The organism is Pyxidicoccus xibeiensis, assembly GCF_024198175.1.
GTDB lineage: Bacteria > Myxococcota > Myxococcia > Myxococcales > Myxococcaceae > Myxococcus > Myxococcus xibeiensis.
The window spans coordinates 55,505-112,859 of sequence record NZ_JAJVKV010000022.1 but is presented as its reverse complement, the minus strand read 5'-3'; the positions used below and the strand labels follow the sequence as shown (position 1 = coordinate 112,859).

At 71.3% G+C, this 57,355-nt stretch carries 46 protein-coding genes (2 of these 46 cut by a window edge); 23 read left to right on the top strand and 23 right to left on the bottom strand.

Annotated elements, in window-relative coordinates; all coding sequences use genetic code 11:
• Together LXT23_RS46130 and pbpC are read right to left on the bottom strand one after the other, a co-directional pair.
• On the bottom strand, positions 1-314 hold the 5' portion of the coding sequence (locus LXT23_RS46130; RefSeq protein WP_253986906.1) for a hypothetical protein. 52 nt of this gene lie to the left of the window's left edge; only the first 314 of its 366 coding nucleotides appear in the window; the start codon lies at positions 312-314; its stop codon lies beyond the left edge, outside the window.
• Positions 315-328: 14 nt separating this feature from the next.
• The gene (gene pbpC / locus LXT23_RS46125; RefSeq protein WP_253986905.1) at positions 329-2,698 is read right to left on the bottom strand and encodes a penicillin-binding protein 1C; all 2,370 of its coding nucleotides are present in this window, start codon (positions 2,696-2,698) and stop codon (positions 329-331) included.
• Positions 2,699-2,801: 103 nt separating this feature from the next.
• Here pbpC and LXT23_RS46120 point away from each other — a divergent pair, with 103 nt between their 5' ends.
• Positions 2,802-3,485 carry a phospholipase D-like domain-containing protein gene (locus tag LXT23_RS46120; protein WP_253986904.1) on the top strand — a complete coding sequence of 228 codons (684 nt, stop codon included), beginning with the start codon at positions 2,802-2,804 and terminating at the stop codon, positions 3,483-3,485.
• On the opposite strand, the gene LXT23_RS46115 is transcribed toward LXT23_RS46120, so the two are convergent.
• The gene (locus LXT23_RS46115; protein ID WP_253986903.1) at positions 3,482-9,274 is read right to left on the bottom strand and encodes an Ig-like domain-containing alpha-2-macroglobulin family protein; all 5,793 of its coding nucleotides are present in this window, start codon (positions 9,272-9,274) and stop codon (positions 3,482-3,484) included. The genes LXT23_RS46120 and LXT23_RS46115 overlap by 4 nt on opposite strands.
• Before the next feature lie 265 nt (positions 9,275-9,539).
• Between LXT23_RS46115 and LXT23_RS46110 the strand changes: the two genes are divergently transcribed.
• The gene (locus tag LXT23_RS46110; protein ID WP_253986902.1) at positions 9,540-10,262 is read left to right on the top strand and encodes an RNA methyltransferase; all 723 of its coding nucleotides are present in this window, start codon (positions 9,540-9,542) and stop codon (positions 10,260-10,262) included.
• 53 nt (positions 10,263-10,315) lie between these two features.
• On the opposite strand, the gene LXT23_RS46105 is transcribed toward LXT23_RS46110, so the two are convergent.
• Positions 10,316-10,579, bottom strand: coding sequence for a hypothetical protein (locus LXT23_RS46105; RefSeq protein WP_253986901.1), 264 nt, complete (start codon positions 10,577-10,579; stop codon positions 10,316-10,318).
• A gap of 118 nt (positions 10,580-10,697) precedes the next feature.
• The gene (locus LXT23_RS46100; RefSeq protein WP_253986900.1) at positions 10,698-11,690 is read right to left on the bottom strand and encodes a DUF1028 domain-containing protein; all 993 of its coding nucleotides are present in this window, start codon (positions 11,688-11,690) and stop codon (positions 10,698-10,700) included.
• 145 nt (positions 11,691-11,835) lie between these two features.
• Between LXT23_RS46100 and LXT23_RS46095 the strand changes: the two genes are divergently transcribed.
• From LXT23_RS46095 to sthA, 6 genes are all read left to right on the top strand, one after another.
• On the top strand, positions 11,836-12,039 hold the full coding sequence (locus LXT23_RS46095; protein WP_253986927.1) for a hypothetical protein: 204 nt from the start codon (positions 11,836-11,838) through the stop codon (positions 12,037-12,039).
• Positions 12,040-12,360: 321 nt separating this feature from the next.
• A complete protein-coding gene (locus LXT23_RS50560; RefSeq protein WP_253986899.1) occupies positions 12,361-13,806 on the top strand; it encodes a sensor histidine kinase in 1,446 nt (481 codons plus the stop codon).
• Complete coding sequence (locus LXT23_RS46085) at positions 13,803-14,732, top strand: response regulator (protein WP_253986898.1); 930 nt, start codon at positions 13,803-13,805, stop codon at positions 14,730-14,732. Before LXT23_RS50560 ends, LXT23_RS46085 begins: the two co-directional genes overlap by 4 nt.
• 20 nt (positions 14,733-14,752) lie before the next feature.
• On the top strand, positions 14,753-15,553 hold the full coding sequence (locus tag LXT23_RS46080; RefSeq protein WP_253986897.1) for a pseudouridine synthase: 801 nt from the start codon (positions 14,753-14,755) through the stop codon (positions 15,551-15,553).
• Positions 15,554-15,721: 168 nt separating this feature from the next.
• Complete coding sequence (locus LXT23_RS46075; protein WP_253986896.1) at positions 15,722-17,521, top strand: prolyl oligopeptidase family serine peptidase; 1,800 nt, start codon at positions 15,722-15,724, stop codon at positions 17,519-17,521.
• Positions 17,522-17,558: 37 nt separating this feature from the next.
• Entirely contained in the window at positions 17,559-18,965 is a 1,407-nt protein-coding gene (gene sthA / locus LXT23_RS46070) for a Si-specific NAD(P)(+) transhydrogenase (protein ID WP_253986895.1), read from the top strand.
• A 4-nt stretch (positions 18,966-18,969) separates the two neighbouring features.
• On the opposite strand, the gene LXT23_RS46065 is transcribed toward sthA, so the two are convergent.
• Positions 18,970-19,305, bottom strand: coding sequence for a hypothetical protein (locus tag LXT23_RS46065; RefSeq protein ID WP_253986894.1), 336 nt, complete (start codon positions 19,303-19,305; stop codon positions 18,970-18,972).
• A 111-nt stretch (positions 19,306-19,416) separates the two neighbouring features.
• Entirely contained in the window at positions 19,417-19,779 is a 363-nt protein-coding gene (locus LXT23_RS46060; protein ID WP_253986893.1) for a nuclear transport factor 2 family protein, read from the bottom strand.
• A gap of 177 nt (positions 19,780-19,956) precedes the next feature.
• On the opposite strand from LXT23_RS46060, the gene fusA reads away from it, so the two are divergent.
• Positions 19,957-22,071, top strand: coding sequence for an elongation factor G (fusA, locus tag LXT23_RS46055; RefSeq protein ID WP_253986892.1), 2,115 nt, complete (start codon positions 19,957-19,959; stop codon positions 22,069-22,071).
• An 85-nt stretch (positions 22,072-22,156) separates the two neighbouring features.
• Positions 22,157-24,106 (top strand): ABC-F family ATP-binding cassette domain-containing protein, encoded by a 1,950-nt coding sequence (locus LXT23_RS46050; protein ID WP_253986891.1) that lies wholly within the window; start codon positions 22,157-22,159, stop codon positions 24,104-24,106.
• A 9-nt stretch (positions 24,107-24,115) separates the two neighbouring features.
• Here the strand turns inward: LXT23_RS46050 and LXT23_RS46045 are convergent, their stop codons facing one another.
• Positions 24,116-26,593 (bottom strand): ABC transporter permease, encoded by a 2,478-nt coding sequence (locus LXT23_RS46045; RefSeq protein WP_253986890.1) that lies wholly within the window; start codon positions 26,591-26,593, stop codon positions 24,116-24,118.
• 268 nt (positions 26,594-26,861) lie between these two features.
• On the opposite strand from LXT23_RS46045, the gene LXT23_RS46040 reads away from it, so the two are divergent.
• Complete coding sequence (locus LXT23_RS46040; RefSeq protein ID WP_253986889.1) at positions 26,862-27,785, top strand: flagellar motor protein MotB; 924 nt, start codon at positions 26,862-26,864, stop codon at positions 27,783-27,785.
• 89 nt (positions 27,786-27,874) lie between these two features.
• On the opposite strand, the gene LXT23_RS46035 is transcribed toward LXT23_RS46040, so the two are convergent.
• The 3 genes from LXT23_RS46035 to LXT23_RS46025 all read right to left on the bottom strand — a co-directional run bounded on the left by LXT23_RS46035 (position 27,875) and on the right by LXT23_RS46025 (position 31,771).
• Complete coding sequence (locus LXT23_RS46035; protein WP_253986888.1) at positions 27,875-29,776, bottom strand: OPT family oligopeptide transporter; 1,902 nt, start codon at positions 29,774-29,776, stop codon at positions 27,875-27,877.
• Between the two features lie 99 nt (positions 29,777-29,875).
• Positions 29,876-30,361 carry an FKBP-type peptidyl-prolyl cis-trans isomerase gene (locus LXT23_RS46030; RefSeq protein WP_253986887.1) on the bottom strand — a complete coding sequence of 162 codons (486 nt, stop codon included), beginning with the start codon at positions 30,359-30,361 and terminating at the stop codon, positions 29,876-29,878.
• 72 nt (positions 30,362-30,433) lie between these two features.
• On the bottom strand, positions 30,434-31,771 hold the full coding sequence (locus LXT23_RS46025) for a dicarboxylate/amino acid:cation symporter (protein ID WP_253986886.1): 1,338 nt from the start codon (positions 31,769-31,771) through the stop codon (positions 30,434-30,436).
• Between the two features lie 104 nt (positions 31,772-31,875).
• On the opposite strand from LXT23_RS46025, the gene LXT23_RS46020 reads away from it, so the two are divergent.
• The gene (locus LXT23_RS46020) at positions 31,876-32,517 is read left to right on the top strand and encodes a hypothetical protein (protein WP_253986885.1); all 642 of its coding nucleotides are present in this window, start codon (positions 31,876-31,878) and stop codon (positions 32,515-32,517) included.
• Here the strand turns inward: LXT23_RS46020 and LXT23_RS46015 are convergent.
• The gene (locus LXT23_RS46015) at positions 32,496-33,278 is read right to left on the bottom strand and encodes a DNA-methyltransferase (RefSeq protein WP_253986884.1); all 783 of its coding nucleotides are present in this window, start codon (positions 33,276-33,278) and stop codon (positions 32,496-32,498) included. The genes LXT23_RS46020 and LXT23_RS46015 overlap by 22 nt on opposite strands.
• Before the next feature lie 37 nt (positions 33,279-33,315).
• Positions 33,316-33,555, bottom strand: a complete 240-nt coding sequence (locus LXT23_RS46010) for a hypothetical protein (protein ID WP_253986883.1) — start codon at positions 33,553-33,555, stop codon at positions 33,316-33,318.
• Positions 33,556-33,664: 109 nt separating this feature from the next.
• Here LXT23_RS46010 and LXT23_RS46005 point away from each other — a divergent pair, with 109 nt between their 5' ends.
• Genes LXT23_RS46005 through LXT23_RS45990 form a run of 4 tightly spaced genes read left to right on the top strand, consistent with a single transcriptional unit; the run spans position 33,665 to position 37,116 of the window.
• Positions 33,665-34,459, top strand: a complete 795-nt coding sequence (locus tag LXT23_RS46005; protein WP_253986882.1) for a hypothetical protein — start codon at positions 33,665-33,667, stop codon at positions 34,457-34,459.
• Positions 34,456-35,370 (top strand): type VI immunity family protein, encoded by a 915-nt coding sequence (locus LXT23_RS46000; protein WP_253986881.1) that lies wholly within the window; start codon positions 34,456-34,458, stop codon positions 35,368-35,370. The genes LXT23_RS46005 and LXT23_RS46000 overlap by 4 nt, the downstream gene beginning before the upstream one ends.
• Before the next feature lie 34 nt (positions 35,371-35,404).
• On the top strand, positions 35,405-36,199 hold the full coding sequence (locus tag LXT23_RS45995) for a hypothetical protein (RefSeq protein WP_253986880.1): 795 nt from the start codon (positions 35,405-35,407) through the stop codon (positions 36,197-36,199).
• The gene (locus LXT23_RS45990; protein WP_323379165.1) at positions 36,196-37,116 is read left to right on the top strand and encodes a type VI immunity family protein; all 921 of its coding nucleotides are present in this window, start codon (positions 36,196-36,198) and stop codon (positions 37,114-37,116) included. Before LXT23_RS45995 ends, LXT23_RS45990 begins: the two co-directional genes overlap by 4 nt.
• A 21-nt stretch (positions 37,117-37,137) precedes the next feature.
• Here LXT23_RS45990 and LXT23_RS45985 read toward each other — a convergent pair whose 3' ends face one another.
• From LXT23_RS45985 to LXT23_RS45960, 6 genes are all read right to left on the bottom strand, one after another.
• Positions 37,138-38,010 carry a DUF2381 family protein gene (locus LXT23_RS45985; protein WP_256561837.1) on the bottom strand — a complete coding sequence of 291 codons (873 nt, stop codon included), beginning with the start codon at positions 38,008-38,010 and terminating at the stop codon, positions 37,138-37,140.
• Between the two features lie 93 nt (positions 38,011-38,103).
• Positions 38,104-40,014, bottom strand: coding sequence for a serine/threonine protein kinase (locus LXT23_RS45980; RefSeq protein ID WP_253986878.1), 1,911 nt, complete (start codon positions 40,012-40,014; stop codon positions 38,104-38,106).
• Between the two features lie 231 nt (positions 40,015-40,245).
• On the bottom strand, positions 40,246-41,415 hold the full coding sequence (locus LXT23_RS45975) for a TfuA-like protein (protein ID WP_253986925.1): 1,170 nt from the start codon (positions 41,413-41,415) through the stop codon (positions 40,246-40,248).
• Positions 41,416-41,492: 77 nt separating this feature from the next.
• Positions 41,493-42,602 carry a YcaO-like family protein gene (locus tag LXT23_RS45970; RefSeq protein WP_253986924.1) on the bottom strand — a complete coding sequence of 370 codons (1,110 nt, stop codon included), beginning with the start codon at positions 42,600-42,602 and terminating at the stop codon, positions 41,493-41,495.
• 133 nt (positions 42,603-42,735) lie between these two features.
• Positions 42,736-43,425 (bottom strand): suppressor of fused domain protein, encoded by a 690-nt coding sequence (locus LXT23_RS45965; protein WP_253986877.1) that lies wholly within the window; start codon positions 43,423-43,425, stop codon positions 42,736-42,738.
• A gap of 11 nt (positions 43,426-43,436) precedes the next feature.
• Complete coding sequence (locus LXT23_RS45960; RefSeq protein ID WP_253986876.1) at positions 43,437-43,595, bottom strand: hypothetical protein; 159 nt, start codon at positions 43,593-43,595, stop codon at positions 43,437-43,439.
• A gap of 76 nt (positions 43,596-43,671) precedes the next feature.
• Between LXT23_RS45960 and LXT23_RS45955 the strand changes: the two genes are divergently transcribed.
• Positions 43,672-44,139: a peroxiredoxin gene (locus LXT23_RS45955; RefSeq protein WP_253986875.1), complete on the top strand. Its 468-nt coding sequence runs from the start codon at positions 43,672-43,674 to the stop codon at positions 44,137-44,139.
• 24 nt (positions 44,140-44,163) lie between these two features.
• Here LXT23_RS45955 and LXT23_RS45950 read toward each other — a convergent pair whose 3' ends face one another.
• Positions 44,164-44,742, bottom strand: coding sequence for a TIGR02265 family protein (locus LXT23_RS45950; RefSeq protein ID WP_253986874.1), 579 nt, complete (start codon positions 44,740-44,742; stop codon positions 44,164-44,166).
• 209 nt (positions 44,743-44,951) lie between these two features.
• Between LXT23_RS45950 and LXT23_RS45945 the strand changes: the two genes are divergently transcribed.
• Genes LXT23_RS45945 through LXT23_RS45935 form a run of 3 tightly spaced genes read left to right on the top strand, consistent with a single transcriptional unit; the run spans position 44,952 to position 46,590 of the window.
• Positions 44,952-45,557: an RNA polymerase sigma factor gene (locus tag LXT23_RS45945; RefSeq protein WP_253986923.1), complete on the top strand. Its 606-nt coding sequence runs from the start codon at positions 44,952-44,954 to the stop codon at positions 45,555-45,557.
• Positions 45,557-46,084, top strand: coding sequence for a zf-HC2 domain-containing protein (locus LXT23_RS45940; RefSeq protein ID WP_253986873.1), 528 nt, complete (start codon positions 45,557-45,559; stop codon positions 46,082-46,084). Before LXT23_RS45945 ends, LXT23_RS45940 begins: the two co-directional genes overlap by 1 nt.
• Positions 46,085-46,089: 5 nt before the next feature.
• Positions 46,090-46,590 (top strand): hypothetical protein, encoded by a 501-nt coding sequence (locus tag LXT23_RS45935; RefSeq protein WP_253986922.1) that lies wholly within the window; start codon positions 46,090-46,092, stop codon positions 46,588-46,590.
• A gap of 15 nt (positions 46,591-46,605) precedes the next feature.
• Here the strand turns inward: LXT23_RS45935 and LXT23_RS45930 are convergent, their stop codons facing one another.
• From LXT23_RS45930 to uvrA, 3 genes are all read right to left on the bottom strand, one after another.
• A complete protein-coding gene (locus LXT23_RS45930) occupies positions 46,606-47,607 on the bottom strand; it encodes a DUF5996 family protein (RefSeq protein ID WP_253986872.1) in 1,002 nt (333 codons plus the stop codon).
• Between the two features lie 172 nt (positions 47,608-47,779).
• Positions 47,780-48,373, bottom strand: a complete 594-nt coding sequence (locus LXT23_RS45925) for a glutathione peroxidase (protein WP_253986871.1) — start codon at positions 48,371-48,373, stop codon at positions 47,780-47,782.
• A 34-nt stretch (positions 48,374-48,407) separates the two neighbouring features.
• Positions 48,408-53,708: an excinuclease ABC subunit UvrA gene (gene uvrA / locus LXT23_RS45920; RefSeq protein WP_253986870.1), complete on the bottom strand. Its 5,301-nt coding sequence runs from the start codon at positions 53,706-53,708 to the stop codon at positions 48,408-48,410.
• 135 nt (positions 53,709-53,843) lie between these two features.
• Between uvrA and LXT23_RS45915 the strand changes: the two genes are divergently transcribed.
• The 3 genes from LXT23_RS45915 to LXT23_RS45905 all read left to right on the top strand — a co-directional run.
• Positions 53,844-54,845, top strand: coding sequence for a S1 family peptidase (locus LXT23_RS45915; protein WP_253986869.1), 1,002 nt, complete (start codon positions 53,844-53,846; stop codon positions 54,843-54,845).
• 154 nt (positions 54,846-54,999) lie between these two features.
• Positions 55,000-55,788: an RNA polymerase sigma factor gene (locus tag LXT23_RS45910; protein ID WP_253986868.1), complete on the top strand. Its 789-nt coding sequence runs from the start codon at positions 55,000-55,002 to the stop codon at positions 55,786-55,788.
• Positions 55,789-55,885: 97 nt separating this feature from the next.
• Positions 55,886-57,355, top strand: the 5' portion of a protein-coding gene (locus tag LXT23_RS45905; protein WP_253986867.1) for a protein kinase domain-containing protein. The gene runs 579 nt beyond the window's last position; the window shows 1,470 of its 2,049 coding nt (coding positions 1-1,470); the start codon lies at positions 55,886-55,888; its stop codon lies beyond the right edge, outside the window.

Genomic DNA, 57,355 nt, shown 5'->3' with positions numbered 1-57,355 from the left:
GCCGCGGGCTCCCACCCGGAGCTGCCCCGGCGCCAGCACCACGTGGGCGTGACGCGCTGCCAGTCGTCACCCCGGACGTCGTACCGGCCGTCTCCATCGGTATCGAGCTCCACCCGCACGACGGTGTCCGTCCCCCAGATGAAGTAGCGGTACCGCCCGCCAGCAACCTGGATGGCTCCAGGCGTACGGACCCAGAGCCAGACACCTTCGGGCATCCGGATGAACCGCATCGGCCCCGCCACCGCGAGCGCCGCCAGCACCGCCACCAGGGTGACGCCGAGGAGGACCGCGAGCCGGACGTTCCAGGTCTTCATCGCGCTGGACGCCCTCACCGCCGCTCGCGGACCACCAGCGTGCGCTTCGCGGTGAGCCCCCGGTCATCCGTGACGAGGATTTCGTGCCTCCCCACCCGGGGCGTCCACCACACGCGCTCGTCCGCGCGCGCCGTGCCCAGCAGCGCTCCGTCCACGAACCATGTCAGCGCCCTGTCATGCGAGGCCTCCGCCTCCAGCGGCACCTCCTGCTGCTCCGCCGGCACGCCCGGAATCAGCATGGCCACCTGCCCGTCCGCCGGAGAGACGATGCTCGGCGCGGCGCGCTCGCCTCCAGGCTCGCAGCCGGGCGCGGCCGCGGGAGGCTCCGGCAGCCGGCGGTGCTGCTCCTCCAGCCAGCGGCGGATGGTGGCGGGCCACGTGAGGTACACCCGCGACTCCGTCGTCCGCCCCTGGCTGCACGTGGGCCCCACCGCCAGCCCCGTGGCCACGTCCACCTCCACCCGCTGGTGGTACGGACAGCGCCGCGTGGGCACCGCCGCCCTCAAGGCGTACACCTGCTTGCGCTGCACGCACGCGTCCGTCGGCAGGTGCCCCGAGTACGCGCACACCTCTACGCGCATCAGGTCTCCCGGCGCCCCCTCCTCGTCCGGCTGCGCGCGGCCTCGCGGCCCCACGCCCTCCAGGATGTCGAACAGCAGCGGCCCCGCCGCGTCCGCGCCCACCAGGTGCACGCTGGGCGAGTGGTCGAAGTTGCCCAGCCACACCACCGCCGTGTGCCGGGGCCCCGAGCCCGCCGCCCACGCGTCCCGGTGCCCGAAGCTCGTCCCCGTCTTCCAGTGCACCCGCGCCGGCATCCCCGTCAGCCGCCGCCGCTCCGGAAAGTCCGGCCTGTCCCGCAGCGACAGCGCCCGCCGCGTCATCCACGCCGCCCCCGGGGACACCACCTCCGCCGGCCCGCCCACGCGCTGCCCGTCCTCCAGCAGCTTCAGCGGCGCCACGCGCCCGTCCCCCGCCAGCGCGACGTACACCCCCGCCAGCTCCAGCGGCGTCAGCTCGATGCCGCCCACCGCCGCCGACAGGCCGTAGTGCCCCGGCTCCGGCACCAGGCTGGCCACGCCCGCCGTCCGCAGCGCGGCCAGGAAGCGCTCCACGCCCACGCGCTCCAGCAGCCGCACGAAGGGCATGTTGAGCGACTGCGACAGCGCGTACTCCAGCCGCACCAGCCCCTGGAAGCGGCCGTCGAAGTTGCGCGGCGCATAGCCGCCATAGGCCGTGGGCACGTCCGCCACCAGCTGGTCCGGCCCCACCATGCCCAGGTCGATGCCCATGGCGTACAGCAGCGGCTTGAGCGCCGAGCCCGGAGAGCGCGGCGTGTCGAAGCCCACAATCTGCCCGCCATGCGCGGCGTCGAAGAAGTCGAAGTTGCCCACCAGCGCGAGCACCTCCGAGCGCTCGCGCTCCACCACCACCGCCGTCCCGTTGTGGATGCCGCGCGGCGCCAGCCCGCCCGCCGCGTCCCGCATCAGCCGCTCCACCATCCGCTGCGTGCCCGCGTCCAGCGTGGTGCGCAGCCGCGCCAGCTCCGGCCGCCGCGCCCGCAGCCACACCGCTACGTGTGGGGCCTCGCGGGGAAAGGGCGTCAGCCCCGTGGGCACCGGCGTGGCGCGCACCTCGGCCAGCACCGCCTCGGACGTCGCCGTGGCGTCCGCCGGGCCCCGGGGGAGCGCTTCGTCCTCCAGGAGCCGCCGCGCCACCTCGTCCCGCGCCGCCTTCAGGCGTGCCGCGTTCTGCGGCGTGGGGAAGCGGCGGTTGGGGTTCTGCGGCACCGCCAGCAGCGTGGCGATTTCCGCCGGGCTCAGGTGCGACGCGGTGTGGCCGAAGTACGCCAGCGCCGCCGCCTCCACGCCCTCCACGTTGCGCCCGTACGGGACGAACTGGAGGTAGGCCGCGAGCACCTCCTGCTTCGTCATTCGCAGTTCCAGCTGCATCGCGCGGAGGGACTCGATGAGCTTCGAGCCGAAGGTGCGCGGCCGGGGCTCCAGCATGCGCACCAGCTGCATGGTGAGCGTGGACGCGCCCGACACCCGCCGGCCCCGGAGCACGTTGCGCACCGCGGCCCGCGCCACCGCCAGCGGGTCCACGCCCGGGTGGTGGAAGAAGCGCTTGTCCTCCAGCGCCAGCAGCGCGCGCAGGTAGGCCGGGTCCACCCGCTCCGGCGCGGTGGCGATGCGCCAGCGCTCGTCCGGCGCCAGGAAGACGTGGGCCGGCGTGCCGTCCCGGTACTCCACGACGACCGAGGCCGGCGCGGACAGCCGTTCCGGTAGCGGCACCCACCACGCCGCCACCGCCCCCGCGACGCAGAGGACGAGCAGCAGGGCGAGCGCGGGCACGAGCCTCCGAGCCCACCGGCGGAGACGAGTCATGGGAGGCACGGGCAGCCCCCTTCCCATGGGCACGTGCCCCCGGTCAGCCAACCGAGACGACTCATGGGATGATGCCCTCGCTCACGCCTGGAGACGCTCCGCCATGAATGCCGTCGACGTCGATGCCATCCTGACCTCCATCCTGGATGACCGCAGGCTGACGCCCACCGAGCGGCAGGCGCTCCAGGCCGTGCTCATGGAGCGGCGGGCAGGCGAGGCCCTGCTCACCCTCTTCCGCTCCCGCGCCTTCGCCCTGGCCCGGGCCTCCGTGAAGGAGCCGCGCTCGCGCGAGGTCATCACCTGGCTGGAGGAGACGGTGGAGGCCCTGCACGCCCCCCGCACCGCGGAGATGTCCCGGATGGAGGCGCACTTCACGCCCGGCGACGGCCCCCTCAACGCCATCATCAAGCAGGTGCAGGACGCGCGCGGCTCCATCGACGTGTGCGTCTACACGGTGACGGATGACCGCATCACCCGCGCGCTGCTGGAGGCCCACCGCAACGGCGTGCGGCTGCGCGTGGTGGGCGACGACGACAAGGCGCTGGACGCCGGCTCCGACATGCATCGGCTGCGCGATGCCGGCGTGCCGGTGCGGCTGGACAGGAGCGAGGCCCATATGCATCACAAGTTCGCGGTGTTCGACAGGCTGCGGCTGGTGACGGGGAGCTACAACTGGACGCGCTCCGCCGCGGAGCACAACCACGAGAACATCCTGGTGTCCGACGACGCGCGGCTGGTGCAGCCCTTCAGCCGCGCGTTCGACGCGCTCTGGGACACGCTGGCCTAGAGCAGGTTGTCCTTCCACGGGCCGGACACCCGCACCGTGCCGGGCTTCTCGCGGGCCCAGAGGCGCGGGTCGTACATGGCCTCCGCCTCCGCCGACGGCAGCTGGAAGGTGCCCGCCGTCACCGCGCGCACCGCGTAGACGACCTTCTTCGACTCGCCTGAGTTCAGGCTGCCGAAGACCTCCATCCTGTCATCGCGGATGTTGACGTAGTCCGCCGACCACAGCGCGTCCGCGTCCACCCAGGACACGGCGCCACCCCGGCCCAGCCGCGCATTCTCGATTTCCCAGCCCGCCGGCAGCCGGTCCACCAGCGCGATGTTCTGCACGCGCCCGGCCGTGGTGTTGCGCACCTCCAGCTCCACGTAGACGAGGTCCGCCAGCGCCACCGGGTCCGCCCCGAGCGCCAGCTCCGTGCCGTCCAGCTTCCGCCACCGGCGCGTCAGCGTGAGGCCCTGGCCTCCCGACTTCACCTGGCCGTCCGTGCGCACGCCCTCGCTGCTGACGATGAGGTACAGCTTGCCCGCGTCCTTGGACTTCACCTCCAGATTGAGGCCCTGCCGCTCGCTGGCCCGGGCCAGCGCCCAGGTGCGGTCCGACGTGCGCGCGGCCTTGTCCTGCACCGGCGCCACCGTCTTGCCCTCCGCCGTCAGCACCGGCGCGGAGAAGGTCGAGGCCGTGCCCTGCAGCCGCTTGCCCAGGCCGCTGATGCCCCACACCAGCTCCTGCGTGGTGTACCCGCTGCTCGAGTGCGTCTGGAGCGACTCGGCCACCAGCTGCGCCAGCGGCTCACCCGCCGCGTCGTTGCCGAACAAATCCTGGAAGGTGCTGAGCATGAAGCCCCGGCGCCGCTTGTCCGAGTAGAAGGACCAGTTGTTCTTCCGCTCGTCGGTGACGGGCGACAGGTCCGGGCTCTTCAGCTCCTTCTCGTAGCGGCGGTCTCCCGCCAGCCACAGCGCGGCCTTGAGCATGTAGTCCTGCTCGCGCTCCTCGCCCACCAGCGGCGTCTTCTTCGCCTTCTCCGCCAGCGCCTCCACCATCTTCTGCACCCGCGCCTTGCGCCCCTTGCCGCCCAGCGCCAGCACGTAGTGCATGTACGCCTCCGAGCTCTCGCTGTACCCGCCGTGCCGGCCCGTGCGGCCCTCGTAGTTGTTGAGCATGTTGCCCATCCACGCGAGGGCGTCATCCAGCCGGTCCTGCGGCACGGGGTACTTCAGCTTCTGCGCGTCCAGCAGCATGTGCGTCGCGTAGGCGGTGCCCCAGTCCACCGGCTCGGTGTGGCCCGGCCAGTAGGCGAAGCCGCCCGCCGACGTCTGCATGGAGAGGACGCGGTTGATGCCCGCCAGCACCAGGTCCCCCACCGGCTTGCCCTGCGTCAGCGTGGGGTCCACGGTGTCCAGCAGCTCCGAGACGAAGAGCAGCGGCCGCGTGGAGGACGTCGTCTGCTCCACGCACCCGTACGGGTAACGCACCAGGTACGAGAGGTGCTGGAGCGACTGCGCATACGGGTTCGTCGTCACCCACAGCGTGGTGCGCTCCGTGGTGGGCACCCAGCCCTGGAGGAGCTTGGAGAGGTCCGTCGTCCCCTGCGCCAGCTCCACGCGCTGCACGCGGCGCTCGCGCGGGCCGGCGGGAGTCAGCGGCACGTCCAGCGTCTCGCGCGAGGTGTGCCCGCCGCCCTCCACCGTCACCGTCATCCGCGCCGCGCCCACCGCCTGGACGGCCCGGGCCTGGAAGACGAAGGTGGTGGACTTGCCGTCCTCCAGCCGGACGCGGCCCTCGCTCTTGCCCAGCAACTGCACGGGCGAGCCCACCGTTGCGGGCTGCGCCAGCCCCGGCACCGGCAGCGACTCGGTGGCCAGCGTCACCTTCACGTCCTGCGCCTTGCCGGACAGGTTGGTGACGAAGACGGGCACCTGGATTTCGTCGTTCTGCGTGAGGAAGCGCGGCAGCGTGGCCTGGAGCACCAGCGGGTCTCTCACCAGCACCTGCGCGCTGGCGCGGCCGATGCGCTGCTTGCCCGCCGTCACCGCCATCACCCGCACCGCGCCCCGGTACTGCGGCAGCTTGAAGGGCACGCGCAGCTTGCCGTTGGCCGGCACCGCCACCACGCCGCTCCACAGCGCCACCGGCTTGACGGGCTGCACGCGGCCGGCGGAGTCCCCCTCGCCGTCACCACCCGTGGAGCGCGAGTTGCCACCCGGCGGCACCAGCAGCGTCCAGCCGATGGTCTCATACGTGTCCACGCCCAGCGCGCGCTTGGTGAAGAGCTGCTTGAGCGGGTCCGGGCTCTGGAAGCGCGTGAGCGAGAGGATGCCCTCGTCCACCACCGCCACCGTGGCGAAGGTCGGCCCCTCCACCGCGCCCAGGTCCAGCTCCACCGTCAGCGTGTCGTTGGAGCGGACCTCCTTGGGCACGTTCATCGTCACCGCCTGCGTGTAGTCCACCGGCTCCAGCGTCACGCTGGCCACGCCGAAGGCGCGGTCCGGCATGAAGGCCTCCTTGGACTCAAGGTGCGGGTCCTTCACCAGGAAGGCGCTCACGTAGACGTTGGGCGCGAAGCCCGCGGGCTTGAAGCTCCACGTCACCTCGCCGGGCTCCACGGCCTTCCACTCGCTGGTGAGCACGCGGTCCGTCTCCGCGGTGAGCAGCAGCCGGCCCTTGTAGGGCACCTTCAGCGTCACGGCGACGGGCTGGCCCACGCGCGCGGAGGCCGGCAGCACCACGTTGAGGGACGCGGGCTTGAGCGGGCGCGGCGTCTGGTCCACGCGGTTGCCCTCGCCCCACCAGTAGTAGCGGCCCTCGCCCTCCAGCTCGAGGTCCGTCTGCGTGGCGCCGGAGCGCACCCGCACCAGGTAGCCGGCGGCGTCCTCGCCCGGCGTCACGTCCACCGAGAAGCGGCCGTCCTTCACCGGCACCGTGACGCGGCCCTCGCGCAGGGGGCGCAGGTGGCGCTGGTAGCGCTCGTAGCCCTCGACCTCGTCGTAGAAGTAGCCGTACTCCTCCTCCAGGCGCACGTACTCCACGTCCACGGACTTCGGCGCCTTGCCACCCGCCCCTCCTCCGGTGACGAGCTTGCCGTCCCAGTCCACCACCACGCCCTGCACCGTGAAGGGCTTGCCCGCCTTCACCTTGCGCGTGTTCGCCTGGAGGCCCACGTAGTACGGCTCCGGGTGCACCTGCGTGGAGGCGTCACCCACGGTGGAGCGGCCGCTGCCGGACTCGAAGACGCTGGCCAGCGCCGTCAGCCTCGCCGCGCCCCGGAAGCCGCCCGTGTTCGCCTGCGCCGGGCAGCGCAAGAGCGCCTGGCCCTTGGCATCCAGCGTGCCCTTCACCTGCCCCAGCGTCGTCGGCCGGGGCTCGGCGCCGCCCTGGCGCCAGACGCCGTACGCGTACTGCGCGTTCTCCTTCGGTTTGAATTCGGACGGCACCAGCCGGCACGTCAGCTCCACCGGGCTGCCCTCGGCCGAGCCGCCGAAGAGGTACGCGGCCTCCACGCCCACCGGCACCTCCTCGCCCTGGACGTAGCCTTCCTTCTCCGCGCGCGCCGTCACCTTCATCCGCTCGGGGACGAACTCCTCCACGCTGAGGCCGTACGAGGCCACGTCGCGGTCGGCCACCTTCAGCGTCACGCGGTAGCGGCCCGTGTCCTGGAAGGCCTCGAAGGGCACGTCCAGCGACACCAGGCCCGCCTCGTTCGTCTTCAGCGTCACCTTGCGCAGCTCGCGCTCGCGCGGGTCCACCACGACGAGCTCCACCGGCATGCCCACGGGCGGGGCCACGTCATCCTGGGCGCGCAGCACCGCGACGACGTGCGCGGTGTCTCCCGGGCGGTACACGCCGCGGTCGGACCAGAGGGAGGCGCGGTAGGGCTTCTCGCCCCGGTACGGCTCGCCCTGCACGTCCGAGTTGGCAATCTCCGTCTTCAGCTCGCTGTACTTGAGGTACGTCAGCTCCTCGCCGTCACGGGCGATGAGGGCGAAGGGCTCGCTGTCGTCCACGCCTGGCGGGGGGACCTTGAGGACGCAGCCCTCCGCGCCCACCGTGGTGCAGCGGGCCACGCTCTGCCCGCTCTTCTTCACCAGCGACACCTCCACGCCGGACAGCGGCTCGGTGCTCTCCATGCCCAGCGCCCACACCCACACCTCGCCCCTGTCGGTGGCGCCGGGGGCCGGGCCCCCGCGCTTGGCCACGAGGCTCAGGTCGGTGAGGAGGATGCGGGTGGAGGCACGCCACTCGCCGCTCGTCGCGGACAGCTCCACCAGGCCCCGGGTCGTGGCGGGCACCAGGGTGGCCACGTCCACGTAGGTGGTGGCCAGGGTGTCCGGCGCGGACTTCAGCGCCAGCTTGCGCTTCGCCACCACGTTGGAGGTGCGCTCGTCCACCGTCTCCGTGTTGTCGTCGCCCATCCAGAAGACGAGGTTCTCCGGCGGGACGTTGCGGACGGTGAGCTCCACCTCGTCCAGGTTGAGGTGCTGCAGCGGCAGGTTGCGCCAGGCGCTGCGCGGCAGGTAGCGGCCGGAGGAGGCGAAGGAGACCTGCGGCTTGCGCGCGGGCACCGAGAAGGCGTGCGCGAAGGGGGCCAGCAGCGTGCCGCCGCCCACCGAGGCCGTGCCCGCGTCGATGCGCAGCGCGTGCGGCCCGCGCTTGAAGTCACCGAAGAGGCGGAAGCCCCTGCGGGACGGGGTGAGGGTGAACTTCACCGGCGGCGTCAGGTGGATGGCGTCCGCCGCCACCGCGTCGTCCAGCATGCAGCCCTTGTTGCTGTCGTCCCAGTAGTACGAGTCGTACTCCTGGAACTCACGCGCGACGGCCGGCGCGCCCGGCGCCGAGTCGCGGCAGCTCACCTCGAGGTAGTGGCCGGTGGCGCCCTCCTTCAGGAAGACGCCGGTGACATCCAGGCGCTTGCTGTCGCGCAGCGCGAAGGTGGCCTCCGCCGCGGGGGCGGTGGCCTTCCCTTCGGCCGCGGCGGACAGCCCCTCCGTCAGGGCGAAGCGCACGGTGGCCGTGGGCTTGAGGCGCGGGTGCGTCAGCTGCGCGGTGAGGACGTTGCGCGCGGTGGCGATGGTGCTCCACTTCACCTCGGTGATGGCCTGGCCCTCGACCTGGAAGGCGCCGCGCGAGCGCACGGCGGCGAGCTCCACCGGGCCGGAGAAGACGACGTCGACCTCCACGCGGCCCTTGGGCAGGTCCAACTGCCGGGGCGAGAGGCGGACGAAGCGGAAGGCCGGGGTGGTGAAGCGGTAGGACCAGGAGCCGTCGGACGGCGGCTTCACCTCGCCCGCGGGCGTCCACACCGAGCCCACGGTGACGGTGTACTTCGTGTTGGGGCTGAAGCCGGGCGCCGACGGCCTGAAGGTCAGGGTGGACGGCGTCGTCCAGGACAGGCTGCCCTGCGGCCGGGGGGTGATGTCCACGGTGGTGCCCGGCTTGACGTCACCCTCGGACGGCATGACCGCGCGGGGGAACTCGATGACGACCGCCTCCGGGAGGAGGCCCTCCGGGGCGAGCTCGCGGATGACGGGCGTCAGGGACTCGGGCGAGGGCGGCGTGGCGGCCGGCTGCGTGCCGGGGCCCGTGGCCGTGCCGCCCGCCGCGGTGCCGGGCGCGGACGGGGCGCCCGTGGGCGTGGAGGTGGAGCCGGAGCCCTGCTCCGCCGGGGCGGACGGGGACGCGGGCGTCTTGTCCTGCTTGCAGGCCGCGAGGGTGGTGACGGCGAGGAGCGCAGCCAGGGGCCAGCGCGCGCGGGTGGCGCGGGGCGATTGGTGCGGGACGACGGACTGCGGAGTCATGGTTCCTCCGGGAGGTGGCGGCTGTACTTCATGCGGCGTGCCGGGGTGGGCGTGCGCCGTGCAATGGCGGGATGTGGTCAGGTGCCCACGGCCCGGACGCGTCCCCCGCGCGTCACCGGGCCCACAGGGTGTCCGGGAGACCACACCGCTTCGTGGTCCCCGAGGCGCCTGGGAAGGTATCGGTGGGACGAGGCTATAGGGGGGTGGGGCCCTCCGGTCAACCGGAGGCGAGGCGGAGGGTGGAAGGCGCTAAGGTGCCCGCCACATGGTGTTGCCCGTCCGTTTCGTCCTCATGCGCCCGCGCAACGCGGAGAACCTTGGCGCCGCCGCGAGGGCGCTGAAGAACTGCGGCCTGTCCGACTGGGTCTGGGTGACGCCGGAGGTGGAGGACCTGGCCCCGGCGCGCCGGCTCGCCGTCCATGCCGAGGACGTGCTGGACGCCGCCCGGCGCGCGGCCACGCTGGAGGAGGCCGTCTCCGACTGCGTCTGGGTGGTGGGCACCAGCTCGCGCAAGGTGGAGGGCAAGCGCCGGCTGCCGCCGCGCGCCGTGGGCGAGGAGCTGGTCTCCCGCGCGCCCCAGGGCCCGGTGGCGCTCGTCTTCGGCGACGAGCGCAGCGGCCTCACCAACGCGGAGGTGGAGCGCTGCCATGACCTGTCCGCCGTCCCCACCGCGCCCGAGCAGCCCTCCATCAACCTGGCCCAGGCGGTGCTGCTGTACGCCTACGAGGTGCGCGTGGCCACGCTGGAGGCCAGCGCGCCGCCGCCCGGGCCCCTGCCCGCCGCCGCCACGGACGCGGAGCTGGCGCAGGTGGAGTCCACGCTGGACACCCTGCTGGGCGCCGGAGGCTTCCTCGTAGACGAGCTGCCGGGACGCACGGCCTTGCGCGACTTGTTCGCGCCGCTGCGCCGCTCGCGGCTGACGCGGAAGGAGGCGCGGCTGTGGCTGGCCGCGCTCCATACCGTCCGCAAGAAGCTGCCGCCGGGCTGAAGCTCCTCCGACGCCTCGCCTCGCTGGCGCGCGGGCCTCGGGAGCGCCGAGGTTCAGACGGGCCGGGGCGTCCGGGGCGTGCGGGGCCCACGGCCGGAGGTGCCAGGGCGGGAGGGCGGCTCACGGCGCCGGCGGGAGAGCTTCACCGACATCCACGCGAAGGCGATGGCCGCCACCACCAGCAGGACCACCCAGTACCAGAAGGCCGGGCTGCGGGAGACCTCCTGCTCGATGGGCCCCGGCAGGGGCGCCGGGGTCTGGCCAAGCGCCAGCACGGGAGTGAGCAACGTGAGCAACGGGGCCAGGGTCGTTCGCATGGGCATCCTCTCCCTGAAAACGTCTTCATCCCGGCAGGGGCCCACAAGCGCACCGCCTCGTGGGCCTCCATGGGTGCGGCGGAGGGCATGGACTGCCCGCCTGCCCGGAATCCCCCTGCTACTTCGCGGGCTTCGTGCCCGTCAGCCGGCCGAGGAGCTTCGGGTCGTTCGGGAGCAGGCCCGCTTTCGGCAGCCGCGTGACGAGCTCGCGCCAGCGCGGGTCCGCCTTGTACGTGCGCTGGAGGAGCGGCAGCGCCTCGTCCACGCGCCCCACGCCCACCAGGGAGATGGCGTGCCAGAACACCATCTCCGCGTTGCCGGGCGCGAGCTTCTCCGCCGCCGCGTACGCCTTCAGGGCGCCGTCCGTGTCCTTGCGCTCGATGGCGAGGTCGCCCTCGTTCATGAAGTTGTAGGCGCGCTGGAGCGTGACGAGCCGGCGCAGCTCCTTGAGCGGCTCGGCCGCGTCGTCCACGCGCAGGTCGAACTTCCGGTCCGCCCACGGACGGCCCGACGGCTTCGCGGCCACGACGATGAGGGCGGCGGACTGCTTGCCGCGGATGTCGCCGCCCTGCGCCTCGGCGGCCTCGAGCGCCGCGAGCATCCGCTCGGCCAGGTCGCCCTTGGACTCGCGGAAGGCCTTCGCCATGGCGGGCCACACGGTGTCCTTCTCCATCATGTTGGCCTGCACGGAGAAGCCCTCGCCGACGAGGTGGCCGGCGGCGGCGATGCAGCTGTCCCCCGTGTGCGCGGCCACGCGGCCCTGGGCGTCCACCATGGCCACCTGCCGCACGCCGGGGGCGCTGTCCGCGGCGAGCAGCCCCTTCAGCGCATCCGGGGCGGCGCGGCCCGCGCGCATCAGCTCCAGGCCCAGCTTGCCGTACGACGGGTCCACGAAGGACTGCGTGGCGATGGCCCCCACGCCGGCCTCGGCCCAGGGGACGGTGGAGCCCACCGAGAACCAGTGGGACTGCACGGCCACGCCCAGCTCCCCCGTGGCCGAGTCCCGGGCGACGATGGAGTACGTGTGCACGGGACGGCGGGGCACCGCGGCTGGCTCGGTGGCCAGGGCGGGGAGCGCGAGCAGGACGAGGCAGGCAACGAGACGCGACATGGGACCTCCGGCGGCGAGGGGCCTGGAGGGTGAGCGAGCAGGCGGACGACCGCAAGGCCCAAGGCGTCATCCCACCGGGAACATCCCTACCTTCCCGGGCAGCGACGGAATGCAAGCCACCTTCGGAGGAGCACGCGTGGACCACATGCCCTATGAGTCGATGGAAGTCGGCGACGACAAGCCCGGCCACAACAAGCGCGAGGCCCCCACGGAGAATGCCCCGGGCCGCACGCCCAGGACGGCCGAGGGTGGGGGGCGCGACGAGGAGCGCCGCATGCCCCAGGCCGAGCCCGGCAAGACGCCCGGCTCCGCCGAGGGCGAGGACCCGGCCCAGCCCGCGCGCAAGTAGCGCGGTGCCTCATTGTCGGGAACGTGCGGTACAGGAGTCCCGCTTCAACCCACCGGGGCGAGGACCAGCTCGTCCTTGCCCCGAGGGGTGTTGCTGGCGATGGTATGCCGTCGTCGACGCCAAGCCAATGTGCTCGCGTCTCATGTCAGACGGTGACCGATGTCCTTTCTTGATGAACTGGGTGACTACCTCCGAGGCGTCAGAGACGCGCCTACCCGGGCTGGCACGACAACCGTTCGAGCCGTCGACCCAGCAACCGTCCGCACCCGACTCATCCAGGTGTTGGAGCGACTCGAGCAGGTATCGCCTGCTGAGAACGCCGTGAAAGCGACTGACGCCCTCGAAGAATGGCAGAGCAACGATGCGGTGGTCCGCTTCGCCTCGCGCCTCGAGCAAGAGCTCCGCAACAACTTCGCGAGAGATGCATCACCCAACGAAATCGAAGAACTCATCAGCATTGCAATCGCCAGAATCCTCGGCCTTCCCGACAAGCTGCCAAGCCGGATTCAGACCGCGGAGCTCGACCGCCTGGCGAAAAGAGTCCGCAAGGAGGTCTTCGTCCAACTTCGCCCGTGGGAAGCAACCCGGGTCGATGGCTACGCAACCGCCATCCGGGCCACGCGCATCGTCAACTCCGCCGTCCTCCTCACGCCTGTCGGGCATGTCTTCCTGGAGCTCACGGGGAGAGACGCGATTCGTTGGCTCCTCCATGTTGAAGCAACACAGTCGATTGGTCCGACAGACCCCTGGCGCGTCAGCCGAGACACTGCGCATGCGCTGCTTCAGAACCCGACATGGGAGATCGGCTACTTCGAGCAACAAGAGGGGGACTTTCAACACGACTGGAGAACCCTGTTCAGGCTCCAGGCGTTCGGGCTCCTGACCATCTCCGAAGACGAAAGCACCGGCTCCACCCACATCCACACCTTTGCCTCGGGCCAATCACTCCTTGCTGAGATCGAGGAGGAGGCCGAGTCCCCCATGTCCATCCTGGCAGGGACTCTCCTCTCAGACCTCACACTCTCCGTGGCCGAATCGATGACCCGCGCTGGAAGCAGCGATGTGTCGACGGCACGAGCCAACGCCACAGCGGAAGCAACGGCTCGGCAGGCGCGGATGGTGGCCCACGAAATCCGCAACACCCTGGTGCCCGTCAAGACCTCACTCAGCGCCCTGTACCGCGAGTTGCTGTTGGAATCCCCCACCGAAGTCCTGGGCCGGCGGCGAGAGCGCATCGACCGCGGTATCGACGCGATGTTTCGATTCGTCGAGCAGCTGGTCGAGCTCTCGAAGCTCGCCGCCACCCCTCCTGAGCCCTTCGACCTGTTGACGGCGATCCACGACGCGCTCGCCAGCGTCGAGCAGGACGCAGGTGGATGCCTCGATCCAGTCCTGCCAGAAGCCCTTCCTCCGGTTTCTGGCCACCGGGCCCGTGCGGTGCTGGCACTCGCCAACGTCCTGCGAAACGCAACCCAGTTCATTCCATCCGCCGCCCCCATCGTCCGCATCCAGGCCGAAGTCGTCGACTCGGCTCGTGCCGTGCGCGTCACCGTCGAGGACAACGGACCTGGAGTACCCGAGAACATGCGGCAGGCCATCTTCGACGAGGGGGTCTCACTGCGCTCGGGAGGAAGTGGGCTCGGTCTTGCACTCGTGAAGGAGGTGTTCGAAAAGGAGATGCGGGGGCTCGTTGCCTGTGACGCATCCCCCCTCGGTGGTGCACGCTTCACCATTCGCATCCCGGTCACTGGCGTGGAGCGCCCATGAAACCGTCCGGAAGAATCCTCATCGTCGACGACTCGCCGGACTTCCTCGACACCTACCGGACCATCCTCGCCACCGAGGGCTACTCCGTGGTGACCGTGGAAGACGGCAAGTCCGCGCTCGCGAAGCTCGACGAGCCTGGGTGGGACCTGGTCCTGCTCGACAGGAAGCTCCAAGGGCGATTCGGGCCCGACACCGGGCTGGATCTCATGCGCGACATCCAGACGCGGGCGCCTGCCGCGAAGGTCATCCTCGTCACCGGCGTAGCAGACGCTGAGTCCGTCGAGCGCGCCTTCGCCAGCGGGGCCTACGACTACCTGGAGAAGAACGCCTATCTGGAGGCCATCCTCAAGATCAAGGTGCGCAACGCCCTCGAAGCCGCGCGAGAGCGGCGGATGGCGGCCCTGGCCAACGGCAAGCGCGAGGAAGCGCTCCGTGAACTCTGGCTCAGCGTGAGGACCGAGAAGGACCCTCATCGGAAGGGTCAACAGCTGGAGGACCTGGTCGCCCTGCTATTCAAGTCCATTGCCGGCTTCGAGCGCACCGAGACGAACAGGCAGAGCCTCGACGAGCAGATCGACATCCTCATCCCCAACGAGTCCACCGACCCGTTCTGGCAGCAGGCCCAGTCCCAGTACTTCCTGGGTGAGTGCAAGAACTGGTCGAAGCCAGTAGGCCCAACCGAGCTGGATTCCTTCCGCCTCGACATCAAGCGTCGCTTCGGCCGCTGCCGGCTTGGGTTCTTCATCGGCATCGGCGGCTTCACCCCGGGCTTCCAGACCCGGCTGGCGGCCTCCCGGGAGGACGATGCGCTCATCGTCACACTCGATGCCCATCAACTCGGTGAACTGGTAGAGACTCGCGACAGGAATTCGAAGCTGAAAGAACTCCACGCACGCGCGCTCATGGCCAGCACGCGAGACACCTGAGCCCCCGAGAAACCACCGTCATGTCCCGCAAGCCCGACAAGCCGAAGCCCTCGCAGCACAAGCGCTGGGAGGGCAAGGAGAAGCCGGACTGGCTGTCTCGCGCGCTCGCCCGGGCCGGCGTCTTCCCGCAGAAGGAAGCCGAGGACGCCATCCGCGCCGGCCGCGTCACCATCAACGGCCGTGTCGCGTTGATGGCGCTCGCGCCCGTGCCTCCGGGCGCCGTCGTGAAGGTGGATGGCCACCCCGTGACGCTGGGCGCCCCGGCCACGCGCGTGCTCGCCTTCCACAAGCCCGCGGGCGTCCTGTCCTCCACCGCCCGCCAGCACCGCACCGGCACCGTGTTCGAGGTGCTCCTGCCCCAGCTCCCGCCCGAGCTGGCCGGCTACTCGTGGCACGCCGTGGGCCGCCTGGACGTGGACTCCACCGGGCTGCTGCTCTTCACCAATGACGACAAGCTGGTGGCCCACGCCACCTCCCCCGACACACGCCTGCCCAAGACCTACGTGGCCACGGTGTTCAGCACCGCGGACGACGAGAAGGTGGAGCCCCTGCGCAAGGGGATGACGCTCGACGACGGCCTCGCCCGGCCCGCGAAGGTCGTCGTCCGCGACGAGCACACCGTGGAGGTCACCATCACCGAGGGCCGCAACCACCAGGTGAAGCGGATGCTCGGCGCCGTGGGCCTGCCCGTGCGCGCCCTCCACCGCGAGGCCGTGGGCGACATCAAGCTGGACATCCCCGAGGGCAGCTTCCGGCTCCTCAGCGACGAGGAGGTCCGCGAGGGGCTGCGCTACGAGGGCCGCGCTCCGACGGAGGACTGAGGCGCGAGCCCGGGGTCGCCCCTCGGGCTTCCGCGGCGAGGGCCCACACCGCCCTCCTGGCGGTGCTACTGGCGTAGTCCCCTTCGGACTTGCACATCCGCGGCGATCCCAGGAAGAAACCCGCGGCAGGGCCGTTGCTGGCCCACCCTTCCGACCGAGGCGCCTCCCATGACACGGCTTCGCCCTCCGCTGTCCGTCCTGCTGCTCGCGCTGGCCTTTGCCCTCCCCGCCCTCGCCGCGGAGCCCTCCGCGGCCCAGGTGGAAGCGCAGCTCGCCGAGCTGCGCAAGGTCACGGCCTATGACGCCAAGGCCCCCCTGGACGTGAAGACGGTGCGCACCCAGAAGCGCGGCGAGGCCACCGTGACGGAGCTGACCTATGCCAGCCCGAAGGGCGGCCTCGTGCCCGCCTACCTCGTCACGCCGCCCGGCCCCGGCCCCTTCGCCGCCGTCGTCTTCCTGCACTGGGGGCAGGGCACCCGGAATGAGTTCCTCGACGAGGCGCTCGCCCTCTCCCGCGCTGGCGTGGTGTCGCTCCTGGTGGACGCGCCCCACGTGCGCCCCGCCCCGTGGACGCGGCCCGTCAACGGCCCCCGCGTGCATGACGCCTTCGTGCAGGCCGTCGTGGACCTGCGGCGCGGGGTGGACCTGCTCACCGCGCGCCCGGAGGTGGACGGCCAGCGCGTGGGCTACGTGGGCCACAGCCTCGGCGGCACCGTGGGCGGCGCATTCGTCGGCGCCGAGCCCCGGCTGCGCGCCGCCGTCTTCATGGCCGGCATCGGCGACTACTCCGCCAGCATCCTCAAGGAGGAGGGGCTCACCGAGAAGTTCCGCCGCGAGGGCTTCACCCAGAAGCGCTTCGACGCGTTCATGCTGCACATGGCCGTCCTCGACGGGGTGGTGGGCGTGCGCGCCGCCGCGCATCCTCCCCTCTTCTTCCAGTACGCCCGCTCCGACGAGTGGGTGACGTACTCGAATGCCCGCGTCTTCATCGACGCCGCCTCCGAGCCCAAGCTCTCCAAGTTCTACGAGGGCGGCCACGAGCTGAGCGACGCCGCCCGCCGGGACCGCGCCCAGTGGCTGCGCACCCACCTGGGCTTCGCCGAGGTGCCCTTCCCCGGCCTGCCCGTCATCGCCAACCCCACCGCCCCCGAGCTCCAGGGCAAGCCCATCCCCGACTGGGCCAAGGTCCGCCCCGCCATCAACATCCCCGGCATGGAGGAGCTCCAGGTGCGCCGCGGCCTGACGTACACCCGCGTCGGCACGCGCGACTACAAGCTGGACCTCTACATCCCCGAGGTGGCGTCGCACACCGCCGTCCCCGTCGTGGTGCTCGTCCACGGCGCCATGCACCCCGCCCTGGCCGCCGTCGTCCGGGACCTCCCCGCCTTCGCCGGGCAGGCGCGGTGGGTGGCCGCCCAGGGCTACATCGTGGCCGTGCCCGAGCTGGGCGCCCCCGCCACCGGCCCCGCCCGCGAGCAGTGGTTCGCCGACGTGGCCTCCGTGCAGCAGCGCATGGACGCGGCGCTCGCCTTCCTGCGCCGCGAGGCCCCGAAGCACGCCATGAACGCCGACAGGACGTGCCTCTGGGTGCTCTCCGGCGGAGGCCTGTGGGGCCTGTCCCCCGCCCTGAAGAAGCAGCCGCCCGCGGGCCTGCGCTGCGTGGCCGCCTGGTACCCGCTGCTCGATGCCCCGGCGCTGCCCAAGGGAACCGGGCCCCGCGAGGCCCTGGGCACGGTGGATGCGAAGAAGCTGCCGCCGCTGCTGGTGGTCCGCGCCGGACGGGACTCGCCGGAGCTCAACGCCGCCCTGGATGCCTTCGTCCAGGACGCCAAGGGCCGGGGCGCCCCCCTCACCCTGATGGAGCTGCCCGAGGCCCACCATGGCTTCGAGCTGACGGACGACGTGGAGCGCTCGCGCGAGGCCATGCGACAGACCGTGCGCTTCTTCGAGGAGCACCTCTTCCAATGACTTCAAAGCCCGCCGGGGCTCGCATAGCTTGGCGGCCATGGCGGACTTCGACCTGGTGGTGATTGGCTCCGGCCCTGCCGGAGAGTGGGGCGCGGTGCAGGCGGCACTGGCGGGCAAGCGCGTGGTGGTGGTGGAGCGCGAGCCCGTGCTGGGAGGCACCGCGGCCAACACCGGCACCCTGCCCTCCAAGACGCTGCGCGAGACGGCGCTCCACCTCTCCGGCTTCAAGGCCCGCGGCCTCTACAGCGTGGAGACGACGCTGCGCCACGAGGCCACCGTCTCCGACTTCCTCTACCGCGAGCGCCGCGTGAAGGGCATGGAGCGCGAGCGCATCCTCCGCAACCTGGAGCGCAACGGCGTGGAAGTCGTGCTGGGCACCGGCACCCTGAAGGACGAGCACACCGTCCTCGTGCGGCGGCGGGACGGGACGGAGCGCCAGCTCACCGGCAGCTTCATCCTCCTGGCCACCGGCTCCACCCCCTACCGGCCCGCGCTGTACCCCTTCGGCGACCCGCGCATTCACGACTCGGACGAAATCCTGGAGCTGGGCCGGCTGCCCCGCTCGCTGGTGGTGGTGGGCGCGGGAGTCATCGGCTGCGAGTACGCGTGCATGTTCGCCGCGCTGGGCATCCCCGTGACGCTGCTGGACGTGAAGCCGGAGGTGCTGCCCTTCCTCGACGACGAAATCTCCGCGCTGCTCGGCCAGCGCATGGAGGCGCTCGGCATCCGGCTGCGCTTCGGCCACCCGGTGGCGAAGGTGGACATCCCCAAGGCCCCGGAGGCCTGCATCCGCCTGACGCTCGAGTCCGGCGAGGAGGTGGAGACGGACCAGGTGCTGGTGGCCTCCGGCCGCAACTCCAACACGTCCGGCCTGGGGCTGGAGGCGCTGGGCGTGAAGTTCGGCAAGCGGGGCCAGGTGGAGGTGGGCCCGGACTTCCAGACAGCCGTGCCCCACCTGTACGCGGTGGGGGACGTCATCGGCTTCCCCGCCCTGGCCTCCACGTCCATGGACCAGGCGCGCATCGCCGTGGAGCACGCCTTCGGCCTGTCCGGCCCGCGCACCATGGCGCCGGTGCTACCGTACGGCATCTACACCATCCCCGAGGTGTCCATGGCCGGGGAGACGGAGGAGTGCCTGCGGGACAAGGGCGTGCCCTACGTGGCCGGCCGCGCGCCCTTCGCCACCAACCCGCGCGGGCAGATCATCGGCGAGACGCACGGCCTGCTGAAGCTCCTCTTCCACCGGGAGAGCCTCAAGCTGCTGGGCGTGCACGTGCTGGGCGAGCAGGCCTCGGAGCTGGTGCACATCGGCCTGATGGCGATGCTCACCGGCTCCACCGCGCGCCTCTTCGTGGAGACGTGCTTCAACTACCCCACGCTGTCGGAGGCCTACAAGACGGCCACCTTCGACGCGCTCGACACGCTGAAGCAGACCACCGGCTGAGGGCTCAGCGCGTGCTCTTGAGGCTGCCCACCGTGAGGCCCGCCGACGTGGGGGCCACCCGGTGGATGCTGTCCGCGGAGGCCCGCGCCAGGGCCGGCGCCCCGGTGCGGCCCGAGTCCGTGGTGGCCGTGGGCGCGGCCCCCCGCCCGGAAGCGCCTCCGAGCAGATCCTGGATGCGCCGCCAGCGGACCTTCTCCTCCGCCATCAGCCGGGTGAGCTCCTCGCGGGACGCGGCGTCCGGCAGCTCCGAGGCGGCGGCGGCCACCTTGTCCAGGAAGGGCAGCAGGTAACCGAAGTCCCTGTCGAACGCGCCAGGCTCTCCGCTCGGGTTCTTCGCCACGTCCGTCCTCCTTGCGTCGTCCCAGGCGTCTTCCAGGCTGGGGGAAACCCGGCCCGGGTGGGCCGGGGACGCGGGCACCCTAGCCCATCCCCCGCCGCCCGTGCGGCCTTCTCAGCCGTGGTACACGCGCGAGGCGACAATCCGCCCGTCCCGCACCTCCAGCACCTCCGCCACCGGCATGGGGGGCTCCCCCGGGGCATGCCGGAGGTACTCCATGAAGACCCGCTCCCCGTCCGCCGTCAGCGCCGTCTCCTCGTAGCGCAGGCCCGGCAGCCGCACGAGCGCGTCCCGCCACCACTTCGCCAGCGCCTGCCGGCCGACCAGGCGCCCTCCCGTCTCCGGGTGCAACACCCGGATTTTCGGGGAGGTGTGCGTGCAGTCCTCCGCATAGAGCGCCACCAGGGCGTCCACGTCGTGGGAGTTGAAAGCGTGCAGCCAGGCTCGGGCGACGGAGAAGTTTTCGGATGCACCCATGGTTAAGAACCCTCGCAAAGCCTCTTTATATAAAGACGGAGCAGCAGCTCGGTGGGCGAAGGTGGGACAGGTAGTCCCACCGTCATGCGGATTTGGCTGGAAACCAAGTCCCGTGGGAAGTAAGGGCCCCGCCTGCTCTGTTCCGTCAGGCACTTTCAAGAGAAGAAGGACCGGATCGTGGCCGCCAACGTACCCATCGAGAAGATTCGCAACATCGGTATTTCCGCCCACATCGACTCGGGCAAGACGACGCTCTCCGAGCGCATCCTGTTCTACACGGGCCGGATCCACGAGATCCACGAGGTCCGCGGCAAGGACGGCGTGGGCGCCGTCATGGACTCGATGGACCTGGAGCGTGAGAAGGGCATCACGATCCAGTCCGCCGCGACGTTCGCGATGTGGGGCGAGCACAACATCAACCTCATCGACACGCCGGGACACGTGGACTTCACCATCGAGGTGGAGCGCTCCCTGCGCGTGCTGGACGGCGCCATCCTGGTGCTGTGCTCGGTGTCTGGCGTGCAGTCGCAGTCCATCACCGTGGACCGGCAGATGAAGCGCTACCGCGTTCCGCGCATCGCGTTCGTCAACAAGATGGACCGCGCCGGCGCGAACTATGACCGCGTGGCCGCGCAGCTGAAGGAGAAGCTGAACCACCACCCGGTGAAGCTCCAGCTGCCCATCGGCGCGGAGGACCGCTTCAAGGGCCTCATCGACCTCATCGCCATGAAGGCGTTCTACTTCGATGGCGAGAACGGTGAGAATGTGCGCGAGGAGGAGATTCCCGCGGACATGCTCGAGGACGCCAAGGCGCGCCGCCAGCAGATGATCGAGGGCGTGGCCGAGGTGGACGACCAGCTGGGTGAGCTGTTCCTGGCCGACTCCGCCATCACCAACGAGCAGATTGCCGCCGCCGTCCGCCGGGCCACCATCGCCCTGAAGATGACGCCGGTGATGTGTGGCTCCGCCTACAAGAACAAGGGCGTGCAGCTGCTCCTGAACGCGGTGTGCAGCTACCTCCCGAACCCCAAGGAGGCGACCAACGAGGCGCTGGACCAGAAGAACAACGAGGCGAAGGTCATCCTCGAGTCGGACCCGGAGAAGCCGTTCGTGGGTCTGGCGTTCAAGCTGGAGGATGGGCGCTACGGGCAGCTGACGTACATGCGCATCTACCAGGGCCGGGTGGCGAAGGGTGACTTCATCGTCAACCAGGTGAACCAGAAGAAGGTCAAGGTGCCGCGCATCGTGCGCATGCACTCCAGCCAGATGAACGACATCAACGATGCGACGGCCGGCGACATCGTCGCGCTGTTCGGCATCGAGTGCGCCTCCGGCGACACGTTCACCGACGGCACCGTGAACTACACGATGACGTCCATGCACGTGCCGGACGCCGTGATTTCGCTCGCCGTGTCCCCGAAGGACCGCTCGGCGCTGGCCAACTTCTCCAAGGCGCTCAACCGGTTCACCAAGGAGGACCCCACCTTCCGCGTGCACCGCGACGAGGAGTCCGGGCAGACCATCATCCGCGGCATGGGTGAGCTGCACCTGGAGATCTACATCGAGCGCATGAAGCGCGAGTACAACTGCGAGGTCCAGGCGGGCAAGCCGCAGGTGGCCTACCGCGAGACCATCAGCCAGAAGGGCGAGTTCGCCTACACGCACAAGAAGCAGACCGGCGGTTCCGGTCAGTTCGCGCGCGTGTGCGGCTACCTCGAGCCGCTGCCGTCGGACGCGGTGCAGCAGTACGAGTTCGTGGATGACATCGTCGGTGGCTCCATCCCCCGCGAGTTCATCCCGGCGTGCGACAAGGGCTTCATCGAGGCGGTGAAGAAGGGCAGCCTCATCGGCTTCCCCGTGGTGGGTGTGCGCGTGGTCATCAACGACGGCGCCTTCCACGCGGTGGACTCGTCCGAAATGGCGTTCAAGACGGCCGCCATCATGGGCTTCCGCGAGGGCTACGCCGCCGCGAAGCCCATCATCCTGGAGCCGATGATGAAGGTGGAGGTCCAGGCGCCCGAGGACTTCCAGGGCTCGGTGGTCGGCCAGCTGAACCAGCGCCGCGGCACCATCCTCAACACGGAGACGGCCGAGGGCTACGTGACGGCCGTGGCCGAGGTGCCGCTGAACACCATGTTCGGCTACTCCACGGACCTGCGCTCGGCCACCCAGGGCAAGGGCGAGTTCACCATGGAGTTCGCGCGCTACACGCCCGTGCCCCGCAACGAGGCCGAGGCGCTGATGGCCGCGTACAAGGAGCGGCTGGCCGCGGAGCAGGCGGCGCGCAAGTAGTCCGCGCATCGCCGACACTCTGGCGGTAAGGAAGGCGCTCCTCATCAGTGAGGGGCGCCTTTCGCCTTTTCAGGAGTCAGCAACCGTGACGCTGCTGCGTGCCGCCAATGTCCAGCTCAGCTTCGGCAGCCGGACCGTCTTCCAGGGCCTTACCTTCACCATCGAAGAGGGCGAGCGCGTGGGCCTGGTGGGCGTCAACGGCTCGGGCAAGTCGTCGCTGATGAAGATCCTCGCCGGCGCGGCGAAGGCGGACACGGGCGAATTGCAGCTGCGGCGCGGCGCCCGCGTCACCTACCTGCCCCAGGAGCCGGAGTTCCCCGAGGGCGCCACGGTAGAGTCCGAGCTGTCCGTGTCGCAGGGCCCGCTGAAGGAGGCGCTCGCGGCCCACGCCGAGCTGGCGAAGCGGCTGGAGTCCTCGCCGGCCGAGGGGCAGGAGAAGCTGCTGGAGCAGTTCTCCGCGCTCAGCGACCGCATCGAGCAGATGGGCGGCTGGGACACCGAGCACCACGCGAAGATGCTGCTGGACAGGCTGGGCGTGAAGGAGTGGGACAAGCCGGTGGCGGTGCTGTCCGGCGGCCTGCGCAAGCGCGTGGCCATTGCCCGGGCGCTGCTGACGCGGCCGGACCTGCTCCTGCTGGACGAGCCCACCAACCACCTGGACGCGGACACGGTGGACTGGCTGGAGGAGGAGCTGGACAAGCTGCCCGGGGCTCTGCTGCTCGTCACGCACGACCGGTACTTCCTGGACGGGCTGGTGGACCGCATCGTCGAAATCCAGCCCGGCGAGGGCGTGACGTCCTACCCCGGCAACTACCAGGCGTACGTGGAGCAGAAGCTGGTGGCGCAGCAGAACGCCGAGCTGTCGCAGCACAAGCGCGAGCGGTGGATTGCCCAGGAGGTGGCGTGGCTGCGCCGGGGGCCGGAGGCGCGCCGCACCAAGAGCAAGGCGCGCATCGACCGGGCGCAGAAGCTGATGGCGGAGAAGGGCTTCCAGCGGCCCAAGGTGGCGGACCTGCGCGTGGCGTCGGCGCCCCGGCTGGGGCACACCGTCATCGAGGCGGAGGGGCTCCGGAAGTCCTTCGGGGACAAGCCGGTGCTCCAGGGCGTGGACTTCCGGCTCCAGCGCGGCGAGCGCGTGGGGCTGGTGGGGCCCAACGGCGTGGGCAAGACGACCTTCCTGCGCGTGCTGCTGGGCGAGCTGGCGCCGGACGGGGGCAAGCTCGTCATCGGGAAGAACACCAAGGTCGCCTACTACGACCAGGCCCGCGCGCAGCTGGATCTGGAGTCCACGGTGTACGAGTCCGCGTCGCAGGGCGAGGACTGGGTCATCCTGGGCACCGAGAAGGTGGCGCTGCGCGACTACCTGGAGGACCTGCTCTTCCCGGTGCCGATGCAGAAGATGAAGGTGAAGGCGCTGTCCGGCGGGGAGCGCAACCGGCTGCTGCTGGCGCGGCTGTTCCTGGAGGGCGCCAACGTGCTGGTGCTGGACGAGCCCACCAACGATCTGGACATCGTCACCCTCAACATCCTGGAGCGGCTGCTGCTGGACTTCGGGGGCAGCACGCTGCTCGTCACCCACGACCGGTACTTCCTGGACAAGGTGGCCACCAGCATCCTGACCTTCGAGGGCGGCGGCCGCGTCACCCGGTACGAGGGCAACTACGCGATGTACCGGCGCCTCAAGGAGCAGGCGGAGGCGCAGGCGGCGGCCGCGGCCTCGGCGGCCAGCGCGAAGCCCGCGCCGAAGAAGGACGAGCCGGCGGCCCCGGCCGCCTCGTCCGCGAAGGCGGCGCGCAAGCCGGGCAAGCTCACCTACAAGGAGCAGCGCGAGCTGGACGGCATGGAGGCCGCGATTGAAGCGGCCGAGACGAAGAAGGCCGGGCTGGAGGCGCAGCTCGCCGACCCGGCGGTGTACAGCAACGGCTCCAAGGTGGCGGAGGTGCAGAAGGAGCTGGAGACCACCGCCGCCGAGGTGGACCGGCTGTACGCGCGGTGGCAGGAGCTGCAGGACCTGGCGGCCGGCGGGGCGGCGTGAGGTCCGGCCTCAGTCGTAGCGCAGGGCGATGATGGGGTCCACGCGCGAGGCGCGCAGCGCCGGTATCCAGATGGCCACCAGCCCCACACCCAAGAGCAGCAGGGGCGCGGCGGCGAAGGCCAGCGGGTCCAGGGCGCTCACCCCGTGCACCATGCCCTCCACCACCCGCGTCAGCGCCCACGCGCCCACCACGCCCAGCACCACGCCCGAGCCCACCGAGCCCAGGCCCTGCAGGAGCACCAGCCGCACCACCTCGGCGCGCGGGGCGCCGAGCGCCAGCCGCACGCCCATCTCCCGCGTGCGCTGGCTCACCAGGTAGGACAGCACGCCGTAGATGCCCACCGTCGCCAGCACCAGCGCCAGCGCCGCCATCAGCCCCAGCAGCACCATGTTGAAGCGCTCCGAGCCCAGCGAGCGCGCCACGTGCTCCTCCAGCTTCAGCGTCTCCGTCACCGGCTGCTGCGCGTCCACCGCCCACAGCTCGCGCTGCACCGACTGCACCAGCGCGGCGTGCCCGCCCGGGGCCTTCACCATGAGGTTCTGCGGGAGGATGCGCACCAGCATGGTGTTGAGGTACGGGGCCACCTGCCCCAGCGCGACGTAGAGGACCACTGGCGACTCCTCCGCCAGCCCGTTCTCCCGCACGTCCTTCACCACCCCAATCACCGTGCGCGGCACCGGGTCTCTCAGCGAGGGCACCGAGTGGCCCACCCGGATGCGCTGGCCGACGGGGTCCTCGCCCGGCCAGTACTTGCGCGCCGCCGCCTCGTTGATGACCACCACCGGCTCGGCGCCCGCCACGTCCGTGTCCGCCAGCAGCCGGCCCCGCACCAGGCCGATGCCCAGCGCCTGGAAGTACCCCTTGGACACCGGGCGGAACTGGCCGCCCCCCACGCCGGGCCCGTCCGGGCGGCCCTCGTACCTGCCTTCAATGGCGAACTCCATGCTGGAGCCGATGCCCATGGGCAGCGCGGACGAGAAGGTCACCGCCTGCACGCCGGGCAGCGCCGCCACCCGCTCCTCCACCTGGCGGGCGAAGCGCTCCAGCGCGGCGGGCTCGGCGTAGCGCGCCTCGGGCAGGGACAGGCGCAGCACGTGGACGTCGCTCGAGTCGAAGCCCGGGGAGGTGCCGCTCAGGGCCGCGAAGCCGCGGATGAGCAGCGCCGCGCCCACCAGCAGCACCACCGCCAGCGCCACCTGCCCCACCACCAGGAGCCGCCGCGTCCGCCCACCGCCCGGGCCGGAGGTGGCCCGCTGGGCGCCCTCGCGCAGCGCGCCCTGCAGGTCCGGCCGCGACGCCTGCCACGCTGGCAAGAGCCCGAAGAGCAGGCCCGTCAGCACCGACGCGCCCAGGGAGAAGGCCAGCACCGCGCCGTTGATCTCCACCTGGGCGCCGGCCAGTCCGCCATGGCGCGAGCCCGCCATTCCCACCGGGGACAGGGACAGCAGCGCCGGTAGCGCGGCCATGGCCAGCACCAGCCCCAGCGCGCCGCCCGCCAGCGACAGCAGCAGGCTCTCCGTGAGGAGCTGCCGCACCAGCCGCCCCGGCGCCGCGCCCAGGGCCGCGCGCACCACCAGCTCCCGCTGCCGCGCCGCCGCCCGCGCCAGCTGCAGGTTGGCCAGGTTGACGCAGGCAATCAGCAGCACCAGCGCCACCGCCCCCAGCAGCACCCACAGCGCCAGCCGCAGGTCTCCGGCGAGGAACGCGCGCAGGTCCTGCACCGCGAAGGTGGCCTGCTTGCCTTCCATCAGCAGCGGCACCGCCGTGCGCATGCGGTCGCTCAGCGCTTGCAGGCCCGTGTCCACCGACTCGCGCGGCGTGCCCGCCTTCACGCGCGCGGTGAGCAGGAGGTAGTTGGCGCTGTCCTCGTTGGTGAGGTCCAGCTGCAGCGGCGTCCACAGCTGCACCCCGTCCGGGTAGCGGAAGCCCGCGGGCGCCACGCCCACCACCGTGTACGGCGTGTCATTCAGCGTGAGGGACTGGCCGATGACGTCCGCCGCGCCCCCGTAGCGCCGCTGCCACAGGCCGTGGCTGATGACCACCACGCGCCCGGCGCCCGGCACGTCCTCCTCCGGGAGGAAGCCGCGGCCCAGCTCCGGCCGCACGCCGAAGGTGTCAAAGAAGGTCCCCGTCACGCGCATGCCGGACAGCCGCTCCGGCAGCCCGTCCCCCACCAGGTTGAAGCCGCTGGGCAGCGGCTCGTAGCCCGTCACGTGGGAGAGGAAGGGGGCCTGGTTGGACAGCCAGGTGTAGTGCGCCACGGCGTGCGAGTTCGTCTTCCCGTCCGCGTCCCTGCGCAGCACCTGCACCAGCTGCTCGGGCTCCGGGTACGGCAGCGGGCGCAGCAGCACCCCGTGCACGACGCTGAAGATGGCGGTATTCGCTCCAATCGCCAGGGCGAGCGTCAGCACGGATACCAGCGTGAAGCTCCGGCTCTTGAGCAGCAGCCGGAGGGCGAAGCGAAGGTCTTCGGTCAGATGGGCCACGAGCACCTCTCCCGGTGCGGGCCCTACGCACGGGCCGCGTCAGCCATTGCGCGGAAAGCACCTGCAACCCCTTCCGCCTGGAAACGGATTTCGCCGTAAGCCAGGGAGAGCCCGAACCGAGCGCGCGTCAAGTCAGCCCCCTCGCGTGAGGGGTATTCCCATTGCCTGTAGGAATGCACTGGCGTGGCACTTGAACTCCCTGTTCCGTCATGCGACTGCTCGCGCCCCTGGGGCTGCTTTCGGGCTGAAATTCATTGAAGGAGTTGTCGTGTCGTTCCGGCCTGCGCTCGCGCTGCTCTCCGCTGTTTCGTCCCTCACCCTCCTGCTGGGCCCGGCCACCGCGGCCGCCCAGCAACAGCAGGGAGGGCCGCTGCCGCACTTCAACCTCCAGCGGTTGAAGCTGGACCCGGCGGCGCTCGGCTCGCTGATGGTGGCCACCGGCCGCACGCTGCCGCAGGGCATGCTGCGCATGTCGGTGCAGGGCCACTACGAGCACCTGCCCCTCCACTTCCAGACGCGGTGGGAGCCGGGCGGCGGCACCGGGCTGGTGGAGAACCGCTTCACCATGGACGTGACGGCCGCCTATGGCGTGCTGCCCTGGCTGGAGGTGGCCGCCGAGGTGCCCTTCATCGTCAGCCAGGGCGGAGAGCCCTTCCTGGACGTGCAGCCCCCGGAGGGTCAGGGGCTGGGGACGCCATGGCTGGGGGCGCGCGCGGCGCTGCTGCGCCCGGACTTCGGGTTCCAGCTGGCGGTGGACTTCACCGCGGCGCTGCCGGTGGGAAGCGAGGAGCTGCTGGCGCGCGACGAGTACGCCTTCCTCCCTCGGCTCCAGTTCGGCTTCCTGGCGGAGAGCTGGCAGGTGGGTGGCGAGGCCGGGGTGCTGCTGCGCAAGGAGCAGGTGGTGAGCAGGCTGTCCGGCGAGGACGCGGACGTCATCGGCAACGAGCTGCGGCTGGCGGCCACGGTGACGTCCCGGGCCGGCGAGGACACGCGCGGCGAGGTGAGCGTCCTGGTGGGCATGCCGCTGGGCCAGGGCCGCGTGGGCGCCGAGCTGCTCATCGCCATCCGCAAGCACGCCCTGTCGTGGATGGACCTCTACGTCATGGGCGGGCCCGGCGTGGGCGCCGGCATGGACACGCCCACCTTCCGCTTCGTCGCCGGCGCGTCCTTCTCCTCGTCCAAGGTGGACTGAAGGCCGCGAGCAGGCTGCTGGCTTCACCGGCGCCTCGCCCTCCCTGCCCGACACGGCAGGGGGCGAGGCGCTGGCGTTTCCGGCGGGGCCTACTTGCCCATCACCCCGAAGGCCTTCGCCATGGCGATGGCGATGCCCAGCAGGCTCTCTCCGGCGATGAAGCCGGAGGAGACGGGCAGCACCACGTCGTCCGCCACCCTCGGCTTCGCGCGGCGAAGCGCCTCGGCCAGGGCCGCACCGATGAAGAAGGCGATGGAGCTGGCGGCGGGGATGACGATGGCCAGGCCGAAGCCCGCGGCCGACGGCACCCAGGCCTTGGCCTTCTTGGGCGCCCACCGCTCCAGCAGCACCAGGATGATGCCGAGCGACGCGCCGCACAGCGCGCCCACGCGGGCCGTGGGGTGCAGCGCGGACACGCCCGTGGCCAGCAGCTTGGACACGCCGGCCCACACCATGGACGCGGGCACGGGGAACTCCTCCGTGCCCAGCATGTCCGCGCTGGGCACCAGGAGGTTGAACACCGGCACCACCACCGCCGCGCCCGCCACCACGCCGAACAGCTGCGCGACGAACTGCTGGCGCGGGTTGGCGCCCAGGAGCCACCCGGACTTCAGGTCCGTCAGGAGGTCCGCCGAGTGCAGGCCCACGCCGCCGGTGGCGTTGGCGCTCATCACGTTGGCGGGGATGTTGCCCGGCGCCAGGCCGCCGAAGATGAGCTGGGTGACGGGGCCGAGCGCCTTGGTGGGCGTGGTGTCCGTCTCGCCCGTCACGCGGCTGGCGATGACGCCCATCACCACCGCCAGCGGCATGGCCAGCACGCCCGCCCACCACGGAATCTGGAAGAGGTACACCATCAGGAAGATGGCGATGGGGCCCAGAATCGCGAAGCCGATGGGGAACCAGGCCGGCGGGCACTCTATGCCGGCGAGCGGGTCCGCCTCCTGATTCGTGTCCTTGCCCCCGAAGAGGCCCCGGAGCGCCTTGAAGGAGCGCACCACGCTGCGCCACTGGAAGGCGAAGGACAGCAGGCCCGAGGACACCAGCAGCGCCGAGCCCGTCCACACCATCCACGTGTTGATGGCCGCGTACTTCACTTCCGGAATGACGCCCCGGGAGACCATCTCCGGCGCGAGGAAGCCGTACGTCAGCACCGCGCCCAGCAGCATGGACCAGCCCGTCTTGAAGCTCACCAGCGCGCCGGCGCCCACCAGCAGCAGGCTGAAGGACAGCGACAGCGACCAGTCACTGGCCTTCTTCCCGAGGATGGTGAAGGGCAGGCTGACCTTCTCCGGGATGTTGGTGAGCCAGGGGAAGCGCGCGTCGCGAATCAGCACCAGCAGCGCGCCGACGAGGCCCGCCCCGCCCAGCAGCCGCGACTTGCGCCGCGCGGTCTCCCCGTGGCCGTGGAGCGCGCGGATGGTCTCCGCCGTGGCCGTGCCGGTGGGGAACGGCAGCGCTTCGATGTTGATGAGCTGGCGCTTGATGGGGATGGCCGCGAAGACGCCCAGCGCGGAGATGACGGCGAACCACACCATCAGCCAGCCCGAGGACGGCAGCGTGCCGGTGAGCATCAGCAGCGCGGGCACCGCCGCCATGTTGCCGCCACCCGTCATGTAGCCGGCGGCCGAGGCCACCGAGCCCATGGCGTTGTTCTCCAGATCCGTGAAGTCCTTCTTCAAGAGGCGCAGCGAGCGCAGCGTGCCGAACACCGCGTACGCGAGGATGCACGCGGTGATGGTGACGCCCAGGCTCCACCCCGTCTTGAGGATGACGTAGAGGTTGGACAGGCACATCACCGCGCCGATGAGCATGCCGGCGATGACGGCGCGCACGGTGAGCTGGCGGCTGCCGCCCTGGTAGACGTGCTCCAGCCAGTAGCGCTCCGGGTCCTTCGCCGCGGACGCGCCCGCGTCACCTTCTGGCGGCGGGTCGTTCGGGTGGATGCGCAGCTCGCTCGGACTGGGGGTCGAGGACGGGGAAGAGGGACTCATTGGGGCGGCAAAGATAGTGCACCGCCCCCTGCCCCGCGAAATGCTCGTTCCACTCGAAGGTGGGTGCCCAGGCCCCCACCCCGGGAGTGGCCCGCCGCGTCAGCCGTGGTGGTGGCCGCCGGCCCCGTGCACGTGGCCGTGGGTGAGCTCCTCCGTCGTCGCGGCGCGCACCTCGCGCACGGTGACGTCGAAGTGGAGCGTCTTGCCCGCCAGCGGGTGGTTGAGGTCCACCACGACGCCTTGCGGCGTCACCTCCTGGATGCGCAGGGGGATGTCGCCCTGGTCCGTCTGCGCCATCAGCGTCTGGCCGGGCTGCGGGTTGAAGCCGGGGGGCAGCATGTCGCGCGTCACGGTGCGGACGCCGTCGGGGTCGTGCTCGCCGTAGCCCTGGCCCGGAGCCACCACCACCTGCTTGGTGTCGCCGGTGGACATGCCTTCCAGCGCGCCCTCCAGGCCGGGGACAATCTGCCGGTGCCCGTGCAGGTAGGCGAGCGGCTGGCCGGGCGCGCTCTGGTCGATGACCTGTCCATCACCCAGGTGCAGCCGGTACTCCAGCGAGACGACGGAATCCTTGGCGACCCTCATGCGGGCTCCTTGGCGGGTGCTTCGAGTGGGACTGCTACCGCGGTGAAAGAATGCGCCGGCCCGGGGCCGGTTTCAGGGCGAGGTGGACTCCACCGCCCCCTCCCCTGCCGGCCGGTCGACCGGCTCCCCGCGCGCCACGTACACGGCGGCGGCCAGGTCTCCGGTGACGTTGAGGGTGGTGCGGCACATGTCCAGGAAGCGGTCCACGCCGAGCACCAGGCCCAGGCCCTCCACCGGAATCTTGAACATGCCCAGAATCATCGCGATGACGGGGATGGAGCCCGCCGGCACCCCGGCGGTGCCGATGCCCGCCAGGATGCAGATGAACATGATGAGCGCCTGGTCCGGCAGGGTGAGCGGCACGCCGTAGACCTGGGCGAGGAAGAGCACGGTGACGCCCTCGAAGAGCGCGGTGCCGTTCTGGTTCATCGCCGAGCCGGCGGTGAGCACGAAGCGGGCCACGTTGCGCGGCAGCCGGAGGTTCTCCTCCGCCACCTTGAGGGCCGTGGGCAGCGTGGCGCTGGACGAGGACGTCGAAAAAGCCGTGACGATGGCCAGCCGGGACTCGCGGAAGAACTCGAGGGGGCTCCTGCCGCCGAGGAAGCGCACCGACAGCGAGTAGACGACGAACATGTGGATGCCGAGCGCCAGCAGCACCGTGCCCACGTACGCCGCGAGCTGCCCGAGGATGCTGAAGCCCAGCCGCGCCGTCATCGAGAACACCAGCGCCGCCACGCCGAAGGGCGCAAGCCGCAGCACGCCGTCGATGAGCTTCATCATCACGTCGTAGAGGCCCTGGATGGTCTCCTTGAGGCGCAGCGCGGGCTCGCCCACGGTCAGCGCCAGCCCCATGCCGAAGATGAGCGAGAAGACGATGAGGCCGATGAAGTCCCCGTCCGCCGCGGCCTTGAGGGGGTTGGTGGGCACCATGGAGACGAGCACGGAGCCGAAGGAGGTCTCCCCTGGCGCGGCGGCGGGCTTCACCTGCACGCCTCCCTTGGCCATGGCCCGGGCCTCGTCACTGAGGCCCGCGCCGGGCTGCAGCAGGTTGACGAGCAAGAGGCCGATGAGCACGGAGATGGCGGAGAAGACGACGGTGTAGCCCAGCGTGCGCGCGCCCAGGCGGCCCACCTGCTTCAGGTCCAGCTCCGCCACGCCCATGACGAGCGCGGAGAACAGCAGCGGCACCACCAGCATCAGCAGCAGGCGGATGAAGATCTGGCCCACCGGCGTGGCCACGGAGTCCACCACCCACGGCAGCCAGGAGGCCTGCGCGGCGATGTCCGCGGCGGTGACGGGCGCCCCCGGGGCGAGCGCACCCCGGGCGATGGCCGTGGCGGCGGCATTGGCGGCGAGGCCCGCCACCGCGCCGACCGCAATGCCGAGGAGCATCTTCTGGTGCGCCTTCATCCGGTGTCTCCGCGCCCTCCTGGCCGGAGGGGAATGGGCCGCGCAGCCTACCGACAAAGGAGGGTGGCGCCCACACTCTCGATGGGACAATGCTCGGTCTTCGATTGGAACCCCTCGTCCAGCTCACCGAAGGCGCCGTGCCCACCCCCCTCTTCCGCCTCTTGCTGCGGCGCGTGGGCGCCCTGGGCACGGAGCGGCTGCGTCAGACGTACCAGACGACGTTCTGGTACGACTTCGGCCCCCCGGCCAACGTCGTGGAGGAGGTCATCCTCGCGCTGCGGCCCACCGTGGTGGAGGGGCGGCGGCGCATCGCCGGCGTCGAGTGGTGGCTGTCGCGCATGTACCCCACGGACGTGCGGGTGGACTTCCACCAGGACCGGGACGAGAAGCTGGCGCTGGCCACCGGGAGGCTGGTGCACCCGCGCATCTCCTCGGTGCTGTTCCTCAACCGCGTCCGGGGCGGGGCGCTGGTGGTGACGCGCGAGAAGCCGGACCCGGAGAACCCGTCCCTGGCCCCGTCGCGGCTGGACACCGCGGACCTGGTGGCCCCCCGCCCCAACCGGCTGGTGCGCTTCGACGGGACGCTGACGCACGGCGTGCTGGACGCGGAGAACAGGATTCCGGACGGGAAGCTGCCGGGGCGCTCGCGGCAGCGGCGCACGCTGGTGATGAACTGGTGGGGGCACCGGCCCACGGACATCCCCGCGTGGGCCCAGACGCGGCTCTACCGCTCGCTGGCGCGCTGAGCTTCCTCGACCGCCGTCTCGCGGAGACGGCGCGTGACGCGCTCGGCCCACTCGGGCTCCACCTCGAGACAGGCGGGATGACGGCCCAGGCGCAGCGCCGCGGCGGGCATGGAGCCGCTGCCGGCGAACGGGTCCAGCACCGTGTCGCCGGGGCGGCTGTACGTGCGGATGACGGGCTCGAGGACGGAGAAGGGCTTGTGGTGCGGGTGGCTGCCCCAGCGGGCGGCGGCGCCGTCATCGTCATAGCCTCCGACGACGGCCCAGACGGTGGGCGCGTCCCCCGGCGCCAGGGGCGGCGCGGGCGTGCGGGCGATGACGAGGGCGACCTCGTAGACGCGCAGGGTCTGCTCGTTGGCGTTCTTGTCGGTGGTGCGCTTGCCCCAGACGTACTCGCCGCGCAGGTGCGGGTAGCCCAGGGCACGGGCCGCCGCGAGGATGGGCTCCTTGCCGAGCAGGTTCGTCCAGATGACCAGCGGCGCGTCGGGCGTGAGGTGCGCGACGGCGCGGGAGAGCCAGGCGTCGGAGAAGGCGCGGTAGTCCCGCACCGTCTCGAAGCGGACGATGGGGTTCTGGTCGATTTTCTTGTGGGCCCGGGGGTCTCTCAGGTCGCCGCCCTTGCGGCGCCGGGTGAGCAGGCAGTACGGCGGGTCCGTGTGGAGCAGGGCCGCGCGGGTGTCGCCGAGGGCGGCACGGTAGCCGGCCGGCTCACGGGCGTCGGCGTTGATGCAGCGGAGGGCGTCTGGGGGGAGAGTCGAGGTCATCTGCCGGGGCGGCACCCTACACGGCGGGGCGCGGGGCTCAAGTCGGCGGTGAGGGGGGCTCGCGGGTGACGGCGAGGATGTCGCCGACCGGCACCCGGGCGTGCGAGCGGAAGACGGCGAAGTCGTCCCCCTGCTCCGTGACGACGTCGATGACCTGGTCGATGAAGGTGTCCCCGGCGCGCAGCTGCACCGCGACGGGACGGCGGAAGAGGACCGCCTCCTCGAGGACGTCGATGAAGTCGCACCGGCCGATGTCGTCCTGGAGCATCCGGGACATGGGTTGCCTGCCTCCTCGCGCCCGGGGCCGGGCACGCTCCCGGGAGTGTAATGGCGGGACGGGGGTGCGGCTTGGGTGGATTAACGTGGAGGGCTCATGGGAGGGGCTGATGCGGCGGTGCGGACTGGATGTTGCCCTGGTGCTGCTGTTCGCCGTGGGGTGTGGGGCGGGAGGCCCTGCCCGGCGTGGGCCGGGCAGCTATGCGCAGGCCGTGGACTCGGTGACGGCCACCTGCGAGCGCGACCCGGCCCTGTGTGCCGTGCTGTCCGGAAAGGAGGCGGGCGCCTCGCTTCAGAGGCGGGCCGTGGAGGCGGCTTCGGCCGTCAAGGCCTGGGAGGAGCTCGATGCGCGGGTCCAGAAGCGCATCGAGGACATCCTGGTGGAGTGCGCGAAGCGGGCCGACGCAGAGGTGAACCGGAGGGAGTTCGGCGGCAGGCATCCCACCCGGGAGGAGTGCAGCGAGGTGGTGGGCGGCACCCGGGAGAATCCCCGCACCCGGGGCATGCGGCTGGGCGATGCGAAGCATGCGCTCGCCCTCCAGTGCTCCGAGGAGGAGCTGGGCCAGGCCTTCCCCGGACGCTATGGCCTGGAGCAGCGCTACCGCCTCCACCCCGACTCGCGGCAGTTGGAGCGCATCCGTCACGAGCGAGAGCTGGAGATGCTTCGTGCTGGAGGCAAGGAACTGGCCGGCTCGGTGATACCCGACGTCGTCATCCACACCGGGAACCCACTCCAGGCTCAGCTCGTCTACGACTTCAAGTTCCCCTGCCCTCATACCAATCCACCCTCATGGCGGACCTACCCTCATGGACATCCACTCGGAGTCCACAATCAGGGGGCGGCATACCATGAGGTCTTCGGCGTCATGCCGAGGCTGGTCAATCCCAAAGGATTTCCCCCATGAGTGAGCACCCTCCGCGGATCCGCGTACAGAACGAAGACGGCTATGTGTTCGTCCGTGAGGGACTCAGCCTCTGCTTCTACATGCACCGCTCCCACCGGGGACTCGGGCCGGCCATCCTGCGTGCGCTGGACATATTCCAACGGGCCCTGGCTCCAGGGACGCTGGCGCAGTACGTGGACATGGAAGGAGATTGGCCGAAGCTCGACACGCCATCCTGGGAGCGCCTCCAGAAGGAGCTGCTCGAGAGCGAGCACCCCTTCGTCACGATGGCGAGCGAATCCAACGGTGTCTCTGAGTATCAGTTCGAATACTTCAGCAGCTTCCTGGAGGGCTCGAGACCAGTTGATGAGCCTGGGCAATCCTGCTTCGCCCGCTTCCAACTCCCCACGGAGTACATGGAGAAACACGGCCCTGGACACGTGCGCGAGCTGGCATTGAAGCTGGCTTCCCAACTGCCCTTCAACTCCGGCTACGCCAGCCTCTCCTTCCATGCACTCATGGACCTCGTCGGTGTGACTCGGAAGGTCCGGAGCATGTGCTTCCGCTATCCGGGAATGGACCTCATGGATGACTCCATCCATCGAAGCATCGGCACACGGGCTCCCGGGGCCTACTGGATGACGTTCCTGGGGCAGCCGGTGCTCGGGGAGTTGGGCGGGGTGGACGGGCTTCGCGCCCGACTGTCCTCGCCAGCCACCACCGTTCAGCCACTGGAAGCCGACCGCGCCGTCGTGACGCTGGGGCCGTGGCCTCGGGCCGGTGACCTGGAGGCGGGCGATACTCTTCCGGAGTACCGCGAGCTGGCGCGCCTCCTGGAGCCTTGGCTCTACCACCGCAGCCCTGACGCGGCCTTCAACCCGGACTTCCGACAGGACGACTGGCTTCGGTGGGAGCGACGCTTCCTCGATTAGACTTCGCGCGAGGAGTGCGTGATGGGAGGGGCTGATGCGGCGGTGCGGACTGGATGTTGGCCTGGTGCTGCTGTTCGCCGTGGGGTGTGGGGCGGGAAGCCCTGCCCGGCGTGGGCCGGGCAGCTATGCGCAGGCCGTGGACTCGGTGAGTGCCACCTGCGAGCGCGACCCGGCCCTGTGTGCCGTGCTGTCCGGGAAGGAGGCGGGCGCCTCGCTTCAGAGGCGGGCCGTGGAGGCGGCTTCGGCCGTCAAGGCCTGGGAGGAGCTCGATGCGCGGGTCCAGAAGCGCATCGAGGACATCCTGGTGGAGTGCGCGAAGCGGGCCGACGCAGAGGTGAACCGGAGGGAGTTCGGCGGCAGGCATCCCACCCGGGAGGAGTGCAGCGAGGTGGTGGGCGGCACCCGGGAGAATCCCCGCACCCGGGGCATGCGGCTGGGCGATGCGAAGCATGCGCTCGCCCTCCAGTGCACCGAGGAGGAGCTGAGCCAGGCCTTCCCCGGACGCTATGGCCTGGAGCAGCGCTACCGCCTCCACCCCGACTCGCGGCAGTTGGAGCGCATCCGTCACGAGCGAGAGCTGGAGATGCTTCGTGCTGGAGGCAAGGAACTGGCCGGCTCGGTGATACCCGACGTCGTCATCCACACCGGCGACCCGCTCCAAGCCCAGCGCGTCTACGACTTCAAATTCCCCTGCCCTGAAGACAACGAGCCGAAGTGGCGAGACTATCCCCTTGGAAACTCTCTCAACGTCAAGAACCAAGGCGCGGCCTACAAGAAGGTTTTCGACGCAACTCCGGTGCGGGTGACTCCTAAAGGCACACTCAAATGAGCGAACGATACCCAGGCATCCAGGTCCCTACCGAAGACGGCCCTGTGCTCCTCCGGAATGGACTCATCATCCGGTTCTTCATGCACCGTTCCCACCAGCAGTTTGCCTCGAGCGCAGTGCGCGCACTGGATACCTACATCCATGCCGTCGGGCCACGGACACTGGCGTGGTATCCAGACAGGGAGGGCGACTGGCAGAGCATGGATGACTCCGCCTGGAAGCGTACGCGACAGGCAATGCTTGGTGGAAAGTGGGCCTTCGTCACCCTGGCAGACAACGTCAATATCTATCAGCACAGGGATTTCCAATTCGAGTACGAGGGCATCTCACGCGAAGAACCCGGCCAGTTTGACGACCCCAGACGTGCTTCTGTCATGTCTTTCTGGCTGCCTACGGAGTTCCTGGAGCAGCGGGGTCCCGGCCACACGCGCGCGCTGGCGCTAGAACTGGCTTCTCACCTGCCCTTCGACTCCGGCTATGCCAGTCTCGTATTCGATACGTTTGGGAAGTTCGTCAATGTCACCCGCCCCCTCAACAAGCTGTGCTTCCGCTATCCCGGCGTGGATGTCCTCGAAGAGCACGTCAGCTGGGACATCGGCACCCGGATTCCCGGGGCGTACTGGCTGACGTTCCTGGGCCCGCAGGTGATGGGGGAACTGGGGAGCGATGAAGCCCTGCGCGCGCGTCTGTCCTCGCCGGACACCAACCTCCAACAACTCCCGGAAGACCGCGCCGTCGTGACGCTGGGCACGTGGCCCCAGGCAGGAGACCTGGAAGCGGGCGAAAACCTGCCGGAGTACCGCGAGCTGGCCCGCGTCCTGGAACCGTGGCTCTATCACCACAATCCGGAGAAGCTCCGTCATGACGACTTCAAGCCAGCGGACAGGCTCCGCTGGGAGCGCCGCTTCCTGGACTGAGTGCCCTTGCCAGACAGGCGCTCAATGCACTTCGAGGCCCTCGATGGTCATGCTCCGACCGCCCCCCTCATCCCACAGCTTGAGGGTGTAGCGCCCCTTCCTGAGAGGTGACGCATCCTCCAGCACCACCACGACGGAGCGGGACATCTCAGGCTTCAACGGCTCTCGCTGCCATGGAGAGCGCACCCGCACGGCCCGCCCCTGGGCATCCACGAGTGATGCGCCCACTGCTGTCCAGTCGGCGCCTTGTTCCCGCAGCGACACCTGCAACCGGAGCGCCTGCAGCCGGCTGGCCATCGTGACCACCTTCGCGTTCGAGATGGCGAAGCGAGACGGGCTGATGACCCGTTGGTAGGACAGCGTCTTGATGCGGAAGGGATCCGAGCCCTCCACGGACGCGATCAACGCTTCGATGTCTCCTGGCCGTGCCTTGCTCGCACGGAGCCGTTCGAGCTCGCGCTGCTGCTGCTGGATGGTCAGCTTCAGTTCCTCCACCTCCTGGCGACAGGCCTCGGGCGTGCGTGGGTTCCGGAAAAACTCGACTTGGCGATCGACCCGGGCCGCGTCCACCACCAGCATCACGGCAGCCCTTTCAGGATGGCCTCCCTCGCGGAACCGAACCTCCAACCGCACCCGCTCACCGGGTCGGAAGGTTTCCGAGGGAATCAGCGCCAGGCTGTCATCCGCGATTCCCAATCGATGAAAACGCTCCCGTCCCTCGAGCTTCACCGAGTCAGGATGAATCCGTGAATCGAAGAACACGGTGGTCGAAAGCCCGGGAGCGATATGGACTTCGGGCAGGGGCGACACCAGATCTCCCCGCAGCTCGATTCGACGGACTCCCTCCAGCGGCCCCATGGGTACGGCGGCGACGGCGCCTCGCGCCAGCAGCAATCCACAGGTGAGAAGAAGTAACGAGGGCGAGCCACGCAAGGCGGAGGGCCTCCAGGAGGAACCAGTCAGCGCGAGGACGGACCTGCCGCTGTATTACCGAAGCCTTCCAAAGCGCGACGTGGTCGCGAGGCTCATCCGGGCATTGACCATCGGCCGCTCAGGGGTACTGCCCTCGGCATACGGCACCCCCAGGACATCTCTTTCATTGTCGGCCACGATGTTCCCACAGAGGGAATAGCGCTTCCCGTCGGGCGTCTCCAGCGCGGTGACCCAGCCAAAGAAGCGATCCTTCCCGTGAAAGACCTGCCCGTAGAAGCGGCTTCCCTCGACGATGGCCCTCCCCCGGCCTTCGAGCTGTTCTTCCACGTACCAGACGACATGGCCGCCATCTGGAGGAGCGGGGATGTTGTCGAAGCTCCTGGGCACCAGCGTGATTCGCTCGTCGGTGCCGAGCAGCGTGGGTCCAGGAAAGGCCAGCTCCTCCATGACCTCGATGGCCTCCCGCGAGCACTCCTTCTCCGGAGGCGCGATCCGCTCCTGGGGACCGCTGGCGCAGGCCAGGCCGATACAGGTGGCGGCGGCCGCCGCCCGGCTCAGGGCACTGCTCGTGGAGGAACTCTTCGAGGACTCTTCAGGCGAAGCAGGAGAACGGCTCGTCACAGCGGAACTTCCTTTCTCGGAAGGGGAGGAGGGAACGGGCGCCGCCACATCCCCTGTTGACGGCGCGAGACGGGGCAGCCCGAAGGCCACGAAAAGGAGCACGCCCACCCCCAGCACCACCACCGCCCGACGCGCCCCGCGCCGCCTGGGCACCGGCGCGGCCGGGGGAGGCTCCACCCCACCGGCTCCGGGACTCACCAGCCCGGACACCTCGCTCACGGGCGATACGACCTCGGGCGCCTTCGCCTCGACTGGCGGCGCGATGACGATGGCCTCGGGTGCAAGCACCTCGGCGGACTCGACCGGCTCCAGCGGCTTCATCAGCTCGAGCGGCTCTCTCACCCGCTCCGGCAGCATCCGCACGCGTGGCGTGTCCGCGCCGGGCCCCTGCGCCGCCGCCTCGGGTGGCCTGTCCAGCGACACCTTCCACGCGGGCTGCCGCTTCTCCTTGGCCACGTCCCAGAGCGCCTGCAGCAGCGCCTCCGTGCCCAGGTAGCGGTCCTCGGGGCGCTTCGCGAGCAGGCGCATCGCCACCTCGCTCAGCGCGCGCGGCACCTTCGGGTTGACGAGGTGCGGCGCTCGCGGCGTCACCAGCTCTATCGCCGGCAGCAGCGTGTCATACGAGAGCTTCGGGTCGAACGCGTAGCCATCCGTGAGCGCCTCGTACAGCAGCGCGCCCAGCGCGTAGAGGTCTCCCGGCACGCCCGCGTCGAAGTGCGCGCCCTGCTGCCACGTGCCCTCGCGCAGGAAGGCCACGCACTCGGGCGGCAGCAGGTGCGGCGAGGCCGGTGCCACCCCCACCGTCAGCGTCGTCGCCCCTGGCAGCCGCACCGTGCCCAGGTCGATGAGGAAGGGCCGCTCGTCCTCGCGGCGGATGAGCAGGTTGTCGCCCTTCAGGTCGCGGTGGTGCACCCCACGCCGGTGCAGGTCCGCCACCACCCGCACCACCTCGGTGAACACCGCGAGCAGGTGCGCCGCCGTCGGCTTCACCCGCCAGCGCCACTCGTGGAACGTCTCGCCGTCCACGTAGTCGGTGACGAAGTACAGGTAGCCGTCGGGCGGCTCGGGCCACCGGTCCACCGCGTGCAGCCGCGGGAGGTTCGGGTGCGGCGCACAGGCCAGCAGCGCGGCCACCTCGTGCGTCAGCCGCCCGTTGACGTCCTCCTCCTCCGTCGCGTGCGGCCCCGCCGGACGCAGCGCCATCTTCAGCGAGTAGTACCGCCCTCCCCGCTCCACCTTGAAGACCCGGCCGAAGCCTCCCGCCCCCAGTGACGCCACCACGCGCCACGGGCCCACCTGGCTGTCCGGGACCAGCTGGTCCGGATGGAACGGCGCAGACCTCACGACCTCTCCCCCCCCTCCCACCCGACCTGGCACATCGGCCCCAATCGGCCGTGCAGGCCCCCTCCCCGCACGTCCACGCGCACGGCACGGACTGTCGCCGGCACGGACATGACGCGGGGCTCGGGAACCACCCACGGAGCGGGGCTAGGCAAGGGCAACCTCCAGGGTTGACCATACCCTCTCCCGTGGGTTTGTCACGTATCTACCCACCCGCGAGGTGGGTGCCCCGGCTCAGTCCGACCCGACGTCCCCCGTCGGGTCCTCCAGACCGGGCTCTTCCCGGTCCGCCACCGCCCGCGCGGCCTGCGCCCAGCGCCCGCTCAGGCGCGCCTCGGCGGCCAGGGCCTCGTCCCAGGAGGGGCCGTCCGGCAGCAGGCGCGGCGCATGCGCCAGGACGAGCCGCTCCAGCGCCCGCTCCTCGCACAGCCGCCGCAGCCCCAGCGCGTCCAGCCCGCTCGCGGCGAGCCAGGCCTCGCGCTTCCCGGGGGCGACTCGCCGCTCGTTCCACCAGGAGGCCTCCTCCTCGGCCACCTCGGCGGCGGACACGCGCAGCCCCAGCGTCCGGGCATGCCCCGCGAGCAGCGCCCGGCGCAGCCCCGCCTCCGCCAGCGCCACCGCGTCCGGGGCCTCGCGCAGCGACTCCAGCACGCGCCCCGAGGACACCGTCCGCCCGGGGAGCCGCGTCACGTCGTCCACCAGCCTGCGCCGCCGCACCAGCGACGAGGGGGACTGCCGCGCCCCCTCCTGTGTGGGCGCTCCGGAGGCCACCCACTCCGCGGCGGCCTGGAGACAGGCGATGGCGTCCTTGCGCTTCAGGTCCTCGGCCCCGCTGGGGAACCAGGCGCTCCACGCGGCGCGCGTGGACGGCTTCCAGCGCGGAGTCACGTCCTCCAGCAACCGGGGCCAGGTGCGCTCCTGGTAGAAGAGCGCTTCCGCCGCCTCCACCAGCGCCCGAGCGTCGTCCCGCCCGAGCACCCGCGCGGCCCGCGCCGTCTCGGCCGCGTGCCGCACGTTGACGAGCGGCACCGTGAGCGGCCGCCAGCCGTGCTCCGCGTCGGCGTGCAGGAGCGCCACCTCCGCGTCGTCCACCACCTCCCCGTCCCGGTACCACGCGAAGATGCGCCCCACGCCCACCATGCCGTGCGGCCCGAGCTCCGCGGCACGCAGGGCGCCCATGCTCGCGCCGCCGAAGACGGCCACTCCGGCTTCCAGGGCCGCCAGCAGCTCGTGGTGCCACACCGAGGGCTGCGCCTCGAAGACGCCGTCCACCAGGGCCAGCGCCCGGGGGCGGAGGCTCAGCGCACGCCAGACGTCTCCCTGCCGCGCCGGGGGAAGGACCGTGCACGGCGCCAGCCTCCGCGCCTCTTCGGCGGGCAGCGAGGGGCCCAGGAAGACCACCAGCTCGTTCTCGCGCTGGCGGCGCGGCGCGGCGCGGGTGCGTCCCTTCGCCTCTGTCTTCTCCGCTCGTTCTTGCCGACTCACAGGAGCTCCGAGATGTGCATGCCCGGCACCACCACCCGCCGCACGTGGACTTCGGGCAGCGGCGAGTCCAGCTCCACCTCGGCCACCTGGTGGAAGCCCGCCTGCTTCAGCAAGGCCAGCACGCGCCGCACACGCTGACCGGCCGGAGCCCGCGCGCGTGCTCCCAGGTCCGGGAGGTCTCCGGCGCTCCGCCTGGGACGGACCTGGGCGCAGGCCTCGGCGAACTGTCGCGCGGCCTCCCGGTCCGTCGACTCGACGTCCTCTCGCGCTCCGTGGATGTCCGTCAGTCTCGACTGCGCCGCCTCGAGCAGCGCCTTCAGCAGCGCCTCGTCCCGCTCCAGCGCGCAGGCATAGCCCGCCGTGAGCGGCACCGGTCCCTCGTCCAGGTCCACCAGCACCGCCGCGCCCACCGGCAGCCCCACCGCTCCCGGTGTGCGCGAGGAGGGCGTCGCGTCGAAGAGGTACACCCCGAAGCCTCGCTCCCTCAGCGCTTCCGCCAGTGCGGCGGTGCGCGGTGCAGCGCGTTCGAGCTCCGCCGGACGCAACAGGCGCCTTCGCACGCCTTCATCCGTCCACCCCTCCGGCAGGGCTCTCGCGAGCTGGTCCCTCTCGGTGGCCTCCAGGAGCGCGTGCAGCAGGGCCTGCTCCGCATCCGGGTGTGCTCCGGAGCCATTGCTCGTCCAGGCCGCCGCGACCGGGCCCAGCGCGGGCCCTCCGGGTGGCGGGACATGGAGCCCCTGGGCAGGGACCCAGACCGGCTTCCCCGAGTGCAGCTCCCTGGCCTCGCGCCACGCGCACCGGACGGTGTCTCCCCACAAGCGCGCGTCCACGAGTGCGCCCGCGGACCCCAGCGCCTCCGCGCTCCACAGCGTGCCCAGCACGCCGTCCAGCTCGGCGCGGGCGCCCCAGGCCAGCCGGCCCGGAAGCACCGTCTCCGCGGCCCACAGCTCCGCGGTCTCCAGCAACGCGCCCCACGCCGCATCCTCGTACGTGAGCCCCTTGCCGTTGCACACCTGGAGGACGTGGCCGCCGGGCCTCACGGCGCACGCCACCTCGACTCCCGTCCTGTCCAATCCGGTGACGCGCGCCACTCGCGTCACCCCCATGGACCGCGCCAGCCGGGCGGAGAGTTCCTTCGAGAAGACCACTTCACGGGTTGACCGCACGGGCGCGGACCTTAGCCCGAATCGCGGGCCCGGGCTGGCGGCGTGACTTCACGTCACGCGGGTGCTGGCTCGCTCACACCACGGACTTGCGCCACGAGCGGCACACGTGCGCCGGGGTATCTCCCTCGGCGAACCTGCGTTCGAGCTCGCGCTTCCCGTTGCGCCCCTGCTCCAACATGAACGCCAGCTCCGCCGGCAGCAGGGCCTTGATGGTGACGAGCAGCACGTGTCCAGCGGGCGTCGGGAAGCGCCGGGGCAGCGTGCTCGACTCGAGGCCCAGCAGCACCGCCACACGCCCCTCCCTCGTGACGAGCGGCTCGGGCATGCCCTCGCCCGAGACCTCCATCGACATCAACCCCTTGTGCAGCCAGCCACGCACGCTCTCATGCTCGGCCACTTCGTCGGCCACCTCGCGCAACAGCCGGAGCAACCAGCTCCTCCGGATTTCCGGCAGCGGCTCGTTCGTCTCGATGGCCAGCTCCAGGCCGAAGCCCGGGGTGAGCTCCTCGCTGTCGATGAACGGGTCCGAGAGGCCGTCCGTGACGAGCAGCGTGCTCCCCCCTTCCCGGTGGATGACCCTCCAGGCCTGGCGATGGCCGGGCCAGTACGGGCCACTCGGGATGATGGGAATGATGGCTGCTTCCTCCAGCCGGCCCAGCGAGCTCCACGCGGCGTCGCGCGCCGTGTCCAGCTGCCGCAGCCGGTCGTCGTGCCTCCGGGCGGCGGCGGTCTCTTCGTCCTCTGCTCGAGTGGGGCCTGTCACGTCCTCGGACTTCAAACCATGACGCCCGCGCGCTCAAGCGCTTCCTCGCAGTCCTTGGAGACGATGCGAGCCACCCACCAGCCCCAGGCACTCGTGCCGCCCGACACCTTGGGACAGGGCAGCCGTCCGATACCCCGCGCCGCCCGCGCCACCACCCTCCAGTCGAGCATCCCCGGAAACGGTTCCGCCGCTGAAACGTGGTAGGGGTGAGACACCCTCGGCCCATCCAGGAAGGGACCCTTCGGAATGCCTGCTGTCGGAGACTCCGCGCCGGACTTCAACGCCACCGACTGTCAGGGCGCCCCCCTACGGCTGTCCTCCCTGCGCGGGCGCCGCGTGGTGCTGTTCTTCTTCCCCAAGGCCTTTACCATCGGCTGCACCATCGAGAACCGCGCGTTCCGCGACAACCACCAGCTCCTCAAGGAGCTGGGCGCCGAGCTCGTGGGCGTCTCCGTGGACACGCAGCGCACCCAGTGCGAGTTCGCCCAGAAGGAGGCCATCCACTTCGCCCTCCTCGGCGACGAGGACCGCGCCATCAGCCGCGCCTATGACGCGCTCTGGCCCGTGCTCAACGTGGACCGCCGCATCACCTTCATCATCGACCCGCACGGCCGCATCGAGCACGTCATCCGCCACGAGATGCGCGTCTACCGCCACCTCGACGATGTGCTCCGCTACCTGCGCGCCAACCCGCTGCCCGGCCCATCCGCCTGAGGCCGGGGCCCGGCACCCGGCGCCCTAGTGCCACGCCACGTGGTATTCGCAGTGCGGCGCGCCCCGTGCCCGGCACTGGGGATGGGAGATGTTCACCGCCCGCCCTCCCGACAGCTCCACCGCCCGCTCGTGCCAGCCGATGATGGTCAGGCAGTCCGTCTCCGTGACGTTCTCCGCGCCGAACGTGCGCAGCACCGCGGCCCGCTCGCCCGCCCGCTCGTAGGTCCGCGAGCCCACCGCGTAATAGAAGCGATAGATTTGCGGTGCCTGGCTCAGCAGGAACTGCGGGTCCCCCGGCCGCACGAAGACGTGCTGCGCGCCATGCAGCGCCTCCTCCGCCGACGCCCGGCCCATGTCGACGAAGGCCCTGCGCTTGTCCTCCGGCGACATCACCTCCGCGATGGCCGTGTCCAGCCGCAGGTTGAGCTCCAGCGGATACCAGGCAATCGGAAGAATCATCTTCCGCAGCACCGCCTGGTCCTCGGGAGGAAGCCGCCGCAGCACGTCGTCCACGCGAACCTGCCCGCCATGCTGGCGCAGCATGTTCAACCGGGAGATGAGCACCCCACCCTTGATGCGAGAGCCAGAACCTTCCGTCACCATTCCCGCTCCGTAATCGCAGCCAACGGCCCATTGTGGCCACGCCCCCCGGCCGCCAGCAACCGCCCCCCTGCCCGCTCGCCCACCCAACGTGCCGGATTTCCTGCACAATCCGTAAAGCCGGAACCACGGACGACGGGAAGATAACCTTTGGCCGGTTCGGGGGTTGGACGGGTGTGAGCCCCAGGGAGACAGGCGGACGGGTGGTGGCGATGCCCGCGCGGGTGGCGCGCTCGGGGCTGGCGCGGGCTTCGGACGAGGAGCTGTGCCGCGTCTTCCTGGACGGCGAGCCGGCGGCCTTCGACGTGCTGGTGATGCGGCACCGGGCGCTCGTCTTCTCGCTGGTGCGGCGCTACACGTCGCGCCCCGAGGACGCGGCGGACCTGGTGCAGAGCGCCTTCCTGCGCGCGCTGGAGGCCTCGCGCCGCGTCTTCGCCCGCTTCTCGCCCTCCGGGCCGGCGCCCTTCCGCGCGTGGCTGGTGCGCATCGCCCTCAACCTGGCGAAGAACCACGCACGCCAGGGGCAGCGGTGGCGGCCCATGCTGGTGGAGGCCGCGCCGGAAGACGTGGCCCCGGACTCGCGCGAGTCCGCCCAGGAAGGCCTGGAGCGCGCCGAGCGCGAGCAACAGGTGCGTGCCGCCGTGCTGGCCCTGCCGCGCCGCCAGCGCGAGGTGCTGACGCTGCGGCTGGACGGCGGGCTGTCGTTCCGCGACATCGCCCAGACGCTTCGAATCACCGAGAACAATGCGAAGGTGCAGTTCCACCACGCGGTGAAGCGCCTCAAGGCGCTGGTGGGCGCGCCCGAGGAGAAGAGCTGATGGCCGCGTGCCCTGACTACGAGGTGTTGTTGGATGTCTTCGCCACTGGCGGCCTGGAGACCGCCGAGACGGCCCGCGTCTCCCAGCACGTGAGGACGTGTGACGGCTGCCGCGAGGCCGTCGCGTCCACCGTGAGCGTCCTCGGCCTGGCGGAGCTGCCCCCGCTCTCCGCCGAGGAGAAGACCGAGCTGGACGCGGTGCCCCGGCGCACGCTGGCCGCCTGGCGGCGCGACGAGCAGCACCGCGGGCTGCGGCGGCGGACGCTCGGCTCGCTGGTGGCCGCCGCGGCCGTGGTGGCCCTCATGCTGCTGGTGCCGGACCTCGTCCGGAAGTCCGGCGTCCTGACGCCCACCCCGGAGACGGAGACGGTGACGGCGCCGCCCGCGCCCGAGGTGGACGCGGAGACGCTGGCCGCCTTCGAGGCGTGGGCCGGACTGGAGCCGCTGGACGAGGTGGAGCCCGATGGCGAGGACCTGCTCGAGGACCTGGAAGAGGACCCCGACTTCAACCTGGGAGAGACGCTGTGAGGACGATGAAGCCCCTGCGCACCACCGTGCTGGCCCTGAGCCTGCTGCCCCTGCTGGCCGGGGCGTCCCCTCGTGAGGAGCGCAAGGAGGGGCGCGAGGCGGAGCGCCTGGAGCGCTCGGAGAAGCGGCAGCGGCTGCGGCAGGTGCTGGAGCTGTCAGACGCGCTGGAGCTGGACAACGCGCAGGCCCTGAAGATGGAGGCCACCCTGCGCGGGTTCGACGAGAAGCGCCGCCCCCTGCGCGAGCAGGTGCGCGACGCCGCGCGCCTCCTCCACCAGGCCACCCAGGGTGACAGCGCGGCCCTGGCCCAGGTGGACGCGGCCGCGCAGCGCGCCTTCGAGGCCCGCGAGCGCATCGCCGTGCTCGACAAGGAGATGTACCAGGCGCTCGCCAGGGACTTGCCGCCGGAGAAGCGCGCCCGGCTCGCGCTCACCCTGGCGCGCACCGAGGGCAGGATGAAGCTCAAGCTCAAGCACGGCCTGCCCGTGCTGCCGCCCATGGACTGAAGAAGGCCGCGGCCGCTAGCCCACCGGCACCGGGGGCTGCTCCGGGAGCGTGGCCGTCCCCTCCTGTACCGCGCGCCGCTCGGGCAGCACCAGGGGCCGCTCCAGCCGCGCGCGCTCCCAGCCGCCCAGGTCCGCGCAGGCGTCATACGTGCCCTGGAGGAAGTCGAGCAGGAAGGCCCTCGGCGCCCGGGCCCGTCTCACGTCGTCATAGGCCAGCAGGTACTCCTTGAAGCCCGCGTCGTACCAGCCTCCCGCCGCGCGGATGTCCGCGGTGGAGAAGCCCTCCGGCTCCGGGGCGGCGTAGCAGTAGAAGGCCGCCCCCTTCGACTGCGACGTGCCCGGCCAGAAGCCGGCGCTGCACACCTCCTCGCAGTACGCCTCGCGGGTGATGGCGTCCGCCCCGGGACGCTCCGGCGCGGGGCGGCCGGAGAAGCGCGTCACCGCCAGGTCGCAGCTCCCCCAGAAGAAGTGCACCGGACTGCACTTGCCGGTGAAGCGTGCCCGGAACTCCTCCAGCACCAGGCTCGCCTGCAGCATCGCCCGCCACCACCGGTACACGTACTCCGGCTGGTAGGTGGCGTGGTGCCGGTCCTCGCTGAAGGGCGTCGTGTCGTCTGGAATCTCCACCGGCGTCTCCCAGATGCGCACCTCGATGCCGAGCGAGTGGAGCAGCGCCATCACGTCCCGGTAGAAGTCCGCCACGGGCCGCGAGTCCAGCCCCAGCACCCGCGTCTCGCCCCCGCTCGTCCGGAAGTGCAGCTCATGCACCTGGAAGTCGCAGTCCACCTCGAAGGCGCCATCGCCGAAGGGCATGAGGCCCGTCGTCAGGCCCCGCGCCGTCACGCGGAACGCCACGTTCCACCAGTGGTTCTCCGGCGGCGTCAGCGCGAGCTTCACCTTGCCGAGGACCTGGAGGTACCGGTGCAGCGTGGCCTGGCTGTCCTTCCACTCCTCCAGCGGAAGCTCCGGCCAGGCCTCCTCCCACGTGTCCACGTCCGGCGTCGATGCGAAGGCCATGCGGCCCCTCCCCACTGGCAAGGTCCGCTCTCAGGATGGGCGCGCCTTCGCACCCGGGCCACGCCACCCGCCATGGCCGCACGACATGAGGACGGGAGGCGGTGCGTCAGCCTCCACGACTCCCTTCGGACGCCACGCGGCGGGCTGCCGGGGCGGCGCCCGATGGGGCCGGCTACTTCTGCGACAGCGCGCCGTCGATGGCCGTCTTCAGCTCGGCGCTGTCCGGCGTCACCGAGCTGGGGAAGGCCGCCTTCACCTGGCCGTCCTTGCCCACCACGTACTTGTGGAAGTTCCACTTGGGCGCCGGGTGGTTCTTCGCGAGGAACGCGTAGACGGGCGACTGTCCCTCCCCCTTCGTCTTCACCTTCTCGAACATGGGGAAGGTCACCTTGTAGCGCAGCTCGCAGAACTTCTTGATTTCCTCCGCGCTGCCCGGCTCCTGGCCTCCGAAGTCGTTGGAGGGGAAGCCCACCACCACCACGCCCTTGTCCTTGTACTCCTGGTACAGCTTCTCCAGGCCCGCGTACTGCGGCGTGTACCCACACTCGGAGGCGGTGTTCACCACCAGGACGACCTTCCCCTGGTAGCTGGAGAGCGGCTCGGGCTTGCCGTCGAGGCGGTTGGCGGACAGGTCGTGGAAGGACATGGGCTTCTTCTCCGTGGGAGTCTCGGCCTTGGGGGCCGGGGTGGAGGGCTTGCTGCCCGCGGCGAGCGCCGGGGTGACGGCGAGCGCCGCGGTGAGCGTCAGGGTGTGGAGGATTCGCATGCGGCCGCAAGGATGCACGAATGGCATATGCGTTTCACGCCCGCTTCGCCGTGGCCCGGGGACGGGCGTCTTCACCGGAAAATAGCGACTTGAGCACCCGGCCGGTGGGCGTCTTCAGCTTCGCCACCTCCCGGGGTGTGCCCGTGCCGACGATGTGGCCTCCCTGCTCGCCGCCCTCGGGCCCCAGCTCCACCACGTGGTCCGCCGCGCCGATGACGGACGGGTGGTGCTCGATGACCACCAGCGTGTCGCCCCGGTCCACCAGCCGGCCCAGGAAGGTAATCAGCTTCTCCACGTCACCGGTGTGCAGCCCGGTGGTGGGCTCGTCCAGCACGTACAGCGTGGGCTCGTGCCGCGAGGAGGCCGTCAGCTCCGCGGCCAGCTTCAGCCGCTGCGCCTCGCCGCCCGACAGCGTGTTGGAGCCCTGGCCGAGCTGCAGGTAGCCCACGCCGAGGTCCGACAGGCACTCCAGCGGCGCCGCCACGCGGGGCAGCGAGCGGAAGACGTCCTTCGCCTCGTCGGCGGACAGCCGCAGCACGTCGCCGATGGTGAGGCCGTGGTAGCGCACCTCCAGCGTGGCCGCGTCGAAGCGCGCGCCGTTGCACGCCTCGCACGGCGTCACCACGTCCGGGAGGAAGGACATCTCATGGGAGATGGCCCCCTGCCCCTCGCACGCGGTGCAGCGGCCGCCGCTGGCCGAGTTGAAGGAGAAGCGCGTCGCGGTGAAGCCGCGAATCTTCGCCTCGGGCGTGGCCGCGAAGACGCGCCGCAGCTCGTCCCAGATGCCGAGGAACGTCGCCGGCACCGAGCGCGGCGTGCGGCCGATGGGCGACTGGTCCACCGACAGCACCCGCTTGAGGGACTCCACCCCGCGCAACGAGTCGAACGCCCCCGGCTTCACCGTCACCAACTCCAGCGCCTCGCGCAGCGCCGGGTACAGCACGTGGCGCACCAGCGTGCTCTTGCCCGAGCCGGACACGCCCGAAACGACGTTGAGCCGTCCCACCGGGAGCTTGAGGTCCACGCGCTTCAGGTTGTTGGCGCGCGCGCCCTTCAGCTCCAGCCACTGCTTGGGCTCACCGCGCCCGGACGGAGGCCGCACCTTCGCCTCCCGCAGCGCGCGCGCCGTGGGCGAGTCGCTCTCCAGCACCACGTCCGGCGGGCCCTCCGCGAGGATGTGCCCGCCGCCCCGGCCGCCCGTGGGGCCCAAGTCCAGCAGGTGGTCCGCCGCGCGGATGGTGTCCGCGTCGTGCTCCACCACCAGCACCGTGGAGCCCGTCGCCACCAGGGCGCGCAGGTTGTCCAGCAGCCGGTGCGTGTCGCGCGGGTGCAGGCCGATGGTGGGCTCGTCCAGCACGTACATGGCCCCGGTGAGGCCCGCGCCCAGCTGCGCGGACAGCCGCAGCCGCTGCATCTCCCCGCCCGACAGCGAGGCCGCGTTGCGGTCCAGGGACAGGTAGCCCAGGCCCACGCGCTCCAGGAACTCCATGCGCCGCAGCAGCTCCTGCCGCGAGGCCTCGCCGATGAGGGCCCGGTCTCCCTTGAACTTCCACCCGCGCACGCGCGCCAGCGTGGACGCCACGGACTCCTGCACCACCTCGTGGTAGCGCGCGCCCTCCAGCCTCACGCCGCGAGGCACCGGGGCCAGCCGGCTGCCGTCGCAGGCACGGCACGGCGACACCTCGCCCTCGGCCAGCGCCTCCGGGCCGCCCTGCACGCCGGTGCCCTCGCACGACTCGCAGCGGCCCTGCTTGGTGTTGAAGGAGAACCAGCGCGGATCCAACTCCGGCACCGCCGTGCCGCACTTCGGGCACGTGCGCTCGGTGGACAGCAGCGTCTCTCCCTTCCCGCCGCCGACCTTCAGCGCGCCCTGGCCCCAGCCGAGCGCCTTGTCGAGCACGTCGCGAGGCAGCTTCGCCAGCTTCCCCTCGTACATGACGAGGTCGATGTCGTGCTCGCGCGTCTTCGTCAGGCGCGGCGGGTCGTCCGTGCTGGCGGCCTTGCCGTCGACGATGGCGCGCGAGATTCCCGCGCGCGCGGCGGCGGCGAAGACGTCCAGGTAGGTGCCCTTGCGCGCGCGCACCGCCGGCGCCAGCACCGTGCCCTCGCCCTTCATGGTGAGGACCTGCGCGTACAGCGCGTCCGGCGTGGTGGCGGCGATGGGCGAGTCGTCCCTCGGGCAGTGCGGCTCACCCAGCTTGGCGAACAAGAGGCGCAGGTAGTGGGCGACCTCCGTCACGGTGGCCACCGTGCTGGTGGCACCGGCGCGCGAGGTGCGCTGCTCCAGCGCCACGGAGGGCGGCAGCGAGCCGATGCGCTCCACGTCCGGGCGCGGCATGGTGGGCAGGAACTGGCGCGCATACGGACTCAGCGTCTCCAGGAAGCGCCGCTGCCCCTCCGCGAACACCACGTCGAACACCAGCGAGCTCTTGCCCGAGCCGCTCGGCCCCGTCACCACCGTCAGCTTCCCCAGCGGAATCCGGCAGGACACGTCCTGGAGGTTGTGCTCGCGCGCGTGCTCCACTTCGATTGCGGGCACCGCGTCCTTCCCCGGCCGGCGCAGCTTCACCGAGCGCCCCAGCGGCCGGTGCTCGCCCCGCAGCGCCTTCGCGGTGGCGCCCTGCGCGCGGGCCACGTCGTCCGGAGTGCCCTCGGCCACCAGCCGGCCGCCGTCACGGCCGCCCACCGGGCCCAGGTCGATGACCCAGTCCGAGCCCTTCATCACCGACACGTCGTGGTCCACCACGATGACGCTGGCGCCCCGCTCCACCAGCTCGTGCAGCGCGGCGATGACGTGGCGCACGTCCTCCGCGTGAAGGCCCGCGCTGGGCTCGTCGATGAGGAACAGCGTGCCCTTCGCGTCGCTGGCCAGCGCGCGTGCCAGCTTCAGCCGCTGCGCCTCGCCGCCCGACAGCGTGGACAGCGGCTGCCCCAGCGGCAGGTAGCCCAGGCCCAGCCGCTCCACCGGCCCCAGCGTGCGCACCAGCGCCTTGTCGTCACCGAAGTGCTTGAGCACCTCCGACACCGTCAGCTCCAGCACCTGCGCCACGCTGAAGCCGTGGTGCCGGACGGCGAGCACCTCTTCCTTGAAGCGCCGGCCGCGGCACACCGCGCACAGGAGCGCCACGTCCGCGAGGAACTGCATCTCCACCGTCTCGTAGCCCTCGCCCGAGCACGCCTCGCACCGGCCCTTGTCCACGTTGAAGGAGAAGTGCGCCGCCGTGAGGCCCCGCAGCTCCGCGTCGGTCTCCGCGGCGAAGCGCTCGCGCAGCCGGTCCCACGCCTTGGTGTACGTGGCCGCGTTGCCGCGCGAGGTGCGCCCCAGCGGGGACTGGTCCACGAAGGTGACGGCCTCCACCGCGTCCAGCCCCTCCAGCGCGTCCACCGCCCCGGGGGCCTCCACGTCCTTCACGCCCAGCTTGCGCGCCAGGTGCCGGTACAGCACCTCGTCCATCAGCGTGCTCTTGCCCGAGCCGCTGGGGCCCGTAATCGCGCACAGCACGCCCAGCGGCACGCGCACGGACAGGTCCTTCAGGTTGTGCTCGCGCGCGCCCTTCACCACCAGCTCGCCCTTGCGCTGGCGCGGCGTGCGCTTCGTCTCGCCAGCCCCCGCCAGGAGGCGGCCGGTGGGCAAATCGCTCTTCTTCGCCAGCGCCTCGGGCGTGCCGTCGAAGCAGAGCGTGCCGCCGTGCTTGCCGGCGCCGGGGCCCAGCTCCAGCACGCGGTGCGCGGAGCGGATGACCAGCGGGTCATGCTCGATGACCAGCGCGATGTTGCCGCGCTCCGCCAGCTCGGCGATGGCCTCCGTCAGCGGCGGCACGTCGCCGGGGTGCAGGCCCACGGTGGGCTCGTCCAGGACGAAGAGCGCGCCGGTGAGGGACGTGCCCAGCGCCGCCGTGAGGGACACGCGCTGCGCCTCGCCGCCCGACAGCGTGCGCGCCTGCCTGTCCAACGTGAGGTAGCCCAGGCCCACCCGCTGCAGGTAGCGCAGGCGGCCGGCCAGCTCGCGCCGCGCCAGGTCGCCCTGCCCCGTGGTGGTGCGCAGGGCCTCCAGCCGCGCCAGCGCGTCCGTCAGCTCCAGCCCGTGCCACGAGGGCAAGTCGAGCCCGCCCACGCGGTACGCGCGAGCCTGGGTGTTGAGCCGCGCGCCGCCGCAGTCGCCGCACAGCGTGTACGCGCGGTAGCGCGCCAGCAGCACCCGCACGTGCATCTTGTACGTGCGGCCCTCCATCCACCGGAACCACGCGCGCACGCCCGGGTAGGCCCGGCCGTCGTGGTAGTCGCCCTCGCCCTCCAGCACCAGCTCGCGCTGGTCCGCCGTCAGCTCCTCCCACGGACGGTCCATGGGAATCCCCCGCGCCCGGCACCAGCGCTGGAGCATGCTCCGCTCCCATGAAGTGGACTGCCCGGACCACGGGCGGATGGCCCCCTTCGACAGGCTCAGCGTCGGGTTGGGAATCACCTTCCCCCAGTCGATGCCGATGGTGCGCCCGAAGCCGCGACACGGCGCGCACGCCCCCACCGGCGACTGGTAGCTGAAGAGGCCGGGACGGGCGGGCTCGAACTCGCGCGCGCACTTCGGACACACCAGGCCCCGGCGGATGCGCCTGGGGGCCGCGTCCGGGACGAAGGCCAGCGCCTCGCCGTCCGCGCGCAGCCACGCGTCCTCCAGCGCCTGCGTCACGCGCGACAGCTGCGCGTCCGCCAGCTTCACCCGGTCCACCACCACCCGCGCCACGCCCGCCGGGTCCGTGGCCTCCGAGGGCTTCAGCGACTCCAGCTCCTTCACCTCGCCACCCACCACCAGCCGGTGGTAGCCGTCCTTCAGGAGCCGCGCCCGCACGTCCAGGAAGGCCGCCGTGTCCGGGATGCGCACCGGGAAGGTGATGACGGCCTGCGCGTCCGGGTGCTCGCGGATGACGGCCGCCGCCGCCACGCGCGCGTCCGTGCGCACCGCCTCCACGCCGCACGTGTCACAGACGGGGACGGCCTCGCGCGTGAAGAGCGCCGAGAGGTACGGCTCCACGTCCGCCAGCGTCGCCACCGTCGAGCGCGAGCTCTTCACCGGCGCCCGCCGGTCCACCGCCACCCCGGCCGCCACCGGCTCGAGCGCGTCCATGGGCGGCCGCTCCAGCCGCTCGAGGAACTGCCGGGCATACGGGCTGAAGCTCTCCACGAAGCGCCGCTGTCCCTCCGCATACAAGGTGTCCAGCGCGAGGCTCGACTTGCCCGCCCCCGACACGCCGGTGATGCAGACGAACTCCCCTTCCGCGAGGTCCACGGAGAGGTCCTTCAGGTTGTGCGTGCGTGCGCCTACGAGGTGGGTCTTGTGCATGGAGGTCGCAGGTTTAACGACCGGACACTTTGCCGCCAATCACAAGTGAGACTCCGGTACAGGCGGCCCCCTCCCAGGTTGGGCGCCGGGCGGCCGGCTGATAGAAGAGGAACTGTCGTGACACAGGAGGTCACCATGTCCGAAGGACCCGACAGGACGCCTCCCCGGGACGCCCTCGTCCGAGCCTCCTCGTCACTCGTGATGCTCGAGGTGGAGGGCCGCACCGCCTCCGGCTTCATCGCCACGCCCGAGGGCCACCTCGTCACCAGCCTGCACGCGGTGGCCGGCGCCCGCAGCATCAGCGCGGTGATGTCGGATGGGGTGCGCTCCGAGGTGGTCCAGGTGGTGGCCATGGACGAGCGCAGGGACCTCGCCGTCCTGCGCCTGCCGCTGCCGGACATGGTGCCCGCGCTGCCGCTGGGCCGGGGCCCCCTGCCCGCCGAGGGAGAGAGCGTCTACGTGCTGCGCGCGGTGGCCGGGCCGGCGCCGGAGGTGCGCTCGCTGGAGGTGCGCGCGGTGCAGGTGCTGGGCGACTGGCTCACGCTGATGGAGCTGACGCGGACCATCTCCGAGCAGGCCTCGGGCGCCCCGGTGATGGACTCGCGCGGCGTCGTGGTGGGCGTGGCCACCGCGGCGCTCGCCAACGGCCGCTCCCTGGGCCTGGTGATTCCGTCACGGTACGTGCTGCCCATGCTGCGGGCCATGGTGACGGCGCCGCTGGCCGCGCTGGAGGCGCCCCGCCGCCGCGCCGGACGCGTGCGCCAGGTGCCCCAGCATCCGCTGAGCATGCTGGAGGGCGCGTCCCCGGACGCGCTGGAGTCCATCGCCAGCACCCTGGGCCAGGCCATCAACGTGGGCGCGCCCGCGTACAACCGGGGCGACGTGGAGGGCTGCTACCGCCTCTATGCGCGCACCGCCGAGCAGCTCATCGACGAGCGCGGCGACTGCCCCGGCGCCCAGCGCGCCCTGCGCGACGGCCTGCTGCGCTGCGGGGAGCTGTCGGATTTGGATGACCGCGCCTGGGCCCTGCGCGACGTCTTCGACGGGCTGCTCGACGTCATCCAGCGCTGCCTCCAGGCACGGCCCGCGGTGACGGCGCCGGGCCGCAAGCCGCCTCCGAAGCGGCTGCTCAACTGAGCCGGGCCAGGACGCCGGAGCCCGCCGCTCGAGGGAGGTGGCACCGGGTCATCGAGGACCGCTCGGACGCCACGCCCGTTTCGAAGAAATCCGTGCAGTAACCTCGGGGGGCGGGGCTCTTTACTGGGAATGCCACCCCGTGGAGGCTCCCGTCATGGTCGTCGAGCCGTCGAGCGACTCCCTTCCGTCCAGCGCCGCCCCCCGCGAGGAGGGCGGCAAGGTGCTGCCCTTCCCGCCCCGGCGCCGCTTCGCCACCACCCGGTGGAGCATGGTCCTCGCCGCGGGCCACAGCGCCGCGCCCGAGGCCCGCAAGGCCCTGGAGGCGCTCTGCCAGCAGTACTGGGCTCCGCTCCACGACTTCGTCCAGCACAAGGGCTTCACGAAGGAGCAGGCCGCCGACCTGACGCAGTCCTTCTTCGTCCGGCTGCTGGAGAAGAACGCCCTGTCCGTCGCCGACCCCACCCGGGGCCGGTTCCGCTCGTGGCTGCTCACGTCGATGACGCACTTCCTGGCGAACGCATGGGACGCGGAGCAGACCCGGGCCCGCGGCGGCGGCCACGTCCACGTCCCCCTCGAGGACCCGGAGGGCCGTGTCATCCCCGCCCCCTCGCCGGACCCCACGCCGGACCGCGTCTTCGAGAAGCGCTGGGCGGAGCGGCTGCTGGAGCACGTGCTGGCCGCGCTGCGCGAGGAGTACGTGCTCGCCGGCAGGGGCGCGCTCTTCGACCACCTCAAGAAGACGCTCACGGGAGACGCTGGCGCCGCGCACGCGCACATCGCCGAGGTGCTGGGGATGAAGCCGGGCGCGGTGAAGGTGGCGGCCTTCCGCTTCCGCAAGCGCTACCAGGAGCTGCTGCTGCGCGAGGTCTCCCACACCGTGGCCAACCCCGCGGACGCCGCCGACGAGCTGCGCTTCCTCATCACCGCGCTGGCGGGCCCGTAACCTTGCGCGGGCCGCCGCTTCAACCCGGTGCATCATGACGCCCCCCCGCCCACCGACGTGCCCCCACCCGCCCTCCGGAACGCTGGAGGGCCTGTGCATGCCGTGCCTGCTGCTCGCCGGTCTGGAGCCCCTGGGCCCCGCTCCGGAGGAGGAGCCCGTGCCCGTGGAGCCCCCCCTGCCCCGGCGCTTCGGCGACTACGAGCTGCTGGAGCGCCTGGGCGAGGGCGGCATGGGCGTCGTCTACAAGGCCTTCAACGTCCCCCTCAAGCGCATGGAGGCGCTGAAGATGAGCGCCGTGGACCTGCCGGCGAACGACGACGGGGTGCCCGGCTTCCTGGCCGTGGCGGAGGCGCGGGCCGCCGCGAGCCTGAACCACCCGAACATCGTCCACGTCATCGCCACGGGGGTCGCCGAGGGCCGCCCCTACTTCACGATGAACCTGATGGAGGGTGGCAGCCTCGACCAGCAGATGCACCGCTTCCGCGCCCCCCGCGCGGCGGCGCGATTGATGGCGACAGTCGCCGGGGCCGTCCACCATGGCCACCAGCGGCTCATCCTCCACCGGGACTTGAAGCCGGCGAACCTCCTGCTCGACGCCGGGGACGTGCCCCATGTCGCCGACTTCGGCCTGGCCCAGCCGCTCGACACGCGGAAGCAGCGAGGCCCGGTGGGAGGCACGCTCCCGTACATGGCACCGGAGCAGACCACCGCCCACGGCCCGCCCCTCACCGTCGCCGCCGACGTCTACGGCCTGGGCAGCATCCTCTACGAGCTGCTCACCGGCCGGCCTCCCTTCCAGGACGAGGGCGGCAGCCGTGAGGCCCTGCTCGCCAGGGTCCGGGAGGCCGAGCCGCTTGCCCCCCGCGCGCTGGAGCCGCGCATCCCCCGGGAGCTGGAGCACATCGTCCTCAGGTGCCTGCACAAGGAGCCCACCCGCCGCTACGGCTCCGCGGCGGAGCTGGCCGATGACCTCCAGCGCTTCCTGAAGGGCGAGCCCGTGGGCCCCACCACCCGCGCCCGGCGCGTGCTGGCCTGGTACCGCGGCCACCCCCTGGAGGCAGGGCTGCTGGCCACCCTGCTCTGGTCCCTCGCCGTGGCCGCGGTGGCCGCCTTCCGCATCGCCAGCGCGCAGGAGGAGGACCTGCGCCACGACGCGCTGCGGGTCAACCTCTACGCCGCGCGGCTCGTGGCGGGGACGGTGCTCTTCGAGCTGGCGCAGTACCGGCAGGGCGTGGAGCGCGCGGCGGCGCGGCCGGAGCTGGGCGCCGCGCTCCAGGCAGGTGACGGCCGGGCCCTGGAGTCCTTCTGCCGCGAGCGCTTCACCTACCACGACGGCCCGCGCGGCGGAGCGGCGCGCTCGGACGTGGCCTGGCCCTTCCAGCGCTGCTTCATCCTGGACACGACGGGCCGCGCGCTCGCCCACTGGCCTCCGCCGCCGCGCTTCTTCATTGGCAATGACTACGGGTGGCGCAACTACTTCCAGGCCGCCCGGCGGCTGGCGGACACGGGGCAGCGCGCCGCCTACGTGTCACGTGCCTTCCTGGGCACGAGCGACGGCTCCAACACC

Coding starts and splice junctions, on each gene's coding strand:
- pbpC (WP_253986905.1), bottom strand. CDS start 2,698: ATGACTCGTCTCCGCCGGTGGGCTCGGAGGCTCGTGCCCGCGCTCGCC.
- LXT23_RS46120 (WP_253986904.1), top strand. CDS start 2,802: ATGAATGCCGTCGACGTCGATGCCATCCTGACCTCCATCCTGGATGAC.
- LXT23_RS46115 (WP_253986903.1), bottom strand. CDS start 9,274: ATGACTCCGCAGTCCGTCGTCCCGCACCAATCGCCCCGCGCCACCCGC.
- LXT23_RS46110 (WP_253986902.1), top strand. CDS start 9,540: ATGGTGTTGCCCGTCCGTTTCGTCCTCATGCGCCCGCGCAACGCGGAG.
- LXT23_RS46105 (WP_253986901.1), bottom strand. CDS start 10,579: ATGCGAACGACCCTGGCCCCGTTGCTCACGTTGCTCACTCCCGTGCTG.
- LXT23_RS46100 (WP_253986900.1), bottom strand. CDS start 11,690: ATGTCGCGTCTCGTTGCCTGCCTCGTCCTGCTCGCGCTCCCCGCCCTG.
- LXT23_RS46095 (WP_253986927.1), top strand. CDS start 11,836: ATGCCCTATGAGTCGATGGAAGTCGGCGACGACAAGCCCGGCCACAAC.
- LXT23_RS46085 (WP_253986898.1), top strand. CDS start 13,803: ATGAAACCGTCCGGAAGAATCCTCATCGTCGACGACTCGCCGGACTTC.
- LXT23_RS46080 (WP_253986897.1), top strand. CDS start 14,753: ATGTCCCGCAAGCCCGACAAGCCGAAGCCCTCGCAGCACAAGCGCTGG.
- LXT23_RS46075 (WP_253986896.1), top strand. CDS start 15,722: ATGACACGGCTTCGCCCTCCGCTGTCCGTCCTGCTGCTCGCGCTGGCC.
- sthA (WP_253986895.1), top strand. CDS start 17,559: ATGGCGGACTTCGACCTGGTGGTGATTGGCTCCGGCCCTGCCGGAGAG.
- LXT23_RS46060 (WP_253986893.1), bottom strand. CDS start 19,779: ATGGGTGCATCCGAAAACTTCTCCGTCGCCCGAGCCTGGCTGCACGCT.
- LXT23_RS46035 (WP_253986888.1), bottom strand. CDS start 29,776: ATGAGTCCCTCTTCCCCGTCCTCGACCCCCAGTCCGAGCGAGCTGCGC.
- LXT23_RS46030 (WP_253986887.1), bottom strand. CDS start 30,361: ATGAGGGTCGCCAAGGATTCCGTCGTCTCGCTGGAGTACCGGCTGCAC.
- LXT23_RS46025 (WP_253986886.1), bottom strand. CDS start 31,771: ATGAAGGCGCACCAGAAGATGCTCCTCGGCATTGCGGTCGGCGCGGTG.
- LXT23_RS46015 (WP_253986884.1), bottom strand. CDS start 33,278: ATGACCTCGACTCTCCCCCCAGACGCCCTCCGCTGCATCAACGCCGAC.
- LXT23_RS46010 (WP_253986883.1), bottom strand. CDS start 33,555: ATGTCCCGGATGCTCCAGGACGACATCGGCCGGTGCGACTTCATCGAC.
- LXT23_RS46005 (WP_253986882.1), top strand. CDS start 33,665: ATGCGGCGGTGCGGACTGGATGTTGCCCTGGTGCTGCTGTTCGCCGTG.
- LXT23_RS46000 (WP_253986881.1), top strand. CDS start 34,456: ATGAGTGAGCACCCTCCGCGGATCCGCGTACAGAACGAAGACGGCTAT.
- LXT23_RS45995 (WP_253986880.1), top strand. CDS start 35,405: ATGCGGCGGTGCGGACTGGATGTTGGCCTGGTGCTGCTGTTCGCCGTG.
- LXT23_RS45990 (WP_323379165.1), top strand. CDS start 36,196: ATGAGCGAACGATACCCAGGCATCCAGGTCCCTACCGAAGACGGCCCT.
- LXT23_RS45970 (WP_253986924.1), bottom strand. CDS start 42,602: ATGGGGGTGACGCGAGTGGCGCGCGTCACCGGATTGGACAGGACGGGA.
- LXT23_RS45960 (WP_253986876.1), bottom strand. CDS start 43,595: ATGCTCGACTGGAGGGTGGTGGCGCGGGCGGCGCGGGGTATCGGACGG.
- LXT23_RS45955 (WP_253986875.1), top strand. CDS start 43,672: ATGCCTGCTGTCGGAGACTCCGCGCCGGACTTCAACGCCACCGACTGT.
- LXT23_RS45950 (WP_253986874.1), bottom strand. CDS start 44,742: ATGGTGACGGAAGGTTCTGGCTCTCGCATCAAGGGTGGGGTGCTCATC.
- LXT23_RS45945 (WP_253986923.1), top strand. CDS start 44,952: ATGCCCGCGCGGGTGGCGCGCTCGGGGCTGGCGCGGGCTTCGGACGAG.
- LXT23_RS45940 (WP_253986873.1), top strand. CDS start 45,557: ATGGCCGCGTGCCCTGACTACGAGGTGTTGTTGGATGTCTTCGCCACT.
- LXT23_RS45935 (WP_253986922.1), top strand. CDS start 46,090: ATGAAGCCCCTGCGCACCACCGTGCTGGCCCTGAGCCTGCTGCCCCTG.
- LXT23_RS45930 (WP_253986872.1), bottom strand. CDS start 47,607: ATGGCCTTCGCATCGACGCCGGACGTGGACACGTGGGAGGAGGCCTGG.
- LXT23_RS45925 (WP_253986871.1), bottom strand. CDS start 48,373: ATGCGAATCCTCCACACCCTGACGCTCACCGCGGCGCTCGCCGTCACC.
- uvrA (WP_253986870.1), bottom strand. CDS start 53,708: ATGCACAAGACCCACCTCGTAGGCGCACGCACGCACAACCTGAAGGAC.
- LXT23_RS45915 (WP_253986869.1), top strand. CDS start 53,844: ATGTCCGAAGGACCCGACAGGACGCCTCCCCGGGACGCCCTCGTCCGA.
- LXT23_RS45910 (WP_253986868.1), top strand. CDS start 55,000: ATGGTCGTCGAGCCGTCGAGCGACTCCCTTCCGTCCAGCGCCGCCCCC.